The organism is Neisseria sp. HMSC075C10 (assembly GCF_001815615.1).
Classification (GTDB): Bacteria; Pseudomonadota; Gammaproteobacteria; order Burkholderiales; family Neisseriaceae; genus Neisseria; species Neisseria subflava_A.
On sequence record NZ_KV821248.1, the window covers coordinates 34,476 to 81,225 of the forward strand.

Consider the following 46,750-nt stretch of genomic DNA (forward strand, 5'->3'; position numbering starts at 1 on the left):
AGACCCGTCCGTTGCGTTTCAGAATGCCGAAGACAACCACTTTTCCTGCCACCCCGTGACCACGTCTGCCTTTACGCCGTCCGCCGAAATAGCTTTCGTCCAGCTCGACAGGGCCCTCGAAAACCTCATCGGCAGCCAAGGCCAGATAATGGCTGATAACCATACGAATTTTGCGGTAGAACAGAATAGCGGAGTTGGGCTGAATGCCCAAAATATCGGCAGCGGAACGGGCGGTAACTTCGAGTACAAAAAAACGAAGCAGTTCTTTCTGTACTTTTTTCTTTAATTTGCAGTGTGTTATCTTCATATTTCGAGGGTAACATATCTGCTAATCTAGTACAGCCCCTTTTTTTAATAATGTTAATGTTAATACGTAACAAAACAAATTCCCGCTTGTAGGTTAAAATCAGGCTATGCTAATATGCACAACAACAGGTTTTTACTGAATAATCTGTGCTAAAATGCAGGATTAGATGGAAAACTCTATCCGAATTCGGTACAATACCGACGAATTATTTCCCTTAAACAACCTGCCGCAAGGCGAAAAGGAACGACTGACATGTCAAACATCGAACAACAAGTTAAAAAAATTGTTGCTGAACAACTGGGCGTAAACGAAGCCGAAGTGAAAAACGAATCTTCTTTCCAAGACGATTTGGGTGCTGACTCTCTGGACACCGTAGAACTGGTGATGGCTTTGGAAGAAGCTTTCGGCTGCGAAATCCCTGACGAAGACGCTGAAAAAATCACTACCGTACAATTGGCTATCGACTACATCAACGCCCACCAAGGCTAATCGGTCGCACCAAACATCCAGCCTCTGCTGCGCCATCGCAATAGAGGCTTTTACCTTATTATTAAACCCCTGAAATTTCAGACGGCATGAGTTTTGCCCGTTTCACAAAGAAAAAGAGCAAGGCTGCCGCGAAAATCCCGACAACCAACAGCGAGATTATCATGAGTCAGAGAAGAGTAGTCATCACAGGTCTTGGCCAAGTATCACCGGTCGGCAACGACGTCGCCACCGCATGGAGCAATCTGCTCGCAGGCAAAAGCGGCATCGGACGGATTACCCGCTTTGACGCATCCGACATCAACAGCCAAATCGCCGGCGAAGTGCGCGATTTCGACATCGGCCAATACATCAGCGCGAAAGAAGCGCGCCGTATGGACGTGTTCATCCACTACGGTATTGCCGCCGCCCTGCAAGCCATCAATGATTCAGGCTTGGACGATTTGGAAACCCTCGACAAAGACCGCGTCGGTGTCAACATCGGCTCCGGTATCGGCGGCCTGCCCAGCATCGAAGCGACCGGCAAAGCCGTTATCGAAGGCGGAGCGCGCAAAATCAATCCTTTCTTTATTCCAGGCTCGCTGATTAACCTGATCTCCGGCCACGTGACCATCCTCAAAGGCTACCGCGGCCCGAGCTACGGCATGGTGTCTGCCTGTACGACCGGCGCGCATTCTATCGGCGACTCTGCACGACTGATTAAATACGGCGACGCAGACGTGATGATTGCCGGCGGTGCAGAAGGCGCGATCAGCACTTTGGGCGTTGGCGGTTTTGCTGCCATGAAGGCACTTTCCACCCGAAACGATGACCCTGCTACCGCTTCCCGTCCGTGGGACAAAGGCCGTGACGGTTTCGTTATCGGCGAAGGCGCTGGCGTGCTGGTGTTGGAAGAATTGGAACACGCGAAAAAACGCGGTGCGAAAATTTACGCCGAAATCGTCGGCTTCGGTATGAGCTCCGATGCTTACCACATTACCGCGCCTAACGAAGAAGGCCCTGCATTGGCCGTTACCCGCGCCCTGAAAGATGCCGGCCTGAATCCTGAAGACGTTGATTACGTCAACGCACACGGTACATCGACTCCTTTGGGCGATGCCAACGAAACCAAAGCCCTCAAACGCGCTTTGGGCGATCATGCGCGCAAAGTCATTGTTAACTCCACCAAATCTATGACCGGCCACTTGCTCGGCGCGGCCGGTGGCGTGGAAGCGTTGTACAGCGTGTTGGCAGTACACGAGCAAAAATCTCCACCGACCATCAACATCTTTGAACAAGACGTTGAAGCCGGTTGCGATTTGGACTACTGCGCCAACGAAGCACGCGATGCGAAAATCGACGTTGCCATCTCCAATTCCTTCGGCTTTGGCGGTACCAACGGCACATTGGTATTCAAACGCTTCAAAGACTGATAGAAGGTTTTAAGTAGATTAAAAGGCCGTCCGAAACTAAGTTTCAGACGGCCTTTTTTATTTTAAAATATAAATATTCTTGATAATCTGTATCATTTATATAAAAATATCGACTCCAATCAATATTGCCCGGATTTTATCGGGTAATCAACCCAATTACATTTTTATCAGGAGTCTGCAATGAAAACTATCCGTATTCTAGCATTGGCCGCTGCACTGGCCGCCGTGCCTGCATTTGCGTCTGATTTCGGCCATGAACAGGCATTGACCATAGACAGCAAGCCTGCCCATTTGGCAGAAACTTCAGCCCGTATTTTGGCAAATGAAACCCTGACTGCGCCGCAACTGGTCGAAGATATCACTGATGGATTCGGTTCGAAAAAAATTCCAGGTTATAAATTGATGATTATGGGCCGCACTTATTCGGTGGCGGCAGAAACCAAACCGCCGAAAGAGGGCCAAACTCAGTGGCGGGACAATACGTTCATTCATCGCGGCGTAAAACTGTTTGTCGGTATTCCGGTCAAAAACGGCAAGATGGATTTGGCGTCTGCCAGATTGATTAATATCGGCGTGGTTGACGATAACGGTGGTGCTGCGCCTCATGATGAGGGTGAAAAAATCCGTCCGGTCGGCAAACAGCTGATGTCTCCCGATACCAAAGTGGAAAATGCGAAACTCAATATTGCCAAACTGACGTTGCCAAATATGAAATTAGGCGAAACCAGTGGTGGTGGTGTGAAATTGGAAGCATCGGCAACATTGGATGGTAAGCCGATACAGACCAAAATCGACAGCACTTTCTCCCGCTTCTATTCCGTCAAACCAGCCGCTACACGGCCGTTTATGGCAGATGCACGGTTTGTGAAATAATCGTAAAGGCCGTCTGAAATCCTGCTTCAGACGGCCTTTTATTGATAAAACCGATTCAATACCGCATCATTTTGCTGTCCACCTGCATTGCCCAAGCATCAATACCGCCTTGTAGGTTGTAGAGGTTTTCAAATCCGGCATCTTCTAGATACATTGCCGTGTGCAGGCTGCGGATGCCGTGGTGGCAGTAAACGACGATGGGCAAATCGTCGTCGGGCAGCTCGTTTTGGCGCAGGGGGATGAGGTTCATCGGGATATGAATGGCGGCGGGTAGGGTGCAGATGGCGTATTCTTCATCGGTACGGACGTCGAGCAGATGAAATGCGCGGCCTTCGTCCTGCCATTGTTTCAATTCGGTGGGCGAGAGTTGGATGATGTTGGTCATAGGGTAGAATATGAAAGTATGAGGCCGTCTGAACTTTCAGACGGCCTGTTGTTTAAAAATCGAAATCGCCGAACGGATTGGCCGATTTGTCTTCCAAGTGTGCCACGACGGTGTCGAACAATACCTTTTCGGAAAACTCATTGCCGTTGCGCGTCAGCAAAAGCGCGCGTTGTACCGGTTTGCGGCCGACGATGACCACCATACGGCCGCCGTCTTTCAGTTGCTCTTTCAGAATTTCAGGTACGCTGTCTACTGCGCCGCCCACATAAATTGCATCAAAAGGAGCGCCTTGCGATGCTTCGGTCAGGCCGTTGTTTTGCACATAATCGACGTTGGTAAAGCCCAATTCGTCCAAAACTTTTTTGGCGCGTTGCTGCTGTTCGGCATCGATGTCGTCGGTGACGACTTTGCCGGCCAGTTTGGACAGCAGGGCGGTTGCATAGCCTGAACCTGTACCGATTTCTAAGACGGTTTCGTCTTTTTTCAGTTTCAAGCCTTGAGCCAGGCGGGCAACGACTTTGGGTTCCAACATCTTATGGCCGTTGGTCAGCGGCAGCTCCATATCCGCATAGGCCAAACCTTGAAAAGCCTTGCCGACAAAATGTTCGCGCCCGATCTCCTCCAAAGCATCCAAAATGTCGAAGTCCAAGACATCCCACGGACGAATCTGCTGTTCAACCATATTGAAACGCGCTTTTTCAAAGTCCATATTTGTGCTCCGTTCAATTCTTAATTTTATCGAAGCATACATTATAAATCCTTGTCGGAGAGTGTGCCATCTTTCAGACGGCCTCGAGGCTTGTTAATAATTGCCAAGCGCACATATATCCACTAAACTTTCACATTACACGACGCTACAACAAGCAACAACCAACACACGGAGCAATAAAGATGTATCACCAAATCGGAATGTGGGACCAAAAATGGGTTATCGGCAACTGGAAAATGAACGGCCGACTCCAAAACAACAATGCGCTTATGCACCGCTTCCGTGTCATGCCAACCGCAGAACGCGTGTTAATCGGCCTGGCCGCTCCGACCGTTTATCTGTTGCAACTGCACAACGCCATGCAGATTGTTTTGAACAACCGCATCTTAACCTGTGCGCAAGACGTGAGCCGTTTCCCGAATAACGGCGCATACACTGGCGAAGTGTCCGCCGAAATGCTTGCCGACATCGGTACAGACATCGTTCTCATCGGCCACTCCGAGCGCAGCCTTTATTTCGGCGAGAAAAACGAAATCCAACGCCGCAAAATGGAAAACGTCCTCAACGTCGGCCTGATTCCATTGTTGTGCGTCGGCGAAAGCTTGGAAGAACGCGAAGCCGGTAAAGAACACGAAGTCATTGCCCACCAGCTTTCCATCCTGCAAGGTTTGAACACCAAAAACATCGCCGTTGCCTACGAGCCGGTTTGGGCGATCGGTACAGGCAAAGTCGCCACCGTCGAACAAATCGCCGATATGCACGCATTTATCTACAAAGAAATCTTGTCTTTGTGCGGAAGCGATGTTAAAATCCGCGTTCTTTACGGCGGAAGTGTGAAAGCGGATAACGCAGCCGACATCTTCGCAGTACCTCATGTAGACGGCGCATTGGTTGGTGGCGCGTCATTATCATATGACTCCTTTACCGCCATCATCAACGCAGCACAAGCCTCGTAGAAAACATATGGAAGCCTTTAAAACCCTTATCTGGATCATTAATATTATTTCCGCTTTAGCCGTAATCGTGTTAGTATTGTTGCAACACGGTAAAGGCGCGGATGCCGGCGCAACGTTCGGTTCCGGCAGCGGTAGCGCGCAAGGCGTATTCGGTTCTGCCGGTAATGCCAACTTCCTCAGCCGCTCGACTGCCATTGCCGCAACATTTTTCTTTGCGACCTGCATGGCAATGGTGTATATTCACACCCACTCCAATAAGCACGGTTTAGACTTCAGCGATGTGAAGCAGACCCAACAGGCTCCTAAGCCTGCAACGCCTGCACAAAACAATACAACTCCTGTTGCTCCGAATCCTCAGCAGCAGTAAGACAATTTGATTTATGCCGACATGGTGGAATTGGTAGACACGCTATCTTGAGGGGGTAGTGGCCGTAGGCTGTGCGAGTTCAAATCTCGCTGTCGGCACCACATTAGAAAATCTAACCGCTTTTTAGCGGTTATTTTTTCGTCTTGAGAATCTGCCTTTTATTTATCTTTAGGCCGAGACAGGGAAATACAATGAAACGTTTGGTTGTCGGCATCAGCGGTGCCAGCGGTTTTCAGTATGGCGTGAAAGCTTTGCAGCTTTTGCGTGAGCATCAGGTAGAAACGCATTTGGTGGTTTCGCAAGGGGCGGAGATGACCCGCGCTTTGGAAACGGATTACACCAAAGAAGACGTTTATGCTTTGGCGGATGTCGTGCATTCCGTCCGTAATGTCGGGGCAAGTATTGCCAGCGGATCGTTTTTGACGGATGGAATGTTGATTGCGCCGTGTTCAATGAAAACCTTGGCTTCGGTTGCTCATGGATTTGCCGATAATTTGCTCAGTCGTGCGGCGGACGTAACGTTGAAAGAGCGGCGCAAGTTGGTATTAATGGTGCGTGAAGCACCGTTAAACTTGGCGCACATTGAAAATATGCGCCGCGTGACAGAGATGGGCGGCATTGTGTTTCCTCCCGTTCCGGCTTTATATCAGAAGCCCGAATCCATCGAAGATATGATTACTCACAGCGTCTCTCATGCTTTGGACTTGTTCGGCATCATTCAAAACGATGTGCCGCGCTGGCAGGGATGATGTTTCAGACGGCCTGAGCATAATTACGTCTACTGCGAAGGAAGATAAAAACCATGCAAACGATTCCTGCCAATATAGTGAAGTTTTTGAGTAGTCATCATGTCGTCAGTATTGCTGCTGCGGAAGAGGGTGAAGTTTGGGCGGCTTGCTGTTTTTATGTATTTGATGAGGCGAATGCCCGATTGATTGTGCTGACTTCTTTGCAAACGAAGCATGGCGGAATGATGAGCCGTTTTGCCAAAGTAGCCGGTACCATTTCCGGACAACCTGACAGTATCGCAAAAATCAGCGGCATTCAGTTTGCGGCGACTGCCGCTTTGATTGAGGATGAAGCGGATTTGAAAGTGGCGCAGTCTTTGTATTACAAAGTGCATCCTGCTGCTCGAGTGATGAAAAGCGATGTTTGGGCATTGAATTTGGACAGTGTGAAATTCACTGACAATAAATTGGTATTCGCACAAAAAACGTACTGGAATCGTGAGGATTAAGAAAAGGCCGTCTGAAAGATGAAATTTCAGACGGCCTTTGGTAATGTTACAAATTAATCGTGTCCGAGATCGACAGTTTTGTCTTTGTAACGTGTATCGGGAACCAAAACAATTTTCTCGTCCACTTTGCCGATGGCTTTCACGTCTTTGCCCGGATAGTCCAGCTGATGCAGGAAGTAGCGGATACAGTTCAAACGTGCACGTTTTTTGTCGTCAGAACGGACGATGACCCAAGGCGCGTCGCCGGTGTGGGTGTGGAAGAACATGGCGTTTTTGGCTTCAGTGTAGTCGTCCCAGCGGTCGAGCGATTGGATATCCACAGGAGACAGTTTCCAGTGTTTCAGGGGGTCGTCGCGGCGGGAGATGAAGCGGCGGAGTTGTTCTTCGCGGGATACGGAGAACCAGAATTTGAACAGATGGATGCCGCTGGCAACAAGCATACGTTCCAATTCAGGGGTTTGACGCATGAAGAGCAGGTATTCGTTAGGTTCGCAGAAGCCCATTACGCGTTCTACGCCGGCACGGTTGTACCATGAGCGGTCGAAGAATACCATTTCGCCTGCGGTCGGCAGGTTTTGGATGTAGCGTTGGAAATACCATTGGCCGCGTTCGGTAGTGGTTGGTTTCTCCAAAGCAACCACGCGTGCGCCGCGCGGGTTCAAATGTTCCATGAAGCGTTTGATGGTACCGCCTTTACCGGCTGCGTCGCGGCCTTCAAACAGGCTGACGATGCGCTGACCGGAATCTTTAACCCAGCTTTGTACTTTCAACAATTCGATTTGCAGCTTCTGTTTTTCTTTTTCGTAAACAGAGCGGCGCATACGTTGTTTGTACGGGTAGTTGGCAGGAAGCGGTGCACTGCTGGAATCTTCGTCAGTGCCGCGTCCTTCGTGTTCCAAAACAGCCTTTTCGAATACTTGCAGCTGGTCTTGTTTCTCGCCCAGTTCAACATTCTCGAACGGTTCTAATTGGTGGTCTGCCATAAAGTCTCCTTATCGATTAAGTTTTAAATGATATGGTGTGGTATGACTTAATTTTACCTCTTTATGCTGTGTTAGCCTACATAAAATTACACATAAGTGATTTTTTCCGGCTTGTTTGATAATTTTTGTAAAAACAGCGTATAATCAGCCTATTTGTATCATACATCATGCCTTATTTCGCCCTGTTCGACGATGCGTTAAGCGGTCGTGTAAAACTCTATCAAAATCATGTGGAAAGCTGCCTTTTTCATCATAACGAACTGGCATCGTTGGATGATGTTTTGCAGGCAGGTTGGAAAAAAGGCCTGTATGCAGTGTTGTTTGCAGACTACGAATTCGGATTGCCACTGATGGATATTTCATCCGCGCGCAGTGGCAATTTGCGTTTGCACTGGTTTGCCGATTATTCTGAAATCGATGCCGAAAGCTGGCTGGCCAATCATTCAGACGGCCTTGAGGCAGGCATCTCTACTCCCCGATTCTCCGTATCCGAAGCCGATTATCTCGAGCATATCCGTCAAATCCACGAAGCCATCTGCCGCGGCGATACCTATCAAATCAATTACACCGCACGCTTGCACCTGCAAACTTACGGCAATCCGATTCAGCTTTACCGCCGTTTGCGCCAGCCTGTGCCGTATGCCGTTTTGTCTTGTCTGCCCGACGGGGCAGGGCAGGACGCATGGACTTTGTGTTTTTCTCCCGAACTTTTCCTCAAAATCGATTCAGACGGCCTGATCACAACCGAGCCGATGAAAGGCACTGCGCCGATTCTTCATGACGGACAAGATGAACGCCGCGCCGTTGAATTGCAAAACGACCCGAAAAACCGCGCCGAAAATGTGATGATTGTCGATTTGTTGCGCAACGACCTCGGCAAAATTGCGCAAACGGGCAAAGTATGCGTGCCTGAGCCGTTTAAAGTTTCCCGTTTCGGCAGTGTTTGGCAGATGACCAGTGCCATCGAGGCGCAGGCGCTGCCTGATGTTTCGGTTGCCGATATTCTCCGCGCAGCCTTCCCGTGCGGCAGTATTACCGGCGCACCCAAACGCATGAGCATGCAGATTATTGAGTCCCTTGAATCCGAACCGCGCGGTTTGTACACAGGCAGTATCGGCTTTTTGCATCCGTGTGATACGGGTTTGGGATTTGAAGGTGTATTTAATGTCGTGATTCGCACCTTATCTTTGAAGCCGGTTTCAGACGGCCTTTATCAAGGCGTTTATGGTGTGGGTTCGGGGATTGTGATTGATAGCGATCCTGAAGCCGAATATCGCGAGTGCGGTTGGAAGGCGCGTTTCCTCAATGACTTGCGGCCTGATTTCGGTATTTTTGAAACCATGCGTGTGGAAGATAGACAGTGCCGTTTGCTTGATTTGCATTTAGGCCGTCTGAACAGCTCGGCGCAAGCGCTCAATCTGACTTGGCCTCAAAATGCGGCAGAGCAAATTCAACACTATATAGATGCGTTGCCAAGTGGGTTATTTAGAGTTAAAGCTGCTTTGTTTTCAGACGGCCTTGCATTGAGCCATGCGGCTGTTTCCGAATTGGATGGGCAGCAATACGTCATCTTGAGTGAGCACACATTAAGTCAACGCGATTATCTGCGCCGTTTCAAAACCACGCGCCGTGAAATTTTTGACCAAGCATGGAAAACGGCAGAAGGGCAGGGTGCATTTGACAGCCTGTTTTTCAATTCAGACGGTCTGTTGTTAGAGGGTGGAAGAAGCAATGTGTTCGTCAAATATCAAGGACAATGGCTCACGCCGTCTTTGGATTTGGATATTTTGAACGGGGTAATGCGCCAAGCGGTATTGAGGCAGCCGCAGCTATATTTAGGTGTGGATACAATCAAGGAAACCCACATAACGCACGCGATGTTGGAAAATGCGGAAGAAATCCGTTTGAGTAACGCTTTAAGGGGCATGTTTGCGGTTTCGCTCCGTAAATAAATGGCAATAGTCAAATCATCGTGATTCAAATTGTCGTAAAGCGGCAATATCCGATAGAATACGTCATTTCAACAATGAGGCCGTCTGAAAGGGAAAACAATATGGCAAAAGCAAAAGTTGGATTGGGACGCGGTTTGGATTCGCTGATTTCCAATGCAGTGGACAGCAGCAGTAGCGACCGCCTGACAACGGTTGCCATCGCCGATATTCAGCCCGGCCGTTATCAGGCGCGTGTGCAAATTGATGACGAAGCCTTGCAGGAGTTGGCCGATTCCATTAAGGCACAAGGCATTATCCAGCCGGTTATCGTACGCGAACGTGGTCTGTCTCAATATGAATTGATTGCCGGCGAACGCCGTTGGCGCGCTTCCCAGTTGGCCGGTTTGACCGAAATTCCCGTCGTCATCAAAACCATCAGCGACGAAACCGCGTTGGCCATGGGTTTGATTGAAAACCTGCAACGTGAAAACCTCAATCCGATTGAAGAAGCGCAAGGTTTGAAACGCCTTGCCGACGAATTCGGCCTGACTCACGAAACCATCGCAAAAGCCGTCGGTAAAAGCCGTAGTGCCATCTCCAACAGCCTGCGCCTGTTGAGCCTGCCTGAGCCGGTTCAGGAAATGCTTTATCAACGCCGTCTGGAAATGGGTCATGCCCGTGCGTTGCTGACCTTGCATGTGGTTGACCAATTGGAGCTGGCGCAAAAAGCCGTCAAAAATGGTTGGTCGGTGCGCGAGGTAGAGCGCCGCAGCCAGTTGGCTCATCAAAAAGCCAAGCCTGAAGCAGTCAAAACCATCAGCCCGGATATCCGCCGCATCAATGATGCCCTGACCGAGCGTTTGGGTGTTAATGCCGAAGTCAAAACCAGCAATCAGAAAAAAGGCAAAATCGTACTGCATTTTGATACGCCGGAAACGTTTGACTACCTGCTGAAACAGTTAGGCATTAATCAAGAGTTTTAACGGTTTGATAAACAGGCCGTCTGAAAAAAGTTTTTCAGACGGCCTGAATTTTTGATAAAAGGACTGGTCGTACAGATGTTTACAATACAAATCAAAATCTTCTGTAAAATCTGTGTAGCAACATGTAATTTGTGTTAAACTCCGTTTCTGCAAAGATTTGTTTTATATGTGTTAATCATTTATCTGTGAAAGGTTCACAAAGATTAACATATTGCTTGACGTTAACAAACTTCTTGATTATATTAATTTACCTTGCGTTTTTGGGGTGTGGAGTACAATGAATCAGATAGTCCCATTGCAAGTGATTGTATTGTTAATAATTTCAGTTGTTTGTGCATTATTTTCCGGATTGCCCGGCTTCCTCTCTGCTTTGGCGGGAGGATTTTCGTACATTTTGCCTACCCTGTTTGCAGTTTTACTTTTAAAGTTTTCCCGACGAAATCCCGATCTGCAAAGTTCGATGTTTATCGGCGGAGAGGTTTTAAAAGTAGTGCTGTCGCTGGTATCTATGTCGGTCGTTTTTGCGATATGGCATCGATCACTGGTATTTTACCCATTTTTATTGGCGTTTCTTGGCGTCAGTCATTTGGTTTTTTTAGTATTGTTGAGAGTGAAACACTATGGCAGGTGAAACTATGACCGCTGCCGACTACATCAAGCACCACTTGCAAAGCTTGACCAGTATGTCGGATGTTACTCAGGGTCAAGGACTGAAAAACATCGCTGATTTTTCGTTCATTAACCTTGATGCAATCTTTTTTGCTGTTCTGTTAGGCGTAATCGGCAGCTTTCTTTTGTGGCGCGGTGCCCAAAAAGCAACTGCTGGCGTGCCCGGTCGTTTTCAGGCGGCTGTTGAAATTCTGTTCGAATTCGTGGATAACATGTGTAAGAGCATTATCCATAACGAACAATCGCGTAAAGCCGTTGCTCCTTTGGGTTTGACCCTGTTTGTCTGGATTTTCCTGATGAACGCCATGGATATGTTGCCGGTTGATTTGCTGCCGATGGCATGGCAAGGCATTACCGGTAATCATCATGCACTGTTGCGCGTTGTACCGACTGCTGACTTGAATACAACTTTGGCTTTGGCAATTGGCGTATTGTTGGTATGTATTTATTACAATATCAAAATCAAAGGCTTTGGCGGTTGGATTCACGAATTGTTCAGCGCACCTTTTGGCCCGATACTCGCTCCGGCCAACTTCCTGCTGAACTTGGTAGAGTTTTTGTCCAAAACCGTATCCCACGGTATGCGGTTGTTTGGTAATATGTATGCCGGTGAGCTGGTGTTCCTGTTGATCGCTTTGTTGGGTGGCGCATGGGCGTCAACCGGTAGTATCGAAACTTTGGATCCAATTTTATTTGTATTCCACCTGATTGCCGGTTTGGCTTGGGCGATTTTCCACATTTTGGTTATCACCTTGCAGGCATTTATTTTCATGGCGTTGGCGTTCGTATATATCGGACAAGCGCATGATGCACACTAATCAAGTAGTTTTTTCGTAGTTTGTTTTTGTAGTTTAACCTTTACTATCTTAAGGAGTTTAAAAATGGGTTTGATTGCTATCGCATGTGGTTTGATCGTTGCCTTGGGTGCATTGGGTGCCTCTATCGGTATCGCAATGGTTGGTTCTAAATACTTGGAATCTTCTGCTCGTCAACCTGAGCTGATCGGTCCTCTGCAAACCAAACTGTTCTTGATCGCTGGTCTGATTGATGCGGCCTTCTTGATCGGTGTGGCTATTGCCCTGTTGTTCGCCTTCGTTAACCCGTTTGGTGCTGCGTAATCAAGACGGAGTGATCCGTTCAGATACAGGCTTATGGTCTGTTTGATTAACCCAGATACGAAGGTTAAGTAACGTGAATATTAATGCAACCTTATTTGCGCAAATCCTGGTTTTCTTTGGCTTGGTTTGGTTTACGATGAAATTCGTATGGCCTCCGATTGCCAAAGCATTGGATGAGCGTGCCGCAAAAATCGCCGAGGGCTTGGCTGCTGCCGAGCGCGGTAAGAGCGATTTTGAGCAGGCAGAGAAAAAAGTTGCAGAACTTATGGCCGAAGGGCGTAATCAGGTAACCGAAATGGTTGCCAACGCCGAAAAACGTGCTGCAAAAATTGTAGAAGAAGCCAAAGAGCAAGCTTCTCATGAAGCAGCACGCATTGCAGCCCAAGCAAAAGCTGATGTGGAGCAAGAAGTTAACCGTGCGCGCGAAGTGTTGCGTGAACAGGTTGCTACACTGGCTGTTAAAGGTGCGGAATCTATCTTGCGTAAAGAAGTTGATGCTTCCAAACATGCAGATTTGCTCAGTACCTTAAAACAGGAGCTGTAATCTTATGGCAGAGTTCGCAACGATTGCCAGACCTTATGCGAAAGCATTATTTAGTCTGGCTCAGGAAAAAAACCAAATCGAGTCTTGGTTGGGCGAACTGAAAGAACTCGCAGCGGTTGTTCAAGATGAGAAAGTTATTGCTCTCATCGAGCAACCGGAAACGGGAGCTTCCGAAAAAGCAGAAACGCTCAAAGGTCTTGTCGGTATCAAAAATGTCGAATTGGCAAATTTCATTACCGTTTTGGCCGAGCAAAAGCGTTTGCTGGTATTGCCGGAAATTTATGCCCAATATCAAGATTTGACCTTGATACACAACAATACGAAATCGGCAGTAATTTACAGCGCGTATGAACTCAGTTCTCAGCAGCTGGCCGATGTTACCGATATCCTGACAAAACGCTTCAATAGCAAATTGGATGTGGTAGCTAAAGTTGCCCCTGAATTAATCGGCGGCATCAAAGTAGAAGTGGGTGATCAGGTCTTGGATTTGTCCGTACAAGGCAAACTGAATGCTTTGTATGCGACTATGACAAATTAGGAGAGTTTTCATGCAGCTTAATCCTGCTGAAATTAGCGATTTGATTAAAGCCAAAATCGAAAATCTGTCCGTCAATACAGAAGTGCGTACCCGTGGTACCGTTGTTTCTGTTACAGACGGCATTGTGCGCATTCATGGCTTGTCAGACGCGATGCAAGGTGAGATGCTCGAATTCCCCGGTAACACTTTCGGTCTGGCCATGAACTTGGAGCGTGACTCCGTCGGTGCCGTAGTGTTGGGTGAGTACGAACACATTAAAGAAGGCGATACAGTTACCTGTACCGGCCGTATTTTGGAAGTGCCGATCGGTCGTGAACTGGTTGGCCGCGTGGTTGATGCATTGGGTCGTCCTATCGATGGTAAAGGTCCAATCAACACAACATTGACTGCTCCAATCGAAAAAATTGCACCAGGTGTGATTGCGCGTAAATCGGTTGACCAACCAATGCAAACCGGCCTGAAAGCCATTGACTCTATGGTTCCGGTTGGTCGTGGCCAACGTGAGCTGATTATTGGTGACCGTCAAACCGGTAAAACTGCCGTAGCACTGGATGCCATCGTTAACCAAAAAGGTACAGGCGTTATCTGTATCTATGTGGCTATCGGTCAAAAAGCATCTTCTATTGCCAACGTAGTACGCAAATTGGAAGAGCATGGCGCGATGGAGCATACCATCGTGGTTGCTGCAACTGCTTCTGAAGCCGCTGCACTGCAATATATCGCTCCTTACTCCGGTTGTACCATGGGTGAATTCTTCCGTGACCGTGGTGAAGATGCGTTGATCGTATACGATGACTTGTCTAAACAAGCCGTTGCATACCGCCAAATTTCTCTGCTGTTGCGCCGTCCTCCTGGCCGTGAAGCATATCCCGGCGACGTATTCTACCTGCACTCCCGTCTGTTGGAACGTGCGGCCCGCGTCAGCGAAAACGAAGTTGAAAAACTGACCAATGGCGAAGTAAAAGGCAAAACCGGTTCTCTGACTGCGTTGCCAATTATTGAAACCCAAGCCGGTGACGTATCAGCATTCGTACCAACCAACGTAATTTCGATTACAGACGGCCAAATCTTCTTGGAAACCGACTTGTTCAACGCCGGTATCCGTCCTGCAATCAATGCCGGTATTTCCGTATCGCGCGTAGGTGGTGCAGCACAAACCAAAGTCATCAAAAAACTGGGTGGCGGTATTCGTTTGGCGTTGGCACAGTACCGTGAATTGGCGGCGTTCTCGCAATTTGCTTCCGATTTGGACGAAGCAACACGAAAACAGCTGCAACACGGTGAAGTGGTTACTGAATTGATGAAACAAAAACAATTCAGCACATTGAACACTGCCGAAATGGCATTGACTTTGTGGGCGATCAACAACGGTTCTTACGCAGATGTTCCGGTATCCAAAGCCTTGGCTTTCGAAGCAGAATTCCTGAGTTTCGTACGTACGCAACATCCTGAGGTTCTGGAAGCGATTAATGCATCAGGCGCAATGTCTGACGAAAGCGAAAAAGCATTGACCGAAGCCATGAAATCTTTCAAATCTTCTTACGCTTACCAAGCATAAGTATTGAGATGAAAGGAGTCTGAAATGGCAGTCGGAAAAGAGATTCTCACCAAAATCCGTAGTGTTCAAAATACCCAAAAGATCACTAAAGCGATGCAAATGGTGTCGACCTCTAAAATGCGGAAGACTCAAGACCGGATGCGCTTAGCGCGTCCGTACGCCGAAAAAGTGCGTACAGTGATGAGCCATCTTGCACAGACCAATACCGATCATGGTATCAAATTGTTGGAGCCACACCGCGAAGTGCGTCGTGCCGGTTTCATTTTGATTACCTCGGATAAAGGTTTGTGCGGCGGCTTGAACGCAAACGTACTGAAAAAGTTTTTGGCGCAAGTTCAAGAGTATCAGGAACAAGGCATCGAAGTCGAAGTCGTGTGCCTGGGTAGTAAAGGTTTGGCTGCATGCCAAAGTATCGGTTTGAATGTTATTGCCAGTGCAACCAATTTGGGTGATACCCCAAAAATGGAATTGCTGCTCGGCCCTCTGACCGAAATCTTCCAACGTTATGAGAAGCATGAATTAGACCGTATCCATATGGTTTACTCACGTTTCGTCAATACAATGCGCCAAGAGCCGCGTATGGAAGTTTTGCTGCCTATCGGTGAAAACGTTATTGACGACGGAACAGGTCATTCTTCATTTACTTGGGAATACCTCTACGAGCCGAGTCCTATCGCCGTATTGGAATATTTGGTTCGCCGCTATTTAGAGTCTGTGGTTTATCAGGCATTGAGCGATAACATGGCATCTGAACAAGCTGCGCGTATGGTAGCGATGAAAGCCGCAACCGACAACGCAGGCAATGCCATCAAAGAATTGCGCTTGGTGTACAACAAATCGCGTCAAGCCGCGATTACCACAGAATTGTCAGAAATTGTAGCAGGTGCAGCGGCAGTTTAATGCCGTCTGAAGCCTGAACAGGAAATTAGGATACGATAATGAGCCAAGGCAAAATCGTACAAGTTATTGGTGCGGTGGTTGACGTGGAATTTCCACGCGACGCTATCCCGCATGTTTACGATGCCCTGAAATTGGACGAGAACGGTCTGACTCTGGAAGTTCAACAGCTTCTGGGTGATGGCGTTGTCCGTACTATTGCAATGGGTAGTTCAGACGGCCTGAAACGCGGCATGTCTGTAAGCAATACTGGTGCGCCAATCACTGTGCCGGTAGGTAAAGGTACATTGGGTCGTATTGTCGACGTATTGGGTACACCTGTTGATGAAGCAGGTCCGATCGATACCGACAAGAGCCGTGCCATTCACCAAACTGCTCCAAAATTCGATGAGTTGTCTTCAACTACCGAATTGTTGGAAACCGGTATTAAGGTGATTGACTTGCTGTGTCCGTTTGCTAAGGGCGGTAAAGTAGGTCTGTTCGGTGGTGCCGGTGTGGGCAAAACCGTGAACATGATGGAATTGATCAACAACATCGCCAAAGCGCACAGCGGTCTGTCCGTGTTCGCAGGCGTGGGTGAACGTACCCGTGAAGGTAACGACTTCTACCACGAGATGAAAGATTCCAACGTATTGGATAAAGTAGCCATGGTGTATGGCCAAATGAACGAACCTCCAGGCAACCGTCTGCGCGTTGCTTTGACCGGTTTGACTATGGCTGAATACTTCCGTGACGAAAAAGACGAAAACGGTAAAGGTCGCGACGTATTGTTCTTCGTTGACAACATCTACCGTTACACTCTGGCCGGTACCGAAGTATCTGCACTGTTGGGCCGTATGCCTTCTGCAGTGGGTTACCAACCGACATTGGCCGAAGAAATGGGTCGTTTGCAAGAGCGTATTACCTCTACCCAAACCGGTTCCATTACTTCCATCCAAGCCGTATATGTACCTGCGGATGACTTGACTGACCCGTCTCCAGCGACAACTTTCGCCCACTTGGACGCGACCGTCGTATTGAGCCGTGATATTGCATCTTTGGGTATTTACCCGGCAGTTGACCCGCTTGACTCCACTTCACGCCAATTGGATCCGATGGTATTGGGTCAAGAGCACTACGACGTAGCGCGCGGTGTACAGTCTACTCTGCAAAAATACAAAGAATTGCGCGACATTATCGCCATTCTGGGTATGGACGAATTGTCTGACGAAGACAAACTGACTGTGATGCGTGCCCGTAAAATTCAACGCTTCCTGTCTCAACCGTTCCACGTTGCCGAAGTATTTACCGGTTCTCCAGGCAAATACGTTTCATTGCGTGACACCATCGCCGGCTTTAAAGCCATCTTGAACGGCGAATACGACCATCTGCCTGAACAAGCGTTCTATATGGTAGGCGGCATCGAAGAAGCGGCTGAGAAAGCGAAAACCTTAAACTAAGGAGGCCGGCATGAGCACCATGCAAGTTGAAGTGGTTAGTAGCGAGCAAAACATCTATTCGGGCGAGGCCAGCTTTGTGGTGGTTCCGACCGTTCAAGGTGAGCTTGGTATTTATCCACGACACGAGCCGATTATGAGTTTGGTACGCCCCGGCGCATTGCGTTTGACTGTTCCGGGTGAAGCTGAAGAAGTGCTGGTTGCCGTTTCCGGTGGCGTTTTAGAAGTACAGCCTGATAAGATTACCGTATTGGCAGACGTTGCCGTTCGCAGTACAGAAATGGATCAGGCGCGTGCTGAAGCAGCTAAAAAAGCAGCCGAGGCAGGTGTTTCTGCAGCCAAAGATGATAAATCTCTGGCCGAAGCGCACAAAGCATTGGCAGCAGCCATTGCCCAGCTGAAAACTTTGGACTACCTTCGTTCGCAAAAAAACAAGTAATGTGGGTTCATCAAGAAAAAGCACAACGAAATGTTGTGCTTTTTTATTTGCCTGAAGATAAGCGGTTTGATATTGAAATGTCGATAGATGAGTAGATGGCAAGTTTGAAATCGAAACGGTAGAACAGGTTTTTATGATTAAATTATTGGTGGATCATCATTGAAGTAGTTAGCCTTGTGATTCACATTTAAAATAGCCCACCCAATCTTTATTATCCTCAAAAAAATAGATTGGATGATTCCTAATTTATTGCAATTGCAATAGAATTGAATTTATCAGTATTGAAAATATTAGCGTTTTTCTGAGCTCGCATATAAAAAAGGCTGTCTGAAAAGTTTCAGACGGCCTTTAAATCATTATTACGGCATTCGTTTATGATTGGTCGATGGTTTTATCCAGTCCTTGGGTCAGACCGTTGATGTCGCCACCATTTAGTCCCAACTCTTTCAAGAGACCGTCAACCAACGGAGCTTGGCTGCGGTAACGCAGGGCACTGTTGACCATTTGGTCTGCAAGGCTGGCTTGTGTGGCTTGGCCGGCTGAAACATCTTCCGCACCGTTTGCACCACCGGCAAAGCCACCCAGACCATTGACTTGCAAAATCTTGATGTCTCGATTTTTTCCATTGGGCAGATTCCCAATACTACTCCCACAACGCATTGAAAATGTCCGGTGTGCAATAGAATTCGACTCATTCGATAAATTCGTCCCAATCCTTAAATATTACAAAGTAAAGCAATACTGCGGTTATCAAGCCGAGCAAGATGGCACAAATCATTAAATCCCCCTATTTTCAGATGATCTGTGCGTACCGTAAAGAAAGGCCGTCTGAAAACGCTCCTAATTTTTCCCTAAGTCCTGCGTGTTTAAATGTCTATACCGACAACAGACACAAAGGGAACGGAATGAAACATTCTGAGTCGCAATATACAAAACCGTCCAACCTGCTTTTGAAGAAATTACTATTTCCAGTCGCCGTTGTTTGCGCCATTTTTCTTGCAACAGAAGGTTTCGATCTTTACGAAGACTACGCCCAATACCGTATGGAGACAGATCCGGCGTTCGCGCAATACCACGACCGCGCTTTGTCTATCCTGCATAACAGAGGCTATGAAGTCCACGATTCTGACACGGACCTACATTGGGCAAGACCTGTTTTGGAATTTGAGGCCTACAAAGGCAGCTTGGAATACAAAATCGTGATGTCTTATCCCGATTTGAACATTATCGAAGAACGCGTTGATTTATAATCAGCTTCCGAATATTCCTTATTTGACTTACCCCTACGTCCCGAAAGGATACGATATGAAAAAACTTTTATCAGCATTACTCTTAGGCAGTATCGCACTGACCGCTTGTGCCGCCCCTAATTCTTACAACTATGATGACAACTATCGTACTGATCGCACCGACCGCTACGAGCAGCGTTATGATCGTCATGATGACCGTTATGACGACTACCGTTACCGCGACGGCAAGTATTACGATGATGATTACATCGAATACAAAATTTACAGCGATCCGTCTTTCGAGCAAAAACGTGCACAAGTGATGCGGATACTTGAACAACGCGGTTACATCGTGCATGAAATTGAAGCCGACGATCATATTGGCCGTCCCGTACTGAAAGCTGAAGGCTTCAAAAACGGACACGAATACGACATCATCTTTTCATGGCCTGACCTGAAGATTATCAGCGAACATATCGACTATTGATTTGTTCCGCCACACGCCGCAAGGATAAGCTCCTCGCGGCGTTTTTCTTTTCAGACGACCTTTCTGACAAAGAAGGTCGTCTGAAAACTTGACTTATTTTATATAATGAAGAAATGCAATCAGATTTTCATAAACATCCAAGCCCAAAAAACATACACAATGAGAAAAGGACGATGTTTGAGGAAATTTTTAAACTTTATCCGGGATGCGCCAAGCACGTCGGCTTGAGCAATTCACAGATTTTTTCAGATGGCGTATTCGCACCTTCCATTTTGCGTTCAGCAATAAAATCAGCATCTTCTTGAGCAATGCGCATACTGATTGAGATACGGTTCGTTGCTTTCATATTCGTTTGTTTTGGTTTGTATTCATTTGAATAAAAATATCCAATATGGGATTCTGGGGCGCAATGCTTAAAACCGTATATTTAAGGCCGTCTGAAACCTTATTTTCGGTTTTCAGACGGCCTTTTCCTTTATAATCCGTACATTATTTTCATACACACAGCAGGTTCTCCATGTCCAATAAACCCACACTCCTTCTCGTTGACGGCTCTTCTTATCTTTACCGCGCCTATCATGCCATGGGGCAGAATTTGTCTGCGCCCGACGGCGCGCCGACGGGGGCGATGTATGGCGTGTTGAACATGCTGCGCCGGTTGCGGGCAGATTATGTGCACGACTATTGCGCGGTGGTGTTTGACGCTAAGGGCAAAAATTTTCGCCACGAGATGTTCCCCGACTATAAGGCGACGCGCCCGCCGATGCCGGACGATTTGCGCCCGCAGGCGGAAGCCTTGCCGGATTTGGTGCGGTTGATGGGCTGTCCGGTACTGGTGATTCCGCAAGTCGAAGCGGACGACGTTATCGGCACGCTGGCGGCGATGGCAGGCGAAGCAGGTTGGAATGTGGTGGTATCCACCGGCGATAAGGATATGGCGCAGTTGGTGAACGAGCGCGTGACGCTGGTGAACACGATGAGCGGCGAAACGCTGGACATTGAAGGCGTGAAGGAAAAATTCGGTGTGCGCCCCGACCAAATCCGCGATTATCTCGCACTGATGGGCGACAAGGTGGACAACGTGCCGGGCGTGGAGAAGTGTGGACCAAAAACGGCGGTGAAGTGGCTGGAAGCCTACGGCTCGCTGGCTGGCGTGATGGAACACGCTGCGGAAATCAAGGGCAAGGTCGGCGAAAACCTGCAAGCCGCGCTGCCCCAACTGCCGCTTTCGTATGATTTGGTGACGATTAAAACCGATGTGGACTTGCACCCGGAGCTTTCAGACGGCCTCGAAAGCCTGCGCCGCACTTCGCCGAAATGGTCGCAGCTTGCGGTCGATTTCAAACGCTGGGGCTTCCGCACTTGGCTGAAGGAAGCAGAAAGCCGTATGCACGAAGCGGCGGACGGCGATTTGTTCGGCAGCGATACGATAGGCGAACAGGCTGCGTTGGACATGGAAACGTCGTCTGAAAAAATCAGAGAACATGCCCCCGCGCCTGAAAAGCTGGATTATCAAGCCGTTACCACCGAAGCGCAGTTTGCCGCTTTGTTAGACAAACTGTCGCAAGCGGACACAATCGGCATCGATACGGAAACCACCTCCCTAGACGCGATGAACGCCTCGCTGGTCGGCATCAGTATTGCGTTTCAAGCAGGCGAAGCGGTTTACATCCCCGTAGGCCACAGCCTGACCGCCACGCCCGAACAGCTTGATTTACAAGACGTATTAGGTCGTCTGAAACCGCATTTGGAAAACCCTGCCCTGAAAAAAATCGGGCAAAACCTCAAATACGACCAACACGTTTTCGCCAACTACGGCATCGCCCTGAACGGCATTGCCGGCGACGCCATGCTTGCTTCCTACATCATCGAGAGCCATCTCGGACACGGCTTGGACGAATTGTCCGAACGCTGGCTCGGCTTGGAAACCATTACCTACGAATCGCTGTGCGGCAAAGGCGCGAAGCAAATCAGTTTTGCCGATGTCGCCATCGGGCAGGCGACCGAATACGCCGCCCAAGACGCCGATTTCGCCCTGCGCCTCGAAGCACACCTGCGCGCGCAAATGGACGACAAACAGCTTGAAATGTATGAAAAAATGGAGCTGCCCGTCGCGCAGGTATTGTTTGAAATGGAACGCAACGGCGTGCAAATCGACCGCGCCGAACTCGCCCGCCAAAGCGCAGAACTCGGCGCCGAGCTGATGAAGCTCGAACAAGAAGCCTACGCCGCCGCAGGCCAGCCGTTCAACCTCAACTCGCCCAAACAGCTGCAAGAAATCCTGTTCGACAAAATGGGCATCCCCACCAAAGGCCTGAAAAAAACCGCCAAAGGTGGCATTTCCACCAACGAAGCCGTGCTCGAACAGCTCGCGCCCGACTACCCCCTGCCCAAAATCATCCTGCAAAACCGCAGCCTGGCGAAACTCAAATCCACCTACACCGACAAACTGCCCGAAATGATTTCGCCCAAAGACGGCCGCGTACATACCACCTACGCCCAAGCCGTCGCCATTACCGGCCGTCTCGCCAGCAACAACCCCAACCTGCAAAACATCCCCATCCGTACCGCCGAAGGCCGCCGCGTGCGCCGCGCCTTTACCGCACCGCAAGGCAGCGCCATCGTTTCCGCCGACTATTCCCAAATCGAGCTGCGCATCATGGCGCACCTCTCCGGAGACAAAACCCTCATCGCCGCGTTCCAAAACGGCGAAGACGTACACCGCCGCACCGCCGCCGAAGTATTCGGCATCGCCCCCGAAAACGTCTCGCCCGAACAACGTCGCTACGCCAAAACCATCAACTTCGGCCTGATTTACGGCATGGGTCAATACGGCCTTGCCAAATCATTGGGTATCGACAACATCTCCGCCAAAAACTTTATCGACCGCTACTTCGCCCGCTATCCCGGCGTCGCCGAATACATGCAACGCACCAAAGAACAAGCCGCCGCGCAAGGCTTCGTCGAAACCCTGTTCGGCCGCCGCCTCTACCTGCCCGACATCCGCAACAAAAACGCCAACGCCCGCGCCGGAGCCGAACGCGCCGCCATCAACGCCCCCATGCAAGGCACCGCCTCCGACCTCATCAAACGCGCCATGATAGACGTGTTCCATTGGTTGAATTCAGAGTGCGAAGCCTCCCCATGGGACTGCCTGCAAAGCAAACTGATTATGCAGGTGCATGACGAATTGGTATTGGAAGTACCCGAAGCCGAACTGGATTTAGTCAAAGAAAAACTGCCGCAGATTATGGCGAAAGTGGACGAAGGGATGTTGAACGTGCCGCTGGTAGCAGAAGTGGGCGTGGGTATGAATTGGGAAGAAGCGCATTGATGCTTATATGAATGAAATGCCGCCTGAAAATTTCAGACGGCATTTCATTCAAGATATAATTCAAAATATACTAAAATTTATTGTTGTATCACTAGTCTCTAGTGTTTCAACATCTAGTTCTAATATTAATAATTGACTATGATCATCAGACTGATTCATATTTTCTTTCCAATATCCATCGCTTCCCAAACAATAACTTTCCTTTTGGTCTAAAATAAATTCTTGTTTACAAATTTCTCCAATTGACTTCTTTGTACGAAATGATTGGGTAACATAGTGTTCCAATCCAGATATAACATGTGGTTCCGTTAACCATTTCCATTCGTTATTTATTTTATGGCCAAATCTACAATCACCAAGATTAAAACTTTGTGTTTGGAAATTTTCCTTATTAACAATCAATATGTGTAGAGATGCTATTTGATTTGGCAATTTGTTTGGCATGCCTACCTCTCTGACATATGATTCCTTTGCATGTTGCAATATGCTTAAAATATTTCGATTTTCTGAATATAATTCTTTCGCAATAACCTCTAAAATATATTTAATAAAATTTTGAGATTCAATTTCCTCCTTTGCATCCCCAATTATAAATACATAGCAATTAGAATAATTACAAAAAACGCCATAATCGCTATTACATTTTCTATCTTTCCCTTGATAACTTCTCCAAATTACTTTCATTATAATTCCAATATTCTGCAAATCTTATCTTCAACATTTGGATAGTCATATAATTTATATAAAAAGAAATTTTCGTTATTTAATATCTTAAGTTGCTCTTGAATAAATTCTATAACATTATTATCTATAGATTTAAAATTAAAAAGTTCTTCGTAAATTTGGTTTCGCCCATCTAACACAATCAAGATATCCTCAAGATCTTTACTTCCAAGAATGTCTCTATTACCTCGATTGTTGTATGCTTCAAATTTAGTTGCTAAAAAATAAATTGGGTGAATCAATTTAATTATAAATTCATCTAATGGATAATTTTCAGCCGTTTCAAAAGCTATCGGATACCATTTATTTTCAAAACCTAAAATAGCGTTTGTTGGCATTAGATCTATTAAGATATTCTCTAATTTCATTCTGCATATTGGTCCTTCCTCATCTTCTAAGCCAAGCTCTTTAAATCCGCAACTTTTTAATTCTTCTTGGAAGTGTCTGTATTCACCATGTGTTAATACAGAAATAATCAAGTCTACGTCTTCTGTACTGCGAATTTCTTCTTGACTTACATCATCTACAAATAAACAAGTTGTACAGCCTCCTACAAAAACAATTTTTTCTCTTAATGAAGGTGTTAACTTCGATACTACTTTTTTCAGCATATCAAAATGTAATTCACTTGCCGTATTCATCATTTTCCCATAAAAATATCTTTTAATTGCTCAAATGCTACTTGTTTTTCCCTAGGTGCATTGAGCCTAATTGAATCTACCAGCACTAATAATTCATATAGCAGGGGGTCTTTTACCGCAGCATATGGGACTGTCTTATATAGTGGTTCAATAGCATCCCCTACTACTGTACCATTAGCATCTCCCCACACCATCGGAAGTTTTTTGCCTGATATAATGTTCTCATACAAAAAAGGTGATGAATATGAAATAGGTATTCCTCTAACATTACCTATTTTTTTTATAGGGAAAAAAAATCTTAATGCAGGGATTACAACATTCAGGAGATCTTGTGTATTTACATAGGGTATTCTATCTCGAATCAGTAGCAATTTTAAATCAATACATCTTTTTAATGAAAGACTAATTTGAGATTTGCTAATACCTGTACTTTTTTCCAATGATAAAAGTGAATATTTATTCTCATCGAAAAGACTATTGAAATCTATTTTTGAATATAAATTTTCAATTTCACCATAATACTTATTCAAGTAATAGTTGTTATATTTTGATTCCTTATTTTTATAAATAATATTTAAATAATACTGCTTCTTCTGCTGTTCAGTAAGAAATTCCGATTTCACCATTTTTTTGTTTGTAAGGTCAATTTTTTCGTAGTAGGAGAGACTAAATATTTTCAATAGTAGCAGAATATCTTGACTTTTCATGATAAAAACTCCTTGATTTTTTCAAATTATAAAACAGAAATATTTTTTTTCCTAGGAATTAGGAAAAAATTTTCAGGAAGCCTGTTGATAACCTGTGTATAATTTACTTTATAAATTTTAATAAATGTCTTATTGTTTTCAATAAATCCTACTGATTTTTCCTCTTAATCCCGTTTATATCAGCTACCTTAAAGTTAAAACTATTAAACTGGAACTACGTATGTATATCAACACGAATATGGTAATGCTTAATGTCTGAGGCCGTCTGAAAATCCTTAAACATTTTCAGACGGCCTTTTTTATGCCGATTCTCTATATTCTATTCGCCGTATGCTTTTATTCTCGGCCTTTTGTCTCTTTTTTTCATCAACAATGTTGTTGGTGTTACAATCGGCATATTCTTATTGTTATCAAACAGGTGTTTCATGCAGTTTTTCGGCCTGCTTATTCCTATTATTATCGGCTATTTTCTTGATGAGATGGCCACGGGCGTGATTATTGGGTCATTGTTTTGGCTGGTTGCTTGGTCAATCGCCAAACAACGCCAAGAAGAGCGTTTGGCTGAATCTGCTACGGCAGGCGACAGGATGCAAAAGCTGGAGCAGGAAATCGAGCTGCTGAAACAGCGTTTGTCGGTGTTGGAGCATGAGACTGTCCGTGATGAGGCGAAGGTAGGGCAGGGGCTTGAGGCTCGGGCTGTTGCCGATGTTCAGACGGCCTCTAAGCCGCTTCATGTTCGGGTTGAGCCTGAGGCGGAAGCTGCGCCTGTTAAGCAGAAAATTGAAGAGGCGTTTGCCCCTTCTTTTTCTATACCTATTGATCCTGTTTCTGCCAAGGCTGCTGCTTCGCCTGAGCCTGTTGTGGAAGAAGTTGTCGAGGCGGTTGCTCCGGTTGTTGCTGAACAAGCAGGGCTGCCTAAAGAAGAGGTTGTTGTTGCTTCGATGCCGTCTGAAAGCGAAGAAGCGCCATCGCGTCAATTCGTTATCCATAAAAATCAAGCGGAGGATGGAGGGTACAAGTTTTCCGACAATCCGATTGTTGCTTGGTTCTTGCGCGGTAATCCGCTGTTGAAAACCGGTATTGTGGTGCTGTTCCTCGGCTTGGCGTTCCTCTTGCGCTATGCCTCCGAGCGGGTTCATGTGCCTGTCGAACTGCGTTATCTGACTGTGGCAGGCGCGGGTTTGGCGGCGGTGGTCGGCGGCTGGAAGCTGCAAAGCCGTAAGCGTGAATATGGCTTGGTGTTGCAGGGTTTCGGCGTGGCGGTGATGTATTTGACGGCGTTGGCGGCATTAAAACTGCATCCGCTGTTGCCTGTGTCGGTCGTGTTCGGGTTGATGGTGGCGATGGTCGTGCTGATGGCGTGGCTGGCGGTAAGGCAGAACGCGCAGATTATGGCGCAGGTTGCTTTAATCGGCGGTATGGCCGCGCCTTTGCTGACTTCAGACGGCAGCGGCAATTATTTGGTGCTATTCTCTTATCTTGCCCTGCTCAATGCCGGTGTGGCCGCAATTGCGTGGTTTAAGGCATGGCGCCCGCTGAACCTGACGGGTTTTGTTGCTACTTTTGCCATTGCCGCGCTGTGGGGCATGCGAAGTTATACGCCGCAACATTTCTCCACTACCGAGCCTTTTCTGATTTACCACTGACTGCTCTATACCTTTATCGCGTATCTGTTCGCACGCCGTAAGCTGACGGAAAACAGCGAAGACAGCGTTACGCCGATTGCCGACAATGCGACTTTAGAGGAGATTGGCAACAGTATTTACACACACGGCCTGCGCGTGCATGTCCTCGACCATACTTTATTGTTTGGCACGATGGCGGCGGCGTTCGGCCTGCAATACCGCATGGTGGAGCATTGGCCATTCGCGGATGCGCTTTCCGCATTGGGTTTTGCCGCTGTTTACGGACTGGCCGCGCTGCTGCTGAAACGTCAGCAGGGGCTGTATATTTTGCGTCAGGCGTTTTTTGCGTTGGCGGTATTGTTCCTCACGATTGCCGTTCCGCTTTATTTTGAATCGAGCAATACGGTTATCCTGTGGAGTGCCGAATCCGCACTGGTTTATTTCTTCGGTCTGCGCCAACAGCGTCCGCATATCCGTTTGGGTGCGCTGATGGTTTATCTCTTGGCAGCACTGATTCAGCTGGGCAATTATCAGGGCTTCGGCACGGATACCGTTTTGGAAGGGCAGTGGTTTACAACGGTTGTGGTGTTGCTTGTCGGAGCGGTAATTTACTTGCTGTGGTATTTTTCGCGTCGCGAAGGTTCGGCGCAATGGGAAAAATCCGTTCAGACGGCCGTGTTGTCTGTCGCCTTGCTGTACATCTCTATTTTGCCTTTGCTTTTCTTGGCCGACCAAGGCAGCATTGTCGCTCTCTCTGCTTTGGCAGCGGCGTGGGCATTCTGCCGGCGCAAACATGAGCCGAATGTATTTATCACATTTACTTTGGGCAATGTATTGTTCGCCCTGTTGCAGCAAAGCAGCATCATTTATGAATCCAAAGGCTTCCTGAGCCATCTGTACCTTATTGCCGCTACGCCTTTGCTGTTTGCGGCTGCCTACGCGTTGCAATATCCGCGCGTACCGGTTGCAAGCGAAAAACCGGAAGGAAACGAGGTTTACTTTGCGCAGGTTTCAGGCTGGATCATCCTGCTTACTGCGTTGGCGACAGGCAGCTACGCCCTCTATATGCAATGGACAGGCGAGGAAACCCTGTTTATCGAGTTGTGGATGTGGCCGATATTTGCCGGCCTGCTGCTGTTTGCAAAACGTTTGAAATGGGAAGAGCTGTTGCAGGCAAACTTGGCATTCCTGCCCGTGTTTGCCCTGCATTTCGTCTTCTACCATACCGAACACGCATGGACAGCCGCCGCAGCCTTGCCACTTGTCGCCGCCACCGTGTTGAACTTCATTATTTTGAACAACTATCCGCGCCATGATCTGATTTGGTTGCACAAACTCAATATCACGATACTCGGCGTACTTTGGACGCTTTGGACCGCGCTGTATGTCGGCGGTCTTCTCTCCGGCGTTTGGTCGCAGCTCTCATGGCTGGTTGTGCCTTTGGCGATGTGGATTGTTTTCCATACGCAGCGCCACCGCGAATTTTTCAGACGGCATCAAGCCATTTATCAGCACTTCGCCTTGCCGTTGTGCGCCCTTGCCGCTGCCTGTTGGATGCTGTGGACCAACTTCTCCACGCCGTTCCAACCTTCGCCGTTGCCGTATATTCCCGTGCTCAATCCGGTGGAACTTGCCAGCGCCGGCATGCTTTGGTTTGCCCTGAAATCTCTGCCTGAAGCCTTGCCGCCCGACCTTCGCCGTACCACGGCAACCGCAGTCGCCGCCTTGGCATTTATGCTGATCAGCGCGGGCGTGATGCGCGTATGGCATTTCTACGACGGCATCACTTGGCGTCTCGACATCATGCTGCAATCCTTCGGCCTGCAAGCCAGCCTCTCCGTCGTTTGGGCAGTAACCGCCATCATCTTGATGGTACTCGGCAACCGCCGCAAACAGCGTTCCTACTGGATGACAGGCGCGACGCTAATGGGCATCGTGGTCGTCAAACTCTTCCTGATCGAGCTTTCCAACAGCGGCGGTATCGCGCGCATCGTCTCCTTCATCATCGTCGGCCTGCTGCTGCTTCTGGTCGGCTGGTTTGCCCCCGTTCCGCCCAAAGAAGAGAATGATGGCGAACACAAAGCCTAATCATTAACTTCAAATAAAAAGGCCGTCTGAAAAAGCAGCGTTATCTGTTTTCAGACGGCCTTTATTTTTTTAGAAGGTCGCATCTGCTTTGTTCTAGAATGTCTAATCGTATTGAGTTATGATGCCTTTTAATATATAAATGGATACGCCGTAGGCCGTCTGAAAAAAGAAAACGGGTGTAACCCGAATATCCACATACCGCGCATGATGCGCCCGACAGACTGACCATGGGCGGACACATAAAGATAAAAACCGCTACCGAAGGAAATAGAAAATGCCTAACCGCAATGAGCTTCCCTTAATTTATTCTTGTTCCGGATGTTCCGATGTGGCGCAGCTGGCCAACAACACTGCTGTAGCGCTCGACCATGCCGGAGAATTTGAAATGTCGTGCATTTCCGGCGTGGGCGGCAAAGTCGCGCCGTTGGTACGCAAAGCGCAGTCCGGACGGCCGATGTTGGTTATTGACGGCTGTCATCTGCATTGCGCCAAATCGTGTTTGGAAAATGTGGGCGTCGAAATCCCGGAAGGGCATCATGTGAAACTATACGAACTGGGCTACAAAAAACGCTTTGGCAAAAGCTATGACGAGGCTACGGTAGAAGAAGTTTATCAATATGTTTTGACGAAGAAGGGCGATGTATTGAGCAGTTAATAACTTTTAATAACAAAAAATTTAATCAAGAGGAAACAATCCATGGAACAATTATTTATTCCCGGCAGTATTATTGCCGATTATTTTTATATCGGCCTTTTCCTGCTGGTTGCCGCGTCTTTGATTGCGGGCTATGTCGATGCTATTGCGGGCGGAGCAGGGCTGATTTTGATTCCCGCATTTTTGATGGTAGGTTTACCGCCTCAGGTCGCATTGGCACAGGAAAAATTGGTGAGTACCATCGGTACGGTGGCTGCGATTAAAAATTTTATGAAGAGCAGTTCGATCGTATGGCATATTGTGCCGGTTGGCATTGTTGCGGCTTTAATTGGGGCATTTGTCGGTGCAAAAGTCATTTTGATTCTTCCGGTGGAAACCATCAATTACATTATTCTTGCGTTTTTGCCCATAGGCTTGCTGGCAACTTTGTTTAAAGGTGTTTTGCTGAAAAAAGAAGACGAGCGTGGCGAGATAAAAAAATCCGTTATCGCCGTATTTTTAACTTGTCTGATTGTTGGTTTTTATGACGGTTTTTTTGGCCCGGGTACAGGTAGTATTTTCATCATTGCTTTGTTTGTCATTAACAAATTGTCGTTGTTGCAGGCTTCGGCTACTTCCAAGATTTTCAATTTTGCTTCTAACATCGGGGCATTTGTTGCCTTCTTGATAGCAGGGAAAATGGCGTTCCTAATCGGAATCCCGATGATTTTGGCAAATTTGTTGGGCAACCATTTTGGTAGCCTCCATGCTATTAATTCAAACGGAGAAGTTATTCGTAAGGTTTTGGTCGTAACGGTTTTGCTGATTATCGTTTCAATGACATATAAGGCTTTTTCGGCTTAGTAGGTAGATGTTAAAAGGCCGTCTGAAAAATTTTCAGACGGCCTACTTTTTATTAGTTATCTAAAAACTCATCTTCATGCCGCAAGCTGCGGATAAAGGTTTCAAAATCGGGGGCAAGTTCGATTATTTCAAAATCCCATTCTTGTTCGACAAGCACCACTTTCGGCTCGCCGTCTTTTCCACACTCTCGATAGTCCAAGGCAAACAGGGCATGACCTCCTGACGGGTCGGTGGCCAAATACACGCCGATAGGCGGATACTCCCATTCTTCCAGCCAAAGTTTTTGCCCCATCGCGCCGCACAAACTCCCTTCTTTTTCAAAACCGATTCCCGACATCTCGCAAATTTGCACATGATCTTTCGCCCACGAATTTTTCTGCGTGGTCGGAAAGCAGTTTTTAACAAATATCCCGCCGTTTTGTACTGCCATCAATTCAATAAAACTTTGCGGCAATTTATAGCCTAGCTCACTTTCTACGGCAGCCAAAATTTCAGGTGTAAATGGGGCTTCTTTGTAGTTTTTATCTGCCCAACTATTAGTTTTCCATACGGAGGACAAATCAAAATCTTTAAAAACTTGGGACATAATGTTCTTCCTTATTGATTTCAGCTATAAACAGGGGTTAGGTATCTATACCCGACTTTTATCGTCCGTCATTCCCGCCTGCGCGAGAATGACGGCGGAGGTTTGGGCAAAATTTGCTGTTACCGGATTCAGACGGCCTATGCCATCTTCCTTTTCACATCTCTTCCAATTTCGCAAACTTGGTATCCAGCTCTTTCACGCCTTGTTTGCCGAAGTTGATGGTCAGTCGGGCGGATTCGCCTTTGTCCACGGCATCGATGATGACGCCGGTGCCGAATTTGGCGTGGCGGACGTTTTGGCCGATGCGGAAGCCTGCGTAGGTTTGCGGCTGTTTGAAGTCGTCGATGATTTTGTCTTTGAATGTGGCGGTTTGGCGCGGGCTGCCGTAGCTGTCGTAGGTGGTCTTTTTGACGGATAGGTAGTGCAATACTTCGGGCGGGATTTCTTCGACGAAGCGGGAGACGATGCCGAATTGGGTTTGTCCGTGCAGCATGCGTTGTTGCGCCATGGTGATGTAGAGGCGTTTGCGGGCGCGGGTGATGGCGACGTACATGAGGCGGCGTTCTTCTTCGAGGCCGCCGCGTTCGGCAAGGCTCATTTCACTGGGGAAGCGGCCTTCTTCCATGCCGGTGAGGAAGACGGCGTTGAATTCCAAGCCTTTGGAGGCGTGGACGGTCATCAGTTGGACGGCTTTTTCGCCTGCGCCTGCTTGGTTTTCGCCGGATTCGAGGGCGGCGTTGCTCAAGAAAGCGAGGATGGGGAAGGCGGGGTCGTCTGAAATGTTTTCTGGCAGGGTTTCAAAGTTGCTGTCTTCGGGTTTGAACTCGATGGCGGCGTTGACAAGTTCGTCTAAGTTGTCGAGGCGGTCTTGGTTGTCGCCTTTTTGGGTTTTGTAGTGTTCGGTCAGGCCGCTGTCTTTGAGGATGCCGACGATGATTTCGGACAGGGGCATTTGTCCGACTTGGTTGCGCAGGGCTTCAATGAGGCGGACGAAGGCGGCGATTTTGGTGGCTTTTGCGCCGGCATTGCAGGCTGCCTGCCAGAGGGTGATGCCTTGTTCGTTTGAGGCCGTCTGAAGGTTTTCGATGGTGCGTGCGCCGATGCCGCGCGGTGGGAAGTTAATCACGCGCAAGAGGGCGTTGTCGTCGTCGGGATTGACGGCGAGGCGTAGATAGGCAAGGGCGTGTTTGATTTCTTGGCGTTCGTAAAAGCGCAGCCCGCCGTAGATTTTGTAGGGGATGCCGCTGCGGAACAGGCTTTGTTCGATAACGCGCGATTGGGCGTTGCTGCGGTAGAGGACGGCGATTTCGTCCAAATCCCAGCCGTCACGTTCGAGGGCTTTGGTTTCATCCACGATGAATTGGGCTTCTTCGAGGTCGGTAAAGGCGGAGTAGTAGCGGATTTTGTCGCCTGCTTCGGCGTCGGTGCGCAGGTTTTTGCCGAGGCGTTCGTCGTTGTTTTTGATAACGGCGTTGGCGGCGGCGAGGATGTTGCCGACGGAGCGGTAGTTTTGTTCGAGTTTGACGGGCGCGTCGATGTGGAATTCTTCCATCAGCGCGGTCATGTTGCCGACGTTTGCGCCGCGGAATCGGTAAATGCTTTGGTCGTCGTCGCCGACGGCAAAGACGGCGGCGTGGTTGCCGGCAATCAGTTTCAGCCAGGCGTATTGCAGCTTGTTGGTGTCTTGGAATTCGTCGACCAGAATATGGTTGAAGCGGTTTTGGTAGTGTTGGCGCAGGATTTCGTTGTTTTGCAGCATTTCGTAGCTGCGGAGCATGAGTTCGGCAAAATCGACCACGCCTTCGCGTTGGCAGATTTTGTCGTATTCGGCGTAGCACTCAATCATGCGGCGGGTGTGCGGATCGGGCGCGCTCAAGACGGAAGCGCGTAAACCGGATTCTTTTTGCGCGTTGATAAATCCTTGCAGCGAACGCGGCGCGATGATTTCTTCTGCGATATTGAGGCTTTTGAGCAGGCGTTTGATCAGGGAAAGCTGGTCGCCGCTGTCGAGGATTTGGAAGGAGGAGGGCAGGCCTGCGTCGCGGTGGTGCAGGCGCAAAAAGCGGTGGCACAAGCCATGGAACGTGCCGAGCCACATGGCGCGGACGTTGACGGGAATCATCGCGCCCAAACGGGTCTGCATTTCTTTGGCGGCTTTGTTGGTAAACGTTACCGCCATAATGCTGTGTACGCTGGCTTGTCCGCTTTGCAAAAGCCATGCGATGCGCGTGGTCAGTACGCGCGTCTTGCCGCTGCCTGCGCCTGCCAAAACGAGGGCGGATTGCGGCGGCCAGGTTACGGCGGAGAGTTGTTCGGGGTTTAAGCCTTGCAGGAGGTTTGGGGCGGATTCGTTGGGAAACATGAAGAGGCCGTCTGAAAAGAAATGGGAATGCAATATTTTAAAGGAAATACAAAAGGCCGTCTGAAAAGATGTTTCAGACGGCCTTTGTGTTGGAAGCCGATTAGAACGGACGTACTTCCAAACCGAACATACGGCGCGCGGTGTTCAGCATTTGGCAGCTGAAGCCCCACTCGTTGTCGTACCATGCGAACACTTTAACCATTTTGCCTGCGGTTACTTTGGTCAGCGTAGAGTCAAATGTGCTGGCTTGGGTAGTGTGGTTGAAGTCCATGGAAACCAGTGGCAGGGTATTGTAGGCCAATACGCCTTTCAGACGGCCTTCTTCGGAAGCGGCTTTCATCAGCGCGTTGATTTCTTCGGCGGAAGTGTCGCGGCCTGCTTGGAAGCTCAGGTCAACCAGGGAAACGTTGACGGTCGGTACGCGGATGGCGAGGCCGTCGAGTTTGCCTTTCAGGTCCGGCAATACCAAACCGACGGCTTTTGCCGCGCCGGTTTTGGTCGGAATCATGTTTTCCACGCCGCTACGCGCACGGCGCAGGTCTTTGTGGCGTACGTCGGTGACGGTTTGGTCGTTGGTCAGCGCGTGGATGGTGGTCATCACGCCGTTTACGATACCGATGTTTTCGTTCAACACTTTGGCCACAGGCGCCAGGCAGTTGGTGGTACAAGACGCGTTGGAGATAACGGTCATATCGTCGGTAATCACGTCGTCGTTTACGCCGTAAACGATGGTTGCGTCAACGTCATCGCCGCCGGGAGCGGAAATCAGCACTTTTTTCGCGCCGCTTTCCAAGTGGATTTTGGCTTTCTCTTTGCTGGTGAACGCGCCGGTACATTCCATGACCAGGTCAACGCTCAATTCACCCCATGGCAATTCGGCTGGGTTGCGGGTAGAGAAGTAAGGGATTTTTTTACCGTCGATGATGAGGTGTTTCTCATCGTGGGAAACTTCAGAGTTGAAGCGGCCGTGAACAGTGTCGAATTTGGTCAGGTGAGCATTGGTCTCGATGCTGCCGCTGGCATTGATGGCAACGATGTCGAGTTGGTCTTGCAGTTTGTAGTCAAAAATAGCGCGCACTACTTGGCGGCCGATGCGGCCGTAACCGTTGATGGCAACTTTGATACCCATGGCTTTTCCTCTTCTTTTGGGTTTGGGTTATGGAGTGAATGGTGGCAATTATAGCAAAAATGTAGTGCTGTGTAATTAATGTTTTATTGAAAATTTTAGGTTCGATTATTTTTAATTGTAGATGATTAGAGTAGAAATAAAGGTTTAAATTTAATATTATTTTATATTTTTTGAAATTTTATTTTTCATTAATTCTATTTTTAGTGTTTTATGCTCGTTTTAAATCATGGTAATGAATGAAACGAGAAAAGGCGGATTGTTTTTGTTTATATTAAACAGAATGTGAGTGTGGCTTTTGATTACAACATACAACAGTGTAATTTTCAGACGGCCTGGGTTTAATCGAGTAAAAGTAAAAGGCCGTCTGAACATTTTTTTGATGACGTGGAATTTAAACGCCTTGAATTCCCGATTTTCCTTGCCGGATAAGGGGAGGGCAGTTTTTAGCAAAGGGGAAAATTGTCGGAACAAGGGAGGGAAAAACGGTGGATTGAGCTGTGTTTGGGGGTTATATAAATAAGTGTATGAAGGTTTTAGTCGTAGTGTATGAAGATTTTGCTTGTGATTTTAATTTAATTATGACTTGTCAACAGTGTTAAATTTTTTTACGATAAGGTCAGATTATGTTTGCATGGCCATAAGCGGTGCATCCTCTATACCGGATATTATCCTTGTCCGAATATCTACTTTAACCGACCGGCTTGCCCGGCCTGATTCCTAAATATATACGCGCAAGGCTGAACGGCCTTGGCGGCACTCGACTTTTAAGAGGTTCATCGTGTCAAATTCTCAATCCAGCGAACGCGCGACGTTTAGCAGTCGCCGCGCCTTTATGTTTGCTGCCATCGGCTCGGCCGTGGGCTTAGGCAACATTTGGCGATTCCCTTACATCGCTTTCGACAACGGCGGCGGTGCTTTCGTCCTCCCTTACTTGGTTGCGCTGTTGACGGCAGGTATTCCGCTGTTGCTGCTCGACTACGCCATCGGCCACCGTTACCGCGGCTCGCCACCTTTGGCTTTCCGCCGCCTCGGCCGTTTGTTTGAGCCGATGGGTTGGTGGAACTTCCTGACCAACGTCATCATCTGTATCTACTACGCCGTGATTGTCGGCTGGGCGGCAAGCTATGCCTATTATTCTTTGACTTCGGCATGGGGTGCGGATCCGCAGGCATTCTTCTTCAAAGACTTCCTGCAAATGGCCGATGCCAAAGACTTGGGCTTGGATTTTGTCGGCAAAGTTGCCGGCCCGCTGATTGCCGTCTGGGTGTTTACGCTGGCAATTATGGCTTTGGGCGTACAAAAAGGCGTGGCCGGTTCATCTACATTCTTCATGCCTTTGTTGGTGGTGATGTTCGTCATCATGGTGGGCATTGCGCTGACTCTGCCGGGTGCGGCAAAAGGTTTGAACGCTTTGTTTACGCCTGACTGGAGCCGTTTGGCGGATCCGAAAGTCTGGGTAGCCGCATATGGCCAGATTTTCTTCTCGCTCTCCATCTGCTTCGGCATCATGATTACTTATTCTTCTTACCTGAAGAAAAAAACCGACTTGGGCGGCACAGGCTTGGTTGTCGGCTTTGCCAACAGCAGCTTCGAGTTGCTCGCCGGTATCGGCGTATTTGCTGCATTGGGCTTTATGGCTCAAACCGCAGGCAAAGAAGTCAGCGAAGTGGCATCCAACGGTATCGGCTTGGCGTTTATCGCGTTCCCGACCATCATTAACCAAGCCCCTATGGGTGCGTTGATCGGCGTGTTGTTCTTCGGCTCTCTGGTGTTTGCCGGTGTCACTTCGATGATTTCCATCGTTGAAGTGATTGTGGCTGCGATTCAAGACAAAATGAACATTGGCCGTGTCAGCGCAACGCTGATTGCAGGCGTGCCAATGGCAATTATTTCTACCTTGCTGTTCGGTACGACTACCGGCCTGCCTGTGTTGGATGTGTTGGACAAATTCATCAATACTTACGGCATTGTGGCTTCTGGTTTTGTTTACGTTCTGGCGATTGTCCTGTTGCACAAGCTGCCGGAACTGCGCAACCATTTGAATGCGCTGTCTTCTATCCGTGTCGGTAAAGTGTGGACAGCCAGCGTGGTAGTTACCGTCGCTATGCTCGGCTATATGCTGTATCAAGATACTGCCAGCCTCTTAAAAGAGAATTACAGCGGCTATCCTGACAGCTTCCTCAATATCTTCGGTTGGGGCATGGTAGGCACTCTCTTGGTATTGTCTGTCCTGCTATCTTTCTTGCCGTGGAAACATGGTCAGAACTTCAACGTCAAAGACGAACATGAACACGAACGTGAAGGAGACGAATAATGAGTACTTCAGCCATTATTATGATGCTTGTCGCATTGATCGTCATTTGGGGCGGATTCATCGTCTCCGTCCTGCGCCTGCCTAAAGAATAAGGTTTGAGCAAATGAAAAGGCCGTCTGAAACTTAAATTTCAGACGGCCTTTCCCGTTAAAAATGGTAAAACGGCCTAAAAAAGAGTAGAATATGCACCGTTTACAACTCTGCGCCTCTCAGCAGGCTCGAATTATGGACCTTCCCAGTTCGCCTTTGAACTTCCCATCTGATACACAACAACAATAATCATCCCGCCGAAATGCCTTCCCGCGTCCGGCGGGCGGAGCATTTATGAGCATCGAACAAACCCCTCCGAATCTCGACAATATCCCCGACAATGATGTGGTAGAAGACCGCATTTCTGACGATATCGACCGCATCCACGCCTTATGCGAAATCCTCGAGCCGTCCTTTGAACAAATTGAAGCAGGCATGCCGATTGAAGACGAAAGCCTGCGCGATAAGTTTACCGAGCTGACCGTCCTCTTGGCCGAGTTGCACCCTGCCGACGTGGCCGCCGTCTTGGAATCCCTGCCGCCGCGCGAGCGTAACATCGTTTGGCTTTTGGTCGCCCCTGAAGACGACGGCGAAGTCTTGCTGGAAGTATCCGACTCCGTACGCGAAATGCTGATCGAGTCCATGGACAAAGACGAGCTGTTGGCCGCTGTCGATGATTTGGACGCAGACGAATTGGCAGAACTGGCAGACGACTTGCCGCACCAAGTGGTGTACGAAGCGCTGCAAACGCGTGATGAAGAAGAGCGCGAGCAGGTCAAAGCGGCGATGTCTTACGAAGACAACCAAGTCGGTGCGATTATGGACTTTGAATTGGTCAGCATCCGCGCCGATGTGACGTGTGAGGTCGTGTTACGCTACTTGCGCCGTTTCGACAGCCTGCCCGACCATACCGACAAGATTTTCGTGGTCGATGAAAACGACGTGTTGCAAGGCGTACTGCCCATCCGCAAACTCTTGGTCGCCGATCCCGAAGACATGGTGGCAGACGTGATGGCCACCGATGTCGTGCGCTTCCGTCCCGAAGACGACGTGGAAGAAGCGGCGCAGGCGTTTGAACGTTATGACTTGGTGACCGCGCCGGTTGTCGATGAAAACAAAAAGCTGATCGGCAGGATCACCATTGACGAAATGGTGGACGTGATCCGTGAAGAATCCGAAGCCGACATGTTGAACATGGCCGGTTTGCAAGAAGAAGAGGACTTGTTCGCCCCGATTTGGGACTCGGTGAAAAACCGCTGGATGTGGCTTGCCATCAACCTGTGTACCGCCTTCATCGCCAGCCGCGTGATTGGCGCATTTGAAGGCAGTATCGAAAAAATCGTCGCACTGGCCGCACTGATGCCCATCGTCGCCGGTATCGGCGGCAACTCCGGCAACCAAACCATCACCATGATCGTCCGCGCCATGGCGATGGGACAAATGACCAGCACACAGGCAGGCCGCCTGCTGAAAAAAGAAGTCGGTGTCGCCCTCGTCAACGGCATTATTTGGGGCACGGTAATGGGTGTGATTTCATGGCTGCTCTACGGCAACATCGGTATCGGTTTGGTCATGGTGGCCGCAATGACTTTGAACCTTTTGCTTGCCGCGACCGTCGGTGTCCTCATCCCCGTTATGATGGACAAAGCCGGACGCGACCCGGCATTGGGCAGCTCGGTGCTGATTACCGCGGTAACCGACTCCGGCGGCTTCCTGATTTTCTTGGGATTGGCAACCATATTCCTGTTGTAATAGGAAAAAAGGACGTGTTCGACACGTCCTTTTTCAAACCGTTTAAAAGGCCGAGACCTTTGCAAAAAAGCCATTCCCCCCAACAGCCGAAACCTAAACACAGATTTTCGGCTGTTTCCGCCACGGTTTCATGATTTCTCTCGCCGTAACCGCCGCCGCCGTCAGATTGGCAGTGGCACTGTTTGACGGAAAAGACGCGCCCGAACGTGATGAAGAAAGCGGTTTGGCGTATATTGGAAAATAAGCTTGAGGTAAAATAAGCTTTAGTTCGTCTGAAAACGCCGCGCTATCAGTTTTATAAAGGTAACAATATGAATTTAGAAACCAAAATTCCGCCGCCGGCGATATGTTTTATTTGTGCGTTGTTGATGTACGTCTCTGTCCAAGTGTCGGCGTTGGCCGGCATACTGCCGCGCTTTCCTATATTGCTGTCGGTTGTTTTGATGGTGTTTGGGACTCTGTTGAGCGTATTAGGTGTGTGGGCGTTTCGCCGTGTGCGCACGACCGTCAGCCCGCTCAACCCCGAACAAACCGAACACTTCGTTTCAGACGGCGTGTACCGTTTCAGCCGCAACCCGATGTATGCGGGTCTGGGCTGCTGGCTGGTCGCATGGGCGGGCTATTTGGCGCACCCGCTGCCGTGGTTGTTTTTGGCTGCATTTGTTGCCTATATGACGTGGTTTCAAATCATGCCCGAAGAACGCGTTTTGGCGCAGAAATTCGGCGCAGAGTACGAGTCTTACTGTCGGCGCGTCCGCCGTTGGTTATAAAAGCGAAAGCTTCCCATCAAGTATCGCCCCTCTTCTGCTCTACGGCATGAATGCGAATACTCGATGTTTTTAGACAACCTTTATTGCTCCGTAAGAAATGAAAAAGGACACCCCATGACCTTCCCGCCCCTAAAATCCCCGCTCAAATTCTACGTCGTCGTTCCCACCGCCGATTGGGTGGAGCGCATGGTCAAAGCAGGTGCCGACACGGTGCAACTGCGTTGTAAAACCTTGCATGGCGACGAGTTGAAACGCGAAATCGAACGTTGCGTCGCAGCCTGCCAAAACAGCGCAACCCAGCTTTTCATCAACGACCACTGGCGCGAAGCGATTGCTGCAGGTGCATACGGCGTACATCTTGGGCAGGAAGACATGGACACAGCCGACCTCGCCGCTATCGCCACCGCTGGTTTGCGCTTGGGTTTGAGTACGCACTCCGTCGCCGAACTCGACCGCGCCCTGTCCGTACATCCCAGCTACGTCGCCAGCGGCGCGATTTTCCCGACCACAACCAAACAAATGCCCACCGCCCCGCAAGGCTTGGACAAACTGCGCGAGTATGTGAAACAGGCAGGCGGCACGCCCGTCGTCGCCATCGGCGGCATCGATTTGAACAACGCCCAAGCCGTACTCGCCACCGGCGTTTCCTCACTCGCCGTCGTCCGCGCCGTTACCGAAGTGGAAAATCCCGAAGCCGTGGTTAAAGCGTTTCAGGCTTTGTGGAATCAATAAGGTCGTTTGAAAATAAGAAGTCTGACAAGAGGAGCAAACATCATGAAGATTATATTGAACAATGAAACCATCACATTAAACGGCACAACCGTTGCCGACCTTATTACCCAAACCGTGCCGCAAAAGCCGTTTGCTGTTGCCGTCAATACCCATTTTGTCGCCAAAGGCGCGTATGCGGAAACGGTTTTGAATGAAAACGATAAAGTGGACATCGTGCGCCCCGTAGTCGGCGGATAAGCGGTTTGCAATCAACAGGTTGGGCATTTGTGCCCGACTTTTGCCTGTTTGAATATCGGGCAGGGTTGCCCGATTGCCTTATGCTTAAAATCTAAAAAACAATACAAAGGAATCCATCATGTTTACCCTATATGGAGAAACTTTCCCTTCACGGCTGCTGCTCGGTACGGCTGCTTATCCGACGCCGGAAATCCTCAAGCAGTCTGTCCAAATCGCGCAACCAGCGATGATTACCGTTTCGTTGCGCCGTGCCGGCAGCGGTGGCGAAGCGCACGGGCAGGGTTTTTGGTCGTTGTTGGAAGAAATGGGCGTGCCTGTGTTGCCCAATACCGCAGGCTGTCAAAGCGTGCAGGAAGCCGTGACTACTGCGCAAATGGCGCGCGAAGTGTTTGATACCGATTGGATCAAGCTCGAACTTATCGGCGATGATGACACGTTGCAGCCGGATGTGTTCCAACTGGTTGAAGCGGCGGAAATCCTGATTAAAGACGGCTTCAAAGTGCTGCCTTATTGCACCGAAGATTTGATTGCCTGCCGCAGATTGCTTGATGCAGGCTGTCAGGCGTTGATGCCGTGGGCGGCGCCGATTGGCACGGGTTTGGGCGCGGTTCACGCCTATGCGCTGAAAGTCCTGCGCGAACGTCTGCCCGATACGCCGTTGATTATCGACGCGGGCTTGGGTTTGCCTTCGCAGGCGGCGCAAGTGATGGAATGGGGTTTTGACGGTGTGCTGCTGAATACCGCCGTTTCCCGCAGCGGCGATCCGGTCAATATGGCACGCGCTTTTGCGCTTGCGGTCGAGTCGGGTCGTCTGGCTTATGAGGCGGAACCTGTGGAGGCGCGTGAGAAAGCGCGCGCCAGTACGCCGACGGTGGGCCAGCCTTTCTGGCATTCGGCGGAATATTGATAAACATTAGGGCGTGTCGGACACGCCCTTTTTTATTGGTGGAAAACCTGATTTCAGGTTGAACAGAATGTTCAGACGGCCTTGGCCAAAAGCTGTTTCAATGGCTTTAAGATTTGCCATGCCTGCGCTTTGAGTTGCGGCTGCATCAGCAGGCGGGCGGGGTGGGGAATGACGAAATGCGGCCGCTTCCCGCACAATTCGTTCATCAACCCGATCATGTCGGGGCTGTCGAAGATTTTGCCGAGAAACAAGACTGCGCGCGCTTGCGAAGCGGTCAGCTCGTTTTGCATTTCGGCAAGCTCGGCGCGGATGTGTTCGGCATCGGGGAGGGCGGTGAACACGGGCGCGGTTTTGACCCATGCGGTTTTGTGCGCCTGCTCGGGCTTGAGGCCGATGGCAGCGAGAATGTTGTCGAGAAGCGTGCCGACGTCGCCGCTAAAGAGCGTGCCGTGCAGGCTGTCTTCGGTGGACGGGCAAATGCTGACCACCATGATTTCAGACGGCCTGATGGTTACGTCAAGACGGGGCAGATTGTCTGAATGCGCGGCTTTTTCTGTTTTTGCCGGTGTTTCGGCCATGGCTTTGGGTGCCGCTTCGGGAACGCGGACAGCCGGTTTGGCCGTTTGCGCAGTGGCGATGGCGGCAGTGCGTGCCTGATGGGCGCCTGCGGATAAAGTGCGCACGGCTTGCGCGGTATCGGCGGCAATGGTTTTGGGGCGGACGGGCGCGGCTGCGGCTTGAGGCGCGGCATGGATGATTTTGGCGTTTCGGTTCAGCCACATCGGGCCCAGGCCTAAGGCTTCGTGCAGGTGCAGGTAGCGGCTGCTTAACATGATTTCTCCATCAATACGGCATCTTCGCTGCCACCGTTAGGCAGGGCGTAGTAGTTTTTGCGGCGGCCGCAGGTCTGGAAGCCGTGTTTGCGGTAGAGCTGTTGCGCGGTTTCATTGCTTGCGCGGACTTCGAGCAGCAATCGGGTTGCGCCTTGCTGTTGTACTGCGTTTTGCCAGTGTTGCAGCAGGGCGGACGCAATGCCTTGGCGGCGGTATTCGGGCGCGACGGCAATCAGGTGCAGCTCGGATTCGTCAAACACGGTTTGCCACACGATAAAGCCGGTAATTTGGTGGTCGGTCTGACTGAGCCAAACGCTGTCGGGATGGTGTTGAACCGCCGATTCAAACTGCTGCGCCGTCCACGACGAAGGATTGCCTTGTGCGTCGATGGCGGCAAGGGTGGGACAGTCGGCAAGTACGGCTGGGCGCAGGTTCACGGTTTGGCCTTTTGTTGGGCTTGCTCTTGCGCGGTCAGGGCAATTTTGTTGCGGACGTAGAGCAGCTCGGCGTGTGCCGCATCGGTGGCAACATAGCGGCCGCTGCGGGCAAGTTTAAGATAGTCGGCAGCGGTCGGCATATCGGCCTGACCGTCAAAAGGCGGTTTGTCGGCGAGGGCAAAGGCATTGCCGATGCCGCCGGTAGGCATTTTGCCCTCGGGCGCGGTAATGGCGGCGGCTTTGCCAACCGTGTAATCGCTCAAGCGGACGTGGTTTTGTGTATCAAACCATGCGTAGAACACTTCGCCCATACGCGCATCGGTGGCCGCCAGTACGCAGCTTGATGGCGGCAGCAGCGAAGCGGCGGCATCGAGGCAGGGAATGCCGATCATGGGCGTGTCAAACGGCGTGGCCAAACCTTGTGCAACCGCCGCGCCGATACGCAGGCCGGTAAATGCACCGGGGCCTTGTGCATAAACGATGCAGCCCAAATCGGCGGCCGTGATGCCCGCTTCTTTAAAGAGGCGTTCGATTTGCGGCAGGATTTGTTCGGATTGCTTGGTGCCGACGTTTTCGTGAAACAGGCGGATTTCGCCTTGATGTTCCAATGCGATGGACAGAAAGGATGTGCTGGTGTCGATGGCAAGAGTCGGGCGGTTGTCGGTTGGCATGGTGTTATTTTTTAGAAGGATATGGATTGCCATTATAGTGGAACGGCGAGGGGGAACAAAGCATTCAGGCGACGCGTTGGTAAAAACGCCGTTTGCTGCAAAGCTATTCGATAAGTGAACCAAGGTTTCAGGCCGTCTGAAAATGTTTCAGACGGTCTTGTTTTATTGGTCGAGTTTCAATAAAGGCGAACCTGCTTTTTCAACGGCGCGGCGGTAGGCTTCATGCGCTTCGATGCGTTGCAAATAAGCGCGGATATTGGGGTAGTCGGCAAAATCGAAGCGGTCTGCCGCGGCTTGCAGCGGATAGCTCATCATGATGTCGGCACCGCTGAGGCTGTTGCCGACCAACCATTCGCGGTTTTCCAACTCGCTGTCGATGTGGGCAAGATGCAGCGCGGCTTGCGGATGGATAAAGCTGCTTTTGACACTGCCGCTGATTTTGCGGGCAATCGGTTTGACGAAAAACGGCATGGGCGCACTTTCAATCCGGCGGAACACCAGTCCGAGCAGCAATAACGGCATCAGCGAACCTTCGGCATAATGCAGCCAGCGTTGATATTGCCAGTATTCGCGGCTGCCGCGTTCGGGCATCAGGCGGCCGTTGCCGTAGGTTTGAATCAGATAGTCGGTAATCGCGCCGCTTTCCGCCAAGATAAAGCCGTCATCATCCAATAAAGGCGATTTGCCCAAGGGATGGATGGCTTTGAGTTCGTCAGGGGCGAGCAAAGTGTCGGGATGACGATGGTAGGTTTGCAGGCGGTGGGGCGTACCGAGGATTTCAAGCAGCCAAACAATGCGCAGGGCGCGGGATTGATCGAGAGAATGCAAGGTAATCATGAGGGGCTTTAAATATCGGTTTGTTTGAGGCCGTCTATGCTGATTTGGCAGGCATCGGCGTATTTTTGCAGGGTTTTGGCCGGTAGTTTGGCAAACACTTCGGGGCGGAAATGCCGACGAAGCTGCCATTTCCATACGCCTGCCGCCATGGCCAAGCCGGTTTCATCATAACGGCAACGGAACATATGGTAGTACAGTGGCGAATATTCGCCTTTTTCGACGGCTTCGCGTGCAGCCTGTGTTTGGGCATCGAGTTCGCACACTGCCATTTCGGTGGCGTAGGCTTCGTCCTGCCAACCGTTGCTGGTGGCCGCTTCGTAGTGGCCGTCGCGGGTGCCGTAGATGACTTTGCGGTGGCCGTGGTAGCTGGCGCTGTTGTCTTGAGGGATGTCGTCAATCTTCATTCAGACGGCCTTTACTGCTTCCAAAAGCATGAAACATGTTGAAAAGCGTCCGCTTTCCGGAACGTAACACAGGATTTTTTGGCCGTGTTCGATGGGGAAAGTGCGCATAAATTCTTCAAGGATGATGTAAATCGAGGCCGAACCCGTGTTGCCCTTGCTGTGCAGATTGGTAAACCATTTTTCCTGCGGAATGTCGAAGCCGATGTTTTTCAGGCCGTCTGAAAGGCGGTCGCGGAAAAAGCCGGAAGAGTAGTGGGGCAGGAACCAATCGATTTCTTCGGCGCGGATGCCGTGTTTGGCGGCGATTTGAGAGAGGGGTTTTTCCACCGTGTAGCGGACGATGTTTTCGTTCAGCAGTTTGACGTCCTGTTTGACCGCCATCAGGCTGTGGCGGCGGCCGTAATCGGCATCGGCGTGTTTCCAGCCTTCAAATACGCCGTCGCGGAATTCTGCGCCGGCATACATGCAGGGCAGCATTTCGTTGGCGTAGGAAAGCAGGTCTATCCAATGGATTTTCAGGCTGAGGCCGTCTGAATTGGGATGGTCGGACAGATACACCGCGCCTGCGCCGTCAGACAGCATCCAGCGTAAAAAGTCTTTTTCAAAACCGATTTCGGGGGACGCGTTTTCCAGTTTTTTATGGTCGGTTTCACTTTGGAACACTTCGCCGCGCATGACCGCCGAGGCGTTTTCGGAGGCAACGGAAACCGCATGTGCGTGTTCGCCGGTGCGTACGGCGTTGTAGGCGTGTTTCATCGCCGCCATACCTGCCGCGCATACGCCTGCCATGCTGAACACTTCGCAAGGCGGCATATCCAGCAAGCCATGCACCATCACGCCGTGTCCTGGCATGGTTTGGTCGGGATAGGAAGTGGCGCAGGCCAGGCTGCCGACGGCTTCTGCAGGAACGCCTTGGGCAAACAGGCCGTTGACCGCTTCGGCGGCCAATTCGGCATTGGTGTGCGTCGTGCGGCGGCTTTCGGGGTCGATGGCGTAATGGCGCGACAAAATGCCGTTGGAACGCAAAATCATGCGGCGCACGCGTGAAGGCACATCGCCTGCCATGCCGAGGACGGCTTCCATTTCGTCATTGCCGACGGGGGCGTTGGGCAAAAAGGCAGAAACGCGGTTGAGATAAACGTCTTTGAGTGTGTTATTCGATGTCATGATGTGTTTGTCAAAATAATCAACCGATAAACCGCGCCGCGTAGTCGCAGCTTGCAGTCAATGGGATGTGATGTGTTTCGGCATATTCCATCAGCGCGTCCACCAGCAGTTTGGCAATGCCGCGATGACGGAAGTTGGGCGAGACCTCGGTATGGTTTACGTCCCAGCCGCCGTTGTGTTCGGTATAGCTGATATAGCCTGCTTCCAAACCGTCAATATCGATTTGAAAGCGACGGCGTTCGGGGTAGTGGATTACTTCGGGCATGATGGATTCCTGGTTTGAGGCCGTCTGAAACGTATTATCTGCCTGACGGTTGTCCATAATAATCCGCCAGCTTTTTCAGACGGCCTTTGAGCAGCGGATGCAGCAGTTTTTTCAAAATTACACTGATGGGTAAAACCACCAAAATCATCGCCAATAAAAAGACGATGTAGAAGCACAACAAGGCACGGCGCAAGAGCGGAGAAATACGGCCTGCCGCCATCAAAAGCTTGCCCCAGATGAAGAAGCTGCGGCCGGCGGTACGTTCGCTGAAAATCAGTTTTTCATTCACTGTCACCGCGCCCATGTTTTGAAACAGGGTTTCGTCCAAAGGCTGTTGGTTTAACAGCGCATCGCGCAATTTCGTACCAAACCGCGCCGCATCCGCCAATTCTTCTTCAGTAATGCCGGCGGAGGGCAGGGAGCGGAAATAGCGTTTGTCACCGGTCAGCATCCATGCGGGCGTGGTAATGAAACTGGACGCGCTGTTGCAGGCATCGATTTTTACGATGTTGCCAATGAGTTTGGCGCCGTTTTGTTTCAGCAAAGATTTCATTTTTTCCTGCGCGCCCAGCCACATATTGCGGCAGCCGATAAGCGTGATGACCGGTTTGCCGTCCAGCAGGCGGTGCGTTTCTTCGCGTTGCAAAAAGGCGGTCATCGGTTGCGAAGGGGAGAGGAACCAAACAGTGTAGGCAATGACCACCACATCGTAATCTTCGGATGGGATTTGCGGCGGCAGAATCGGGGCGGGCCTTAAATGGACGGTTTCTGGAAAGGTATCGAAAAAACGCCAAAACGGCCACGGAAACGGAAATGCCTGCGCCGGGACGATATTGACGCAATCAACCTGTATGCCGGCTGTTTGCAACGGCGCGGCAAAATTTCGCGCCAGGCTGGAGAGCTGCCCCGTTTGCGAGTAATGCACAATCAGCACTTTTTTCATTATCTTCCCTGCAATGAGTAAGTTATGGTTGGTTTGGACGGTATTATATAGTAAACCGACCGGCCTTGAACTTTATTCATATTCAGTATGTTCGCGAAGGTTTCAGCCGATTTGGATGGAAGCGCCGTATTCTGTCGGAATGGGGCGGTGAAGCGGATTTTTATGCCATGCCAACATGAACAACGGCCGTCTGAAATTTTTCAGACGGCCTTGT

At 49.6% G+C, this 46,750-nt stretch carries 49 protein-coding genes, 1 tRNA gene and 3 pseudogenes; 33 read left to right on the plus strand and 20 right to left on the minus strand.

Annotation, left to right across the window (positions count from 1 at the left end):
• Positions 1-307, minus strand: a 307-nt coding sequence (locus HMPREF3047_RS11565; protein ID WP_349267136.1) for a transposase, incomplete at its 3' end; no start/stop codon positions are given.
• A gap of 252 nt (positions 308-559) precedes the next feature.
• On the opposite strand from HMPREF3047_RS11565, the gene acpP reads away from it, so the two are divergent.
• From acpP to HMPREF3047_RS02180, 3 genes are all read left to right on the plus strand, one after another.
• Entirely contained in the window at positions 560-796 is a 237-nt protein-coding gene (gene acpP, locus HMPREF3047_RS02170) for an acyl carrier protein (RefSeq protein WP_003679644.1), read from the plus strand.
• Between the two features lie 161 nt (positions 797-957).
• Positions 958-2,205 (plus strand): beta-ketoacyl-ACP synthase II, encoded by a 1,248-nt coding sequence (gene fabF / locus HMPREF3047_RS02175; RefSeq protein WP_070712168.1) that lies wholly within the window; start codon positions 958-960, stop codon positions 2,203-2,205.
• Positions 2,206-2,385: 180 nt separating this feature from the next.
• Complete coding sequence (locus HMPREF3047_RS02180) at positions 2,386-3,078, plus strand: hypothetical protein (protein WP_070712064.1); 693 nt, start codon at positions 2,386-2,388, stop codon at positions 3,076-3,078.
• Positions 3,079-3,133: 55 nt separating this feature from the next.
• On the opposite strand, the gene HMPREF3047_RS02185 is transcribed toward HMPREF3047_RS02180, so the two are convergent.
• Both HMPREF3047_RS02185 and HMPREF3047_RS02190 read right to left on the minus strand, forming a co-directional pair.
• Entirely contained in the window at positions 3,134-3,463 is a 330-nt protein-coding gene (locus tag HMPREF3047_RS02185; RefSeq protein WP_070712065.1) for a rhodanese-like domain-containing protein, read from the minus strand.
• Positions 3,464-3,515: 52 nt separating this feature from the next.
• Positions 3,516-4,172: a protein-L-isoaspartate O-methyltransferase family protein gene (locus HMPREF3047_RS02190; RefSeq protein WP_070712066.1), complete on the minus strand. Its 657-nt coding sequence runs from the start codon at positions 4,170-4,172 to the stop codon at positions 3,516-3,518.
• A 182-nt stretch (positions 4,173-4,354) separates the two neighbouring features.
• Here HMPREF3047_RS02190 and tpiA point away from each other — a divergent pair, with 182 nt between their 5' ends.
• The 5 genes from tpiA to HMPREF3047_RS02215 all read left to right on the plus strand — a co-directional run bounded on the left by tpiA (position 4,355) and on the right by HMPREF3047_RS02215 (position 6,732).
• Positions 4,355-5,128 (plus strand): triose-phosphate isomerase, encoded by a 774-nt coding sequence (tpiA, locus tag HMPREF3047_RS02195; RefSeq protein WP_004519014.1) that lies wholly within the window; start codon positions 4,355-4,357, stop codon positions 5,126-5,128.
• 7 nt (positions 5,129-5,135) lie between these two features.
• Positions 5,136-5,495: a preprotein translocase subunit SecG gene (secG, locus tag HMPREF3047_RS02200; RefSeq protein WP_070712067.1), complete on the plus strand. Its 360-nt coding sequence runs from the start codon at positions 5,136-5,138 to the stop codon at positions 5,493-5,495.
• A gap of 15 nt (positions 5,496-5,510) precedes the next feature.
• A tRNA-Leu gene (locus HMPREF3047_RS02205) sits at positions 5,511-5,596 on the plus strand.
• A gap of 90 nt (positions 5,597-5,686) precedes the next feature.
• Positions 5,687-6,244 carry a UbiX family flavin prenyltransferase gene (locus HMPREF3047_RS02210; protein WP_004464450.1) on the plus strand — a complete coding sequence of 186 codons (558 nt, stop codon included), beginning with the start codon at positions 5,687-5,689 and terminating at the stop codon, positions 6,242-6,244.
• Positions 6,245-6,297: 53 nt separating this feature from the next.
• Positions 6,298-6,732: a PNPOx family protein gene (locus tag HMPREF3047_RS02215; RefSeq protein WP_070712068.1), complete on the plus strand. Its 435-nt coding sequence runs from the start codon at positions 6,298-6,300 to the stop codon at positions 6,730-6,732.
• Between the two features lie 53 nt (positions 6,733-6,785).
• Here HMPREF3047_RS02215 and ppk2 read toward each other — a convergent pair whose 3' ends face one another.
• A complete protein-coding gene (gene ppk2 / locus HMPREF3047_RS02220; protein ID WP_070712069.1) occupies positions 6,786-7,715 on the minus strand; it encodes a polyphosphate kinase 2 in 930 nt (309 codons plus the stop codon).
• Positions 7,716-7,882: 167 nt separating this feature from the next.
• On the opposite strand from ppk2, the gene HMPREF3047_RS02225 reads away from it, so the two are divergent.
• From HMPREF3047_RS02225 to HMPREF3047_RS02270, 11 genes are all read left to right on the plus strand, one after another.
• Positions 7,883-9,667 (plus strand): bifunctional chorismate-binding protein/class IV aminotransferase, encoded by a 1,785-nt coding sequence (locus HMPREF3047_RS02225; protein ID WP_070712070.1) that lies wholly within the window; start codon positions 7,883-7,885, stop codon positions 9,665-9,667.
• Positions 9,668-9,768: 101 nt separating this feature from the next.
• The gene (locus tag HMPREF3047_RS02230) at positions 9,769-10,629 is read left to right on the plus strand and encodes a ParB/RepB/Spo0J family partition protein (RefSeq protein ID WP_070712071.1); all 861 of its coding nucleotides are present in this window, start codon (positions 9,769-9,771) and stop codon (positions 10,627-10,629) included.
• Between the two features lie 277 nt (positions 10,630-10,906).
• Complete coding sequence (locus HMPREF3047_RS10875; RefSeq protein WP_083297179.1) at positions 10,907-11,260, plus strand: ATP synthase subunit I; 354 nt, start codon at positions 10,907-10,909, stop codon at positions 11,258-11,260.
• Positions 11,250-12,116, plus strand: coding sequence for a F0F1 ATP synthase subunit A (gene atpB / locus HMPREF3047_RS02235; protein ID WP_070583867.1), 867 nt, complete (start codon positions 11,250-11,252; stop codon positions 12,114-12,116). The genes HMPREF3047_RS10875 and atpB overlap by 11 nt, the downstream gene beginning before the upstream one ends.
• 63 nt (positions 12,117-12,179) lie before the next feature.
• Entirely contained in the window at positions 12,180-12,416 is a 237-nt protein-coding gene (gene atpE, locus HMPREF3047_RS02240) for a F0F1 ATP synthase subunit C (RefSeq protein ID WP_003676106.1), read from the plus strand.
• Positions 12,417-12,489: 73 nt separating this feature from the next.
• The gene (locus HMPREF3047_RS02245; RefSeq protein WP_004464459.1) at positions 12,490-12,960 is read left to right on the plus strand and encodes a F0F1 ATP synthase subunit B; all 471 of its coding nucleotides are present in this window, start codon (positions 12,490-12,492) and stop codon (positions 12,958-12,960) included.
• A gap of 4 nt (positions 12,961-12,964) precedes the next feature.
• Complete coding sequence (locus HMPREF3047_RS02250; RefSeq protein WP_049328782.1) at positions 12,965-13,498, plus strand: F0F1 ATP synthase subunit delta; 534 nt, start codon at positions 12,965-12,967, stop codon at positions 13,496-13,498.
• 10 nt (positions 13,499-13,508) lie between these two features.
• Positions 13,509-15,056 (plus strand): F0F1 ATP synthase subunit alpha, encoded by a 1,548-nt coding sequence (gene atpA, locus HMPREF3047_RS02255; protein WP_049331699.1) that lies wholly within the window; start codon positions 13,509-13,511, stop codon positions 15,054-15,056.
• 24 nt (positions 15,057-15,080) lie between these two features.
• Complete coding sequence (atpG, locus tag HMPREF3047_RS02260; RefSeq protein WP_070712072.1) at positions 15,081-15,956, plus strand: F0F1 ATP synthase subunit gamma; 876 nt, start codon at positions 15,081-15,083, stop codon at positions 15,954-15,956.
• A 38-nt stretch (positions 15,957-15,994) separates the two neighbouring features.
• Positions 15,995-17,392, plus strand: a complete 1,398-nt coding sequence (atpD, locus tag HMPREF3047_RS02265) for a F0F1 ATP synthase subunit beta (protein WP_003683789.1) — start codon at positions 15,995-15,997, stop codon at positions 17,390-17,392.
• Between the two features lie 10 nt (positions 17,393-17,402).
• Positions 17,403-17,828, plus strand: a complete 426-nt coding sequence (locus HMPREF3047_RS02270) for a F0F1 ATP synthase subunit epsilon (protein WP_049331696.1) — start codon at positions 17,403-17,405, stop codon at positions 17,826-17,828.
• Positions 17,829-18,200: 372 nt separating this feature from the next.
• On the opposite strand, the pseudogene HMPREF3047_RS02275 reads toward HMPREF3047_RS02270, so the two are convergent.
• Positions 18,201-18,440, minus strand: a pseudogene (locus tag HMPREF3047_RS02275) (flotillin domain-containing protein); the annotation flags it as partial.
• Between the two features lie 293 nt (positions 18,441-18,733).
• Here HMPREF3047_RS02275 and HMPREF3047_RS02280 point away from each other — a divergent pair.
• Together HMPREF3047_RS02280 and HMPREF3047_RS02285 are read left to right on the plus strand one after the other, a co-directional pair.
• Entirely contained in the window at positions 18,734-19,078 is a 345-nt protein-coding gene (locus tag HMPREF3047_RS02280) for a hypothetical protein (RefSeq protein WP_070712074.1), read from the plus strand.
• 55 nt (positions 19,079-19,133) lie between these two features.
• The gene (locus HMPREF3047_RS02285) at positions 19,134-19,544 is read left to right on the plus strand and encodes a PepSY domain-containing protein (RefSeq protein ID WP_070583870.1); all 411 of its coding nucleotides are present in this window, start codon (positions 19,134-19,136) and stop codon (positions 19,542-19,544) included.
• A gap of 196 nt (positions 19,545-19,740) precedes the next feature.
• On the opposite strand, the gene HMPREF3047_RS11385 is transcribed toward HMPREF3047_RS02285, so the two are convergent.
• Entirely contained in the window at positions 19,741-19,890 is a 150-nt protein-coding gene (locus tag HMPREF3047_RS11385; RefSeq protein ID WP_168165898.1) for a hypothetical protein, read from the minus strand.
• Positions 19,891-20,061: 171 nt separating this feature from the next.
• On the opposite strand from HMPREF3047_RS11385, the gene polA reads away from it, so the two are divergent.
• Positions 20,062-22,878: a DNA polymerase I gene (polA, locus tag HMPREF3047_RS02290; protein ID WP_070712075.1), complete on the plus strand. Its 2,817-nt coding sequence runs from the start codon at positions 20,062-20,064 to the stop codon at positions 22,876-22,878.
• A 60-nt stretch (positions 22,879-22,938) separates the two neighbouring features.
• Here the strand turns inward: polA and HMPREF3047_RS02295 are convergent, their stop codons facing one another.
• From HMPREF3047_RS02295 to HMPREF3047_RS02305, 3 genes are read right to left on the minus strand one after another with little or no spacing between them, the layout of a single operon-like run.
• Positions 22,939-23,562 carry a hypothetical protein gene (locus HMPREF3047_RS02295; RefSeq protein ID WP_070583872.1) on the minus strand — a complete coding sequence of 208 codons (624 nt, stop codon included), beginning with the start codon at positions 23,560-23,562 and terminating at the stop codon, positions 22,939-22,941.
• Complete coding sequence (locus HMPREF3047_RS02300) at positions 23,562-24,245, minus strand: nucleotidyl transferase AbiEii/AbiGii toxin family protein (RefSeq protein ID WP_070583873.1); 684 nt, start codon at positions 24,243-24,245, stop codon at positions 23,562-23,564. The genes HMPREF3047_RS02295 and HMPREF3047_RS02300 overlap by 1 nt, the downstream gene beginning before the upstream one ends.
• Positions 24,242-24,949, minus strand: coding sequence for a hypothetical protein (locus HMPREF3047_RS02305; RefSeq protein WP_070583874.1), 708 nt, complete (start codon positions 24,947-24,949; stop codon positions 24,242-24,244). Before HMPREF3047_RS02305 ends, HMPREF3047_RS02300 begins: the two co-directional genes overlap by 4 nt.
• Before the next feature lie 425 nt (positions 24,950-25,374).
• Here HMPREF3047_RS02305 and HMPREF3047_RS02310 point away from each other — a divergent pair.
• The 3 genes and pseudogenes from HMPREF3047_RS02310 to HMPREF3047_RS02320 all read left to right on the plus strand — a co-directional run bounded on the left by HMPREF3047_RS02310 (position 25,375) and on the right by HMPREF3047_RS02320 (position 30,160).
• Positions 25,375-28,662, plus strand: a pseudogene (locus tag HMPREF3047_RS02310) (DUF2339 domain-containing protein).
• A 274-nt stretch (positions 28,663-28,936) separates the two neighbouring features.
• Positions 28,937-29,317, plus strand: coding sequence for a putative zinc-binding protein (locus HMPREF3047_RS02315; RefSeq protein ID WP_003748129.1), 381 nt, complete (start codon positions 28,937-28,939; stop codon positions 29,315-29,317).
• A 42-nt stretch (positions 29,318-29,359) separates the two neighbouring features.
• On the plus strand, positions 29,360-30,160 hold the full coding sequence (locus HMPREF3047_RS02320) for a sulfite exporter TauE/SafE family protein (RefSeq protein WP_070712076.1): 801 nt from the start codon (positions 29,360-29,362) through the stop codon (positions 30,158-30,160).
• 52 nt (positions 30,161-30,212) lie between these two features.
• On the opposite strand, the gene HMPREF3047_RS02325 is transcribed toward HMPREF3047_RS02320, so the two are convergent.
• The 3 genes from HMPREF3047_RS02325 to gap all read right to left on the minus strand — a co-directional run bounded on the left by HMPREF3047_RS02325 (position 30,213) and on the right by gap (position 34,237).
• Complete coding sequence (locus HMPREF3047_RS02325; protein WP_070712077.1) at positions 30,213-30,746, minus strand: SMI1/KNR4 family protein; 534 nt, start codon at positions 30,744-30,746, stop codon at positions 30,213-30,215.
• A gap of 154 nt (positions 30,747-30,900) precedes the next feature.
• Positions 30,901-33,108 (minus strand): DNA helicase II, encoded by a 2,208-nt coding sequence (uvrD, locus tag HMPREF3047_RS02330; protein ID WP_070712078.1) that lies wholly within the window; start codon positions 33,106-33,108, stop codon positions 30,901-30,903.
• Between the two features lie 100 nt (positions 33,109-33,208).
• Entirely contained in the window at positions 33,209-34,237 is a 1,029-nt protein-coding gene (gene gap, locus HMPREF3047_RS02335; protein ID WP_070712079.1) for a type I glyceraldehyde-3-phosphate dehydrogenase, read from the minus strand.
• A 778-nt stretch (positions 34,238-35,015) separates the two neighbouring features.
• Between gap and HMPREF3047_RS02340 the strand changes: the two genes are divergently transcribed.
• The 8 genes and pseudogenes from HMPREF3047_RS02340 to HMPREF3047_RS02365 all read left to right on the plus strand — a co-directional run bounded on the left by HMPREF3047_RS02340 (position 35,016) and on the right by HMPREF3047_RS02365 (position 40,979).
• On the plus strand, positions 35,016-36,551 hold the full coding sequence (locus tag HMPREF3047_RS02340) for a sodium-dependent transporter (protein ID WP_083315932.1): 1,536 nt from the start codon (positions 35,016-35,018) through the stop codon (positions 36,549-36,551).
• Positions 36,551-36,643, plus strand: coding sequence for a methionine/alanine import family NSS transporter small subunit (locus HMPREF3047_RS10880; RefSeq protein WP_036472778.1), 93 nt, complete (start codon positions 36,551-36,553; stop codon positions 36,641-36,643). The genes HMPREF3047_RS02340 and HMPREF3047_RS10880 overlap by 1 nt, the downstream gene beginning before the upstream one ends.
• A gap of 232 nt (positions 36,644-36,875) precedes the next feature.
• Positions 36,876-38,333 carry a magnesium transporter gene (gene mgtE, locus HMPREF3047_RS02345; RefSeq protein ID WP_070712081.1) on the plus strand — a complete coding sequence of 486 codons (1,458 nt, stop codon included), beginning with the start codon at positions 36,876-36,878 and terminating at the stop codon, positions 38,331-38,333.
• Between the two features lie 100 nt (positions 38,334-38,433).
• A pseudogene (locus HMPREF3047_RS11245) lies at positions 38,434-38,577 on the plus strand (FAD-dependent oxidoreductase); the annotation flags it as partial.
• A gap of 67 nt (positions 38,578-38,644) precedes the next feature.
• The gene (locus HMPREF3047_RS02350; protein WP_070712082.1) at positions 38,645-39,103 is read left to right on the plus strand and encodes a methyltransferase family protein; all 459 of its coding nucleotides are present in this window, start codon (positions 38,645-38,647) and stop codon (positions 39,101-39,103) included.
• 114 nt (positions 39,104-39,217) lie between these two features.
• Positions 39,218-39,835, plus strand: a complete 618-nt coding sequence (gene thiE / locus HMPREF3047_RS02355) for a thiamine phosphate synthase (RefSeq protein WP_070712083.1) — start codon at positions 39,218-39,220, stop codon at positions 39,833-39,835.
• 42 nt (positions 39,836-39,877) lie between these two features.
• Complete coding sequence (gene thiS, locus HMPREF3047_RS02360) at positions 39,878-40,072, plus strand: sulfur carrier protein ThiS (protein ID WP_070712084.1); 195 nt, start codon at positions 39,878-39,880, stop codon at positions 40,070-40,072.
• Positions 40,073-40,190: 118 nt separating this feature from the next.
• Positions 40,191-40,979: a thiazole synthase gene (locus tag HMPREF3047_RS02365; protein ID WP_049332237.1), complete on the plus strand. Its 789-nt coding sequence runs from the start codon at positions 40,191-40,193 to the stop codon at positions 40,977-40,979.
• Positions 40,980-41,050: 71 nt separating this feature from the next.
• Here HMPREF3047_RS02365 and HMPREF3047_RS02370 read toward each other — a convergent pair whose 3' ends face one another.
• From HMPREF3047_RS02370 to HMPREF3047_RS02405, 8 genes are all read right to left on the minus strand, one after another.
• The gene (locus HMPREF3047_RS02370) at positions 41,051-41,812 is read right to left on the minus strand and encodes a uracil-DNA glycosylase family protein (protein WP_070712085.1); all 762 of its coding nucleotides are present in this window, start codon (positions 41,810-41,812) and stop codon (positions 41,051-41,053) included.
• The gene (gene rimI / locus HMPREF3047_RS02375) at positions 41,806-42,249 is read right to left on the minus strand and encodes a ribosomal protein S18-alanine N-acetyltransferase (protein ID WP_070712086.1); all 444 of its coding nucleotides are present in this window, start codon (positions 42,247-42,249) and stop codon (positions 41,806-41,808) included. Before rimI ends, HMPREF3047_RS02370 begins: the two co-directional genes overlap by 7 nt.
• Positions 42,246-42,920 (minus strand): tRNA (adenosine(37)-N6)-threonylcarbamoyltransferase complex dimerization subunit type 1 TsaB, encoded by a 675-nt coding sequence (tsaB, locus tag HMPREF3047_RS02380; RefSeq protein WP_070712087.1) that lies wholly within the window; start codon positions 42,918-42,920, stop codon positions 42,246-42,248. Before tsaB ends, rimI begins: the two co-directional genes overlap by 4 nt.
• 162 nt (positions 42,921-43,082) lie before the next feature.
• Positions 43,083-43,757 carry a glutathione S-transferase family protein gene (locus HMPREF3047_RS02385; RefSeq protein WP_070712088.1) on the minus strand — a complete coding sequence of 225 codons (675 nt, stop codon included), beginning with the start codon at positions 43,755-43,757 and terminating at the stop codon, positions 43,083-43,085.
• Positions 43,758-43,765: 8 nt separating this feature from the next.
• Entirely contained in the window at positions 43,766-44,161 is a 396-nt protein-coding gene (locus HMPREF3047_RS02390) for a DarG family dialkylresorcinol biosynthesis protein (RefSeq protein ID WP_049332227.1), read from the minus strand.
• Positions 44,162-45,328 (minus strand): beta-ketoacyl-ACP synthase III, encoded by a 1,167-nt coding sequence (locus tag HMPREF3047_RS02395; protein ID WP_070712089.1) that lies wholly within the window; start codon positions 45,326-45,328, stop codon positions 44,162-44,164. It lies immediately after the preceding gene.
• Positions 45,329-45,347: 19 nt separating this feature from the next.
• Positions 45,348-45,650: a GNAT family N-acetyltransferase gene (locus HMPREF3047_RS02400; protein ID WP_083315934.1), complete on the minus strand. Its 303-nt coding sequence runs from the start codon at positions 45,648-45,650 to the stop codon at positions 45,348-45,350.
• Complete coding sequence (locus HMPREF3047_RS02405; RefSeq protein ID WP_070712090.1) at positions 45,628-46,536, minus strand: hypothetical protein; 909 nt, start codon at positions 46,534-46,536, stop codon at positions 45,628-45,630. Before HMPREF3047_RS02405 ends, HMPREF3047_RS02400 begins: the two co-directional genes overlap by 23 nt.
• Positions 46,537-46,750: the final 214 nt, after the last annotated feature.

Coding starts and splice junctions, on each gene's coding strand:
- acpP (WP_003679644.1), top strand. CDS start 560: ATGTCAAACATCGAACAACAAGTTAAAAAAATTGTTGCTGAACAACTG.
- fabF (WP_070712168.1), top strand. CDS start 958: ATGAGTCAGAGAAGAGTAGTCATCACAGGTCTTGGCCAAGTATCACCG.
- HMPREF3047_RS02180 (WP_070712064.1), top strand. CDS start 2,386: ATGAAAACTATCCGTATTCTAGCATTGGCCGCTGCACTGGCCGCCGTG.
- HMPREF3047_RS02185 (WP_070712065.1), bottom strand. CDS start 3,463: ATGACCAACATCATCCAACTCTCGCCCACCGAATTGAAACAATGGCAG.
- HMPREF3047_RS02190 (WP_070712066.1), bottom strand. CDS start 4,172: ATGGACTTTGAAAAAGCGCGTTTCAATATGGTTGAACAGCAGATTCGT.
- tpiA (WP_004519014.1), top strand. CDS start 4,355: ATGTATCACCAAATCGGAATGTGGGACCAAAAATGGGTTATCGGCAAC.
- secG (WP_070712067.1), top strand. CDS start 5,136: ATGGAAGCCTTTAAAACCCTTATCTGGATCATTAATATTATTTCCGCT.
- HMPREF3047_RS02210 (WP_004464450.1), top strand. CDS start 5,687: ATGAAACGTTTGGTTGTCGGCATCAGCGGTGCCAGCGGTTTTCAGTAT.
- HMPREF3047_RS02215 (WP_070712068.1), top strand. CDS start 6,298: ATGCAAACGATTCCTGCCAATATAGTGAAGTTTTTGAGTAGTCATCAT.
- ppk2 (WP_070712069.1), bottom strand. CDS start 7,715: ATGGCAGACCACCAATTAGAACCGTTCGAGAATGTTGAACTGGGCGAG.
- HMPREF3047_RS02225 (WP_070712070.1), top strand. CDS start 7,883: ATGCCTTATTTCGCCCTGTTCGACGATGCGTTAAGCGGTCGTGTAAAA.
- HMPREF3047_RS02230 (WP_070712071.1), top strand. CDS start 9,769: ATGGCAAAAGCAAAAGTTGGATTGGGACGCGGTTTGGATTCGCTGATT.
- HMPREF3047_RS10875 (WP_083297179.1), top strand. CDS start 10,907: ATGAATCAGATAGTCCCATTGCAAGTGATTGTATTGTTAATAATTTCA.
- atpB (WP_070583867.1), top strand. CDS start 11,250: ATGGCAGGTGAAACTATGACCGCTGCCGACTACATCAAGCACCACTTG.
- atpE (WP_003676106.1), top strand. CDS start 12,180: ATGGGTTTGATTGCTATCGCATGTGGTTTGATCGTTGCCTTGGGTGCA.
- HMPREF3047_RS02250 (WP_049328782.1), top strand. CDS start 12,965: ATGGCAGAGTTCGCAACGATTGCCAGACCTTATGCGAAAGCATTATTT.
- atpA (WP_049331699.1), top strand. CDS start 13,509: ATGCAGCTTAATCCTGCTGAAATTAGCGATTTGATTAAAGCCAAAATC.
- atpG (WP_070712072.1), top strand. CDS start 15,081: ATGGCAGTCGGAAAAGAGATTCTCACCAAAATCCGTAGTGTTCAAAAT.
- atpD (WP_003683789.1), top strand. CDS start 15,995: ATGAGCCAAGGCAAAATCGTACAAGTTATTGGTGCGGTGGTTGACGTG.
- HMPREF3047_RS02270 (WP_049331696.1), top strand. CDS start 17,403: ATGAGCACCATGCAAGTTGAAGTGGTTAGTAGCGAGCAAAACATCTAT.
- HMPREF3047_RS02280 (WP_070712074.1), top strand. CDS start 18,734: ATGAAACATTCTGAGTCGCAATATACAAAACCGTCCAACCTGCTTTTG.
- HMPREF3047_RS02285 (WP_070583870.1), top strand. CDS start 19,134: ATGAAAAAACTTTTATCAGCATTACTCTTAGGCAGTATCGCACTGACC.
- HMPREF3047_RS11385 (WP_168165898.1), bottom strand. CDS start 19,890: ATGAAAGCAACGAACCGTATCTCAATCAGTATGCGCATTGCTCAAGAA.
- polA (WP_070712075.1), top strand. CDS start 20,062: ATGTCCAATAAACCCACACTCCTTCTCGTTGACGGCTCTTCTTATCTT.
- HMPREF3047_RS02295 (WP_070583872.1), bottom strand. CDS start 23,562: ATGAAAGTAATTTGGAGAAGTTATCAAGGGAAAGATAGAAAATGTAAT.
- HMPREF3047_RS02300 (WP_070583873.1), bottom strand. CDS start 24,245: ATGATGAATACGGCAAGTGAATTACATTTTGATATGCTGAAAAAAGTA.
- HMPREF3047_RS02305 (WP_070583874.1), bottom strand. CDS start 24,949: ATGAAAAGTCAAGATATTCTGCTACTATTGAAAATATTTAGTCTCTCC.
- HMPREF3047_RS02315 (WP_003748129.1), top strand. CDS start 28,937: ATGCCTAACCGCAATGAGCTTCCCTTAATTTATTCTTGTTCCGGATGT.
- HMPREF3047_RS02320 (WP_070712076.1), top strand. CDS start 29,360: ATGGAACAATTATTTATTCCCGGCAGTATTATTGCCGATTATTTTTAT.
- HMPREF3047_RS02325 (WP_070712077.1), bottom strand. CDS start 30,746: ATGTCCCAAGTTTTTAAAGATTTTGATTTGTCCTCCGTATGGAAAACT.
- uvrD (WP_070712078.1), bottom strand. CDS start 33,108: ATGTTTCCCAACGAATCCGCCCCAAACCTCCTGCAAGGCTTAAACCCC.
- gap (WP_070712079.1), bottom strand. CDS start 34,237: ATGGGTATCAAAGTTGCCATCAACGGTTACGGCCGCATCGGCCGCCAA.
- HMPREF3047_RS10880 (WP_036472778.1), top strand. CDS start 36,551: ATGAGTACTTCAGCCATTATTATGATGCTTGTCGCATTGATCGTCATT.
- mgtE (WP_070712081.1), top strand. CDS start 36,876: ATGAGCATCGAACAAACCCCTCCGAATCTCGACAATATCCCCGACAAT.
- HMPREF3047_RS02350 (WP_070712082.1), top strand. CDS start 38,645: ATGAATTTAGAAACCAAAATTCCGCCGCCGGCGATATGTTTTATTTGT.
- thiE (WP_070712083.1), top strand. CDS start 39,218: ATGACCTTCCCGCCCCTAAAATCCCCGCTCAAATTCTACGTCGTCGTT.
- thiS (WP_070712084.1), top strand. CDS start 39,878: ATGAAGATTATATTGAACAATGAAACCATCACATTAAACGGCACAACC.
- HMPREF3047_RS02365 (WP_049332237.1), top strand. CDS start 40,191: ATGTTTACCCTATATGGAGAAACTTTCCCTTCACGGCTGCTGCTCGGT.
- HMPREF3047_RS02370 (WP_070712085.1), bottom strand. CDS start 41,812: ATGTTAAGCAGCCGCTACCTGCACCTGCACGAAGCCTTAGGCCTGGGC.
- tsaB (WP_070712087.1), bottom strand. CDS start 42,920: ATGCCAACCGACAACCGCCCGACTCTTGCCATCGACACCAGCACATCC.
- HMPREF3047_RS02385 (WP_070712088.1), bottom strand. CDS start 43,757: ATGATTACCTTGCATTCTCTCGATCAATCCCGCGCCCTGCGCATTGTT.
- HMPREF3047_RS02390 (WP_049332227.1), bottom strand. CDS start 44,161: ATGAAGATTGACGACATCCCTCAAGACAACAGCGCCAGCTACCACGGC.
- HMPREF3047_RS02395 (WP_070712089.1), bottom strand. CDS start 45,328: ATGACATCGAATAACACACTCAAAGACGTTTATCTCAACCGCGTTTCT.
- HMPREF3047_RS02400 (WP_083315934.1), bottom strand. CDS start 45,650: ATGGACAACCGTCAGGCAGATAATACGTTTCAGACGGCCTCAAACCAG.
- HMPREF3047_RS02405 (WP_070712090.1), bottom strand. CDS start 46,536: ATGAAAAAAGTGCTGATTGTGCATTACTCGCAAACGGGGCAGCTCTCC.